52 protein-coding genes (2 of these 52 running past the window's edge) are annotated in these 57,671 nt (G+C 32.4%); 41 read left to right on the top strand and 11 right to left on the bottom strand.

Going from position 1 to position 57,671, the window contains the following annotated elements:
* The 7 genes from QBK95_RS16075 to QBK95_RS16045 all read left to right on the top strand — a co-directional run.
* Nucleotides 1-149, top strand: the 3' end of a protein-coding gene (locus tag QBK95_RS16075; RefSeq protein WP_280935569.1) for an amidohydrolase family protein. 1,231 nt of this gene lie to the left of the window's left edge; only the last 149 of its 1,380 coding nucleotides appear in the window; its start codon lies beyond the left edge, outside the window; its stop codon occupies nucleotides 147-149.
* An 18-nt stretch (nucleotides 150-167) separates the two neighbouring features.
* On the top strand, nucleotides 168-668 hold the full coding sequence (locus QBK95_RS16070) for a TlpA family protein disulfide reductase (protein ID WP_280935568.1): 501 nt from the start codon (nucleotides 168-170) through the stop codon (nucleotides 666-668).
* Nucleotides 669-678: 10 nt separating this feature from the next.
* On the top strand, nucleotides 679-2,175 hold the full coding sequence (locus QBK95_RS16065; RefSeq protein ID WP_280935567.1) for a S10 family peptidase: 1,497 nt from the start codon (nucleotides 679-681) through the stop codon (nucleotides 2,173-2,175).
* Between the two features lie 3 nt (nucleotides 2,176-2,178).
* Nucleotides 2,179-3,195 (top strand): pirin family protein, encoded by a 1,017-nt coding sequence (locus QBK95_RS16060; protein WP_280935566.1) that lies wholly within the window; start codon nucleotides 2,179-2,181, stop codon nucleotides 3,193-3,195.
* A 129-nt stretch (nucleotides 3,196-3,324) separates the two neighbouring features.
* Complete coding sequence (locus QBK95_RS16055; RefSeq protein ID WP_280935565.1) at nucleotides 3,325-5,412, top strand: response regulator; 2,088 nt, start codon at nucleotides 3,325-3,327, stop codon at nucleotides 5,410-5,412.
* A 3-nt stretch (nucleotides 5,413-5,415) separates the two neighbouring features.
* Nucleotides 5,416-7,476: a response regulator gene (locus tag QBK95_RS16050; RefSeq protein ID WP_280935564.1), complete on the top strand. Its 2,061-nt coding sequence runs from the start codon at nucleotides 5,416-5,418 to the stop codon at nucleotides 7,474-7,476.
* A 5-nt stretch (nucleotides 7,477-7,481) separates the two neighbouring features.
* Nucleotides 7,482-8,306, top strand: coding sequence for a DUF1853 family protein (locus tag QBK95_RS16045; RefSeq protein WP_280935563.1), 825 nt, complete (start codon nucleotides 7,482-7,484; stop codon nucleotides 8,304-8,306).
* An 11-nt stretch (nucleotides 8,307-8,317) separates the two neighbouring features.
* On the opposite strand, the gene QBK95_RS16040 is transcribed toward QBK95_RS16045, so the two are convergent.
* Together QBK95_RS16040 and QBK95_RS16035 are read right to left on the bottom strand one after the other, a co-directional pair.
* Nucleotides 8,318-9,781 carry a magnesium chelatase gene (locus QBK95_RS16040; protein ID WP_280935562.1) on the bottom strand — a complete coding sequence of 488 codons (1,464 nt, stop codon included), beginning with the start codon at nucleotides 9,779-9,781 and terminating at the stop codon, nucleotides 8,318-8,320.
* 39 nt (nucleotides 9,782-9,820) lie between these two features.
* On the bottom strand, nucleotides 9,821-10,951 hold the full coding sequence (locus QBK95_RS16035; protein ID WP_280935561.1) for a vWA domain-containing protein: 1,131 nt from the start codon (nucleotides 10,949-10,951) through the stop codon (nucleotides 9,821-9,823).
* A 223-nt stretch (nucleotides 10,952-11,174) separates the two neighbouring features.
* On the opposite strand from QBK95_RS16035, the gene QBK95_RS16030 reads away from it, so the two are divergent.
* The 3 genes from QBK95_RS16030 (at nucleotide 11,175) to QBK95_RS16020 (ending at nucleotide 14,451) form a co-directional block, all read left to right on the top strand.
* Entirely contained in the window at nucleotides 11,175-12,641 is a 1,467-nt protein-coding gene (locus QBK95_RS16030; RefSeq protein WP_280935560.1) for a M28 family peptidase, read from the top strand.
* A gap of 40 nt (nucleotides 12,642-12,681) precedes the next feature.
* Nucleotides 12,682-13,827 (top strand): serine hydrolase, encoded by a 1,146-nt coding sequence (locus tag QBK95_RS16025; protein WP_280935559.1) that lies wholly within the window; start codon nucleotides 12,682-12,684, stop codon nucleotides 13,825-13,827.
* A 270-nt stretch (nucleotides 13,828-14,097) separates the two neighbouring features.
* Nucleotides 14,098-14,451: a hypothetical protein gene (locus tag QBK95_RS16020; RefSeq protein WP_280935558.1), complete on the top strand. Its 354-nt coding sequence runs from the start codon at nucleotides 14,098-14,100 to the stop codon at nucleotides 14,449-14,451.
* A 9-nt stretch (nucleotides 14,452-14,460) separates the two neighbouring features.
* On the opposite strand, the gene QBK95_RS16015 is transcribed toward QBK95_RS16020, so the two are convergent.
* Nucleotides 14,461-14,694, bottom strand: coding sequence for a hypothetical protein (locus tag QBK95_RS16015; RefSeq protein WP_280935557.1), 234 nt, complete (start codon nucleotides 14,692-14,694; stop codon nucleotides 14,461-14,463).
* 115 nt (nucleotides 14,695-14,809) lie between these two features.
* Between QBK95_RS16015 and QBK95_RS16010 the strand changes: the two genes are divergently transcribed.
* From QBK95_RS16010 to QBK95_RS15960, 11 genes are all read left to right on the top strand, one after another.
* Nucleotides 14,810-15,583: an MBL fold metallo-hydrolase gene (locus tag QBK95_RS16010; protein WP_280935556.1), complete on the top strand. Its 774-nt coding sequence runs from the start codon at nucleotides 14,810-14,812 to the stop codon at nucleotides 15,581-15,583.
* 19 nt (nucleotides 15,584-15,602) lie between these two features.
* Entirely contained in the window at nucleotides 15,603-18,821 is a 3,219-nt protein-coding gene (locus tag QBK95_RS16005; RefSeq protein WP_280935555.1) for a WD40/YVTN/BNR-like repeat-containing protein, read from the top strand.
* Nucleotides 18,822-18,832: 11 nt separating this feature from the next.
* Nucleotides 18,833-20,782, top strand: a complete 1,950-nt coding sequence (locus QBK95_RS16000; protein ID WP_280935554.1) for a S9 family peptidase — start codon at nucleotides 18,833-18,835, stop codon at nucleotides 20,780-20,782.
* 23 nt (nucleotides 20,783-20,805) lie between these two features.
* A complete protein-coding gene (locus QBK95_RS15995; protein ID WP_280935553.1) occupies nucleotides 20,806-21,483 on the top strand; it encodes a DUF2490 domain-containing protein in 678 nt (225 codons plus the stop codon).
* Nucleotides 21,484-21,626: 143 nt separating this feature from the next.
* Nucleotides 21,627-22,199 carry a cysteine hydrolase family protein gene (locus tag QBK95_RS15990; RefSeq protein ID WP_280935552.1) on the top strand — a complete coding sequence of 191 codons (573 nt, stop codon included), beginning with the start codon at nucleotides 21,627-21,629 and terminating at the stop codon, nucleotides 22,197-22,199.
* 470 nt (nucleotides 22,200-22,669) lie between these two features.
* Nucleotides 22,670-23,110 (top strand): hypothetical protein, encoded by a 441-nt coding sequence (locus QBK95_RS15985; protein ID WP_280935551.1) that lies wholly within the window; start codon nucleotides 22,670-22,672, stop codon nucleotides 23,108-23,110.
* Between the two features lie 42 nt (nucleotides 23,111-23,152).
* Nucleotides 23,153-24,088, top strand: a complete 936-nt coding sequence (locus QBK95_RS15980; protein ID WP_280935550.1) for a hypothetical protein — start codon at nucleotides 23,153-23,155, stop codon at nucleotides 24,086-24,088.
* 44 nt (nucleotides 24,089-24,132) lie between these two features.
* Nucleotides 24,133-25,230 (top strand): ligand-gated ion channel, encoded by a 1,098-nt coding sequence (locus tag QBK95_RS15975; RefSeq protein ID WP_280935549.1) that lies wholly within the window; start codon nucleotides 24,133-24,135, stop codon nucleotides 25,228-25,230.
* Between the two features lie 160 nt (nucleotides 25,231-25,390).
* On the top strand, nucleotides 25,391-25,801 hold the full coding sequence (locus QBK95_RS15970; protein WP_280935548.1) for a DUF6326 family protein: 411 nt from the start codon (nucleotides 25,391-25,393) through the stop codon (nucleotides 25,799-25,801).
* A gap of 356 nt (nucleotides 25,802-26,157) precedes the next feature.
* Nucleotides 26,158-27,036 (top strand): hypothetical protein, encoded by an 879-nt coding sequence (locus QBK95_RS15965; RefSeq protein WP_280935547.1) that lies wholly within the window; start codon nucleotides 26,158-26,160, stop codon nucleotides 27,034-27,036.
* A 21-nt stretch (nucleotides 27,037-27,057) separates the two neighbouring features.
* The gene (locus QBK95_RS15960) at nucleotides 27,058-27,777 is read left to right on the top strand and encodes a DUF547 domain-containing protein (RefSeq protein WP_280935546.1); all 720 of its coding nucleotides are present in this window, start codon (nucleotides 27,058-27,060) and stop codon (nucleotides 27,775-27,777) included.
* A gap of 164 nt (nucleotides 27,778-27,941) precedes the next feature.
* Here QBK95_RS15960 and QBK95_RS15955 read toward each other — a convergent pair whose 3' ends face one another.
* Nucleotides 27,942-29,399 carry a serine hydrolase domain-containing protein gene (locus QBK95_RS15955; RefSeq protein ID WP_280935545.1) on the bottom strand — a complete coding sequence of 486 codons (1,458 nt, stop codon included), beginning with the start codon at nucleotides 29,397-29,399 and terminating at the stop codon, nucleotides 27,942-27,944.
* 217 nt (nucleotides 29,400-29,616) lie between these two features.
* Here QBK95_RS15955 and QBK95_RS15950 point away from each other — a divergent pair, with 217 nt between their 5' ends.
* Together QBK95_RS15950 and QBK95_RS15945 are read left to right on the top strand one after the other, a co-directional pair.
* Nucleotides 29,617-30,678, top strand: a complete 1,062-nt coding sequence (locus QBK95_RS15950; protein WP_280935544.1) for a sensor histidine kinase — start codon at nucleotides 29,617-29,619, stop codon at nucleotides 30,676-30,678.
* A complete protein-coding gene (locus tag QBK95_RS15945; protein WP_280935543.1) occupies nucleotides 30,675-31,361 on the top strand; it encodes a LytR/AlgR family response regulator transcription factor in 687 nt (228 codons plus the stop codon). The genes QBK95_RS15950 and QBK95_RS15945 overlap by 4 nt, the downstream gene beginning before the upstream one ends.
* A 15-nt stretch (nucleotides 31,362-31,376) precedes the next feature.
* On the opposite strand, the gene QBK95_RS15940 is transcribed toward QBK95_RS15945, so the two are convergent.
* On the bottom strand, nucleotides 31,377-32,486 hold the full coding sequence (locus tag QBK95_RS15940; protein WP_280935542.1) for a helix-turn-helix domain-containing protein: 1,110 nt from the start codon (nucleotides 32,484-32,486) through the stop codon (nucleotides 31,377-31,379).
* A gap of 145 nt (nucleotides 32,487-32,631) precedes the next feature.
* Here QBK95_RS15940 and QBK95_RS15935 point away from each other — a divergent pair, with 145 nt between their 5' ends.
* The 6 genes from QBK95_RS15935 (at nucleotide 32,632) to QBK95_RS15910 (ending at nucleotide 37,297) form a co-directional block, all read left to right on the top strand.
* The gene (locus QBK95_RS15935) at nucleotides 32,632-33,180 is read left to right on the top strand and encodes an SRPBCC family protein (RefSeq protein WP_280935541.1); all 549 of its coding nucleotides are present in this window, start codon (nucleotides 32,632-32,634) and stop codon (nucleotides 33,178-33,180) included.
* Nucleotides 33,181-33,199: 19 nt separating this feature from the next.
* Nucleotides 33,200-34,069 (top strand): VOC family protein, encoded by an 870-nt coding sequence (locus QBK95_RS22915; RefSeq protein ID WP_348637344.1) that lies wholly within the window; start codon nucleotides 33,200-33,202, stop codon nucleotides 34,067-34,069.
* A gap of 111 nt (nucleotides 34,070-34,180) precedes the next feature.
* Complete coding sequence (locus QBK95_RS15925; protein WP_280935540.1) at nucleotides 34,181-34,777, top strand: aspartyl/asparaginyl beta-hydroxylase domain-containing protein; 597 nt, start codon at nucleotides 34,181-34,183, stop codon at nucleotides 34,775-34,777.
* A gap of 89 nt (nucleotides 34,778-34,866) precedes the next feature.
* Nucleotides 34,867-35,568, top strand: coding sequence for a DUF4386 domain-containing protein (locus tag QBK95_RS15920; protein ID WP_280935539.1), 702 nt, complete (start codon nucleotides 34,867-34,869; stop codon nucleotides 35,566-35,568).
* Nucleotides 35,569-35,675: 107 nt separating this feature from the next.
* Entirely contained in the window at nucleotides 35,676-35,897 is a 222-nt protein-coding gene (locus tag QBK95_RS15915; protein WP_280935538.1) for a hypothetical protein, read from the top strand.
* A 185-nt stretch (nucleotides 35,898-36,082) separates the two neighbouring features.
* Nucleotides 36,083-37,297, top strand: coding sequence for a bifunctional alpha/beta hydrolase/OsmC family protein (locus QBK95_RS15910; protein ID WP_280935537.1), 1,215 nt, complete (start codon nucleotides 36,083-36,085; stop codon nucleotides 37,295-37,297).
* Between the two features lie 84 nt (nucleotides 37,298-37,381).
* Here QBK95_RS15910 and QBK95_RS15905 read toward each other — a convergent pair whose 3' ends face one another.
* Nucleotides 37,382-40,456, bottom strand: coding sequence for an InlB B-repeat-containing protein (locus QBK95_RS15905; protein ID WP_280935536.1), 3,075 nt, complete (start codon nucleotides 40,454-40,456; stop codon nucleotides 37,382-37,384).
* 131 nt (nucleotides 40,457-40,587) lie between these two features.
* On the opposite strand from QBK95_RS15905, the gene QBK95_RS15900 reads away from it, so the two are divergent.
* The gene (locus QBK95_RS15900; protein ID WP_280935535.1) at nucleotides 40,588-41,472 is read left to right on the top strand and encodes a DoxX-like family protein; all 885 of its coding nucleotides are present in this window, start codon (nucleotides 40,588-40,590) and stop codon (nucleotides 41,470-41,472) included.
* 17 nt (nucleotides 41,473-41,489) lie between these two features.
* On the opposite strand, the gene QBK95_RS15895 is transcribed toward QBK95_RS15900, so the two are convergent.
* Nucleotides 41,490-45,233 (bottom strand): M36 family metallopeptidase, encoded by a 3,744-nt coding sequence (locus tag QBK95_RS15895; RefSeq protein WP_280935534.1) that lies wholly within the window; start codon nucleotides 45,231-45,233, stop codon nucleotides 41,490-41,492.
* A 399-nt stretch (nucleotides 45,234-45,632) separates the two neighbouring features.
* Here QBK95_RS15895 and QBK95_RS15890 point away from each other — a divergent pair, with 399 nt between their 5' ends.
* From QBK95_RS15890 to QBK95_RS15850, 9 genes are all read left to right on the top strand, one after another.
* Nucleotides 45,633-46,115 carry a YdeI/OmpD-associated family protein gene (locus QBK95_RS15890; protein WP_280935533.1) on the top strand — a complete coding sequence of 161 codons (483 nt, stop codon included), beginning with the start codon at nucleotides 45,633-45,635 and terminating at the stop codon, nucleotides 46,113-46,115.
* A gap of 45 nt (nucleotides 46,116-46,160) precedes the next feature.
* Complete coding sequence (locus QBK95_RS15885; protein WP_280935532.1) at nucleotides 46,161-46,889, top strand: DNA alkylation repair protein; 729 nt, start codon at nucleotides 46,161-46,163, stop codon at nucleotides 46,887-46,889.
* Nucleotides 46,867-47,766 (top strand): SPL family radical SAM protein, encoded by a 900-nt coding sequence (locus QBK95_RS15880; RefSeq protein WP_280935531.1) that lies wholly within the window; start codon nucleotides 46,867-46,869, stop codon nucleotides 47,764-47,766. Before QBK95_RS15885 ends, QBK95_RS15880 begins: the two co-directional genes overlap by 23 nt.
* Nucleotides 47,767-47,901: 135 nt before the next feature.
* Nucleotides 47,902-48,429 carry a hypothetical protein gene (locus tag QBK95_RS15875; RefSeq protein WP_280935530.1) on the top strand — a complete coding sequence of 176 codons (528 nt, stop codon included), beginning with the start codon at nucleotides 47,902-47,904 and terminating at the stop codon, nucleotides 48,427-48,429.
* Nucleotides 48,430-48,439: 10 nt separating this feature from the next.
* Complete coding sequence (locus QBK95_RS15870) at nucleotides 48,440-49,186, top strand: LVIVD repeat-containing protein (protein ID WP_280935529.1); 747 nt, start codon at nucleotides 48,440-48,442, stop codon at nucleotides 49,184-49,186.
* A gap of 83 nt (nucleotides 49,187-49,269) precedes the next feature.
* Nucleotides 49,270-49,872, top strand: coding sequence for a superoxide dismutase family protein (locus QBK95_RS15865; protein WP_280935528.1), 603 nt, complete (start codon nucleotides 49,270-49,272; stop codon nucleotides 49,870-49,872).
* 88 nt (nucleotides 49,873-49,960) lie between these two features.
* On the top strand, nucleotides 49,961-50,491 hold the full coding sequence (locus QBK95_RS15860; RefSeq protein WP_280935527.1) for an RNA polymerase sigma factor: 531 nt from the start codon (nucleotides 49,961-49,963) through the stop codon (nucleotides 50,489-50,491).
* Between the two features lie 2 nt (nucleotides 50,492-50,493).
* Nucleotides 50,494-51,294 carry an anti-sigma factor gene (locus tag QBK95_RS15855; protein ID WP_280935526.1) on the top strand — a complete coding sequence of 267 codons (801 nt, stop codon included), beginning with the start codon at nucleotides 50,494-50,496 and terminating at the stop codon, nucleotides 51,292-51,294.
* An 81-nt stretch (nucleotides 51,295-51,375) separates the two neighbouring features.
* Nucleotides 51,376-51,930, top strand: a complete 555-nt coding sequence (locus QBK95_RS15850; RefSeq protein ID WP_280935525.1) for a hypothetical protein — start codon at nucleotides 51,376-51,378, stop codon at nucleotides 51,928-51,930.
* A 194-nt stretch (nucleotides 51,931-52,124) separates the two neighbouring features.
* Here QBK95_RS15850 and QBK95_RS15845 read toward each other — a convergent pair whose 3' ends face one another.
* The 4 genes from QBK95_RS15845 to QBK95_RS15830 all read right to left on the bottom strand — a co-directional run bounded on the left by QBK95_RS15845 (nucleotide 52,125) and on the right by QBK95_RS15830 (nucleotide 55,698).
* Nucleotides 52,125-53,033, bottom strand: a complete 909-nt coding sequence (locus QBK95_RS15845; protein ID WP_280935524.1) for a hypothetical protein — start codon at nucleotides 53,031-53,033, stop codon at nucleotides 52,125-52,127.
* A 114-nt stretch (nucleotides 53,034-53,147) separates the two neighbouring features.
* A complete protein-coding gene (locus tag QBK95_RS15840; protein WP_280935523.1) occupies nucleotides 53,148-53,279 on the bottom strand; it encodes a hypothetical protein in 132 nt (43 codons plus the stop codon).
* A gap of 300 nt (nucleotides 53,280-53,579) precedes the next feature.
* Complete coding sequence (locus QBK95_RS15835) at nucleotides 53,580-53,957, bottom strand: hypothetical protein (RefSeq protein WP_280935522.1); 378 nt, start codon at nucleotides 53,955-53,957, stop codon at nucleotides 53,580-53,582.
* Between the two features lie 250 nt (nucleotides 53,958-54,207).
* Nucleotides 54,208-55,698 carry an alpha/beta fold hydrolase gene (locus QBK95_RS15830; RefSeq protein ID WP_280935521.1) on the bottom strand — a complete coding sequence of 497 codons (1,491 nt, stop codon included), beginning with the start codon at nucleotides 55,696-55,698 and terminating at the stop codon, nucleotides 54,208-54,210.
* A gap of 202 nt (nucleotides 55,699-55,900) precedes the next feature.
* On the opposite strand from QBK95_RS15830, the gene QBK95_RS15825 reads away from it, so the two are divergent.
* Together QBK95_RS15825 and QBK95_RS15820 are read left to right on the top strand one after the other, a co-directional pair.
* Complete coding sequence (locus QBK95_RS15825; RefSeq protein ID WP_280935520.1) at nucleotides 55,901-56,974, top strand: sensor histidine kinase; 1,074 nt, start codon at nucleotides 55,901-55,903, stop codon at nucleotides 56,972-56,974.
* Nucleotides 56,971-57,671: the 5' portion of a LytR/AlgR family response regulator transcription factor gene (locus QBK95_RS15820; protein WP_280935519.1), read on the top strand. 19 nt of this gene lie beyond the right edge of the window; the window shows 701 of its 720 coding nt (coding positions 1-701); its start codon is at nucleotides 56,971-56,973; its stop codon lies off the right edge, out of view. The genes QBK95_RS15825 and QBK95_RS15820 overlap by 4 nt, the downstream gene beginning before the upstream one ends.

Here is a 57,671-nt window from a genome sequence, read left to right as displayed (position 1 = left end):
CTGATCTCGTTATATTAGACCAAAACCCTTTGCAAAACATTAAATCTTTACAACAAATTTATGGAGTCATGATCCAAGGAAAATGGCTTTCAAAAGAAGATATTAATAAAAAGCTAGAAGAAATCGCTAATAACGCGGCAAATAACTAACTTTAGAAATAAAAACTGATGACAAAAGCACTCTTCTTTTTAATATTCTTAGCGTGCTCTTATAACATAATTGCGCAGGAAAATAATATTCCAGATGTAACAGTATTTAATGTTAATGGTGAAGAAATAAATATTTTAGATCAAATTGATAAACTTACAATTATTGATTTTTGGGCAACTTGGTGTAAACCTTGTATTGCTCAAATGCCTGATCTAGAAAAAATAAAAGCTTCTTACAAAGGTAAAGTGGAAGTTATTTCTATTTCCATTGATCATAATTATGATCAATGGGTAAGTTTTGTTTCAAAAAGAAAAACAAATGATCATCACTATTTAATTGGAAAAAATAATCCATTAATAAAATTTATTACTGTTTCTTGGCAAGATGAAGGCTTTGCGGGATCGTCAACATCGATTCCTGTTATTATACTTGTGGATAAAAATGGTAAGATTATCAATAAAAATTGTCCACATCCAGCTTCTGGAAGCTTTAAAGAACTTGTTAAACAAAATATATAAATCCCATATGATGAGAAAAACATATGTACTATTAGTCTCTCTAATATGCTTTGCATTATCTATACATGCTCAAAAGGTAAAAATACCAATTGACACTACTGTAGTTACCAATCATACCACTATCATTAAAGGAAAAACAATACCTTATAAAGCGACTACAGGGTTCCAGCCAGTTTGGAATGAAATGGGAGAACCCATTGCCTCTCTATTTTACACATACTACAAAAGAAATGATATTAAAAATGATGAAAACAGGCCTTTACTAATTTCCTTTAACGGAGGTCCAGGATCTGCCTCTGTATGGATGCATGTGGCCTACACTGGTCCCAGAATTCTAAAAATAGATAATGAAGGTTTTCCTGTTCAACCATACGGAATCAAAGCCAATCCTAATTCAATATTAGATGTAGCAGATATCGTATTTGTGAATCCAGTAAATACAGGATATTCCAGAATGTTAAAGGATGCAGAAGGTAAGATGCCAGACAAGAAAATATTTTTTGGAGTCAATGAGGATATTAAATATTTAGCAACATGGATCAATACCTTTATGACAAGGAACAATCGTTGGCGTTCTCCTAAATATTTAATTGGAGAAAGTTATGGAACCACGAGAGTTTCTGGCTTAGCTCTAGAATTACAGGATAGCCATTGGATGTTTCTGAATGGAGTAATTCTAGTATCTCCTACTCAGATTGGTTTTAAGTTTGACGGACCAGTAGAAGTGGCAAATCGCCTTCCCTATTTTACCGCTGCTGCCTGGTATCATAAGATGTTACCCACAGAATTGCAAAGTAAGGATCTATTAGAAATATTGCCTGAAGTAGAAAATTACGCAATCAATGAATTACTTCCTGCAATTGTAAAAGGAGGCTACCTATCTAATTCCAAAAAAGAAGAGATCATTACTAAGATGGCCTACTATTCTGGCTTATCGAAGAAAACAATACGTCAAAACAACCTTGAAGTACCAAAAAGTTATTTCTGGAAAGATCTGCTTAGAGAAAAAGAAGGGTATACAATAGGTAGATTAGATTCTAGGTATAAAGGAATGGATATCAAAGAATCTGGTGATAGTCCAGATTATAACAGTGAATTAACGGCCTGGCTACATGCGTTTACACCAGCAATCAATTACTATATCACTGAGGAATTAAATTTTAAGACAGATCTAAAATATAATATGTTTGGACCTGTGCGCCCTTGGGACAGAACAAAAGGCAATAATACTGGAGAAAATCTTAGAAAAGCCATGGCAATGAATGCTAATTTACATACCATGATTCAATCAGGATATTTTGACGGTGCTACAACCTATTTTAATGCAAAGTATGTAATGTGGCAACTTAACGCTAATGGAAAATTAACGAATCGACTTAGTTTTAAAGGATATCGCAGTGGCCATATGATGTATCTTCGTAATGAAGATTTAATTCAGGCTAATGAAGATATTAGAACATTTATTACTACATCTTCTTCTAAAATATCCAAAGGCTCTAAATATTAAACTATGGGTGCAATTATTAAAATCAAACCATTAGGTTTCACTTGGGAAACCAGCGATCCATTCTTATTTTGTGCATATCACGAAGATCAGTATCCTAAAGGAAATGAAAAACTTGGCCCAAATGCTTCTCTTGAAGGAAGAAATATTGGTCAGGATTTTGTGCTTAAAGATGGATGGAGAATGTATCACGGCGATACTGTTCCTGGATTTCCTGCACATCCTCATCGTGGTTTTGAAACAGTAACCATTGTACAAAAAGGTTTGGTAGATCATTCTGATTCCTTGGGTGCTGCTGGAAGATTTGGCAATGGTGATGTTCAATGGATGACAGCTGGTAAAGGCGTGCAACATTCAGAAATGTTTCCTTTACTTAATACAAAAGAAGAAAATCCCTTTTTATTGTTTCAGATTTGGCTCAATTTACCAAGAGATAAAAAAATGGTAGCGCCTCATTTTAAAATGCTGTGGAAAGAAGAAATACCTGAAATAACTGTTAGGGACGCTGATAGCAATACGATACAAATAACATTAATTGCAGGAAAACTTGAAGAACACACAGCTCCTGATCCTGCACCAGACTCATGGGCAGCCAATCCAGAAAATGAAATTGCTATTTGGACAATCAAGATGGCTCCAAATGCAGAATATACATTCCCCAATACATCAAAAGGAATAAATCGTTCTGTCTATTTCTTTAAAGGAAATGAAATTACAAGTGAAGGGTATACAATTCCAGTAAATCATGAAATTATCACTCACGGTGATAAAAAATTTACACTGAAAAATGGTGATACAGAAGCACATTTTCTATTACTGCAAGGTAAACCTATACAAGAACCAGTAGTAAAACAAGGCCCATTTGTAATGAATAGTCAGGCAGAAATCCGTGAAGCTATTTTAGAATATCAACAAACAGAATTCGGTGGATGGCCGTGGAAAAGTTATGATCACGTACATGAAAAATCTAAAGGACGTTTTGCATTATACCCAGACGGCACTGAAATAACTAAAAACACCTAACAAACTAAAAAAGAACAACATAACCTATTTTACTTGTAGATTTTGATTCATTTCTCTTTTAAAACTACTATTAAAATACTATCTTTATTTAAGGGAATTAAAAGTTAATGGTTTAAACAGTTAATTTATATGCTCAAAAAACTACAATGCTTGCCCCTGCTACTTCTCTTGTTTTTTACAATATTTTCTTGTACCCAATCATCAATGTTAAGTGATGATGAAAAAAAATGGTTACAACAAAACGACAGTATTACCGTTGGATTATTTCCCTATTACCCTCCATATCAATTTATTAATGAACAGAACGAAGTTGATGGAGTTTTCATAGATTATTTTGAACTTATAGAGCAAAAAATTAATTATAAATTCAAAAAAAAACGATATGATGAATGGCCCATATTGTTGCAAGATCTAAAAGACAATAAGATTAATTTAACTCTTGAAATACAGGAAACCCAAAATCGCACACCATATCTAAAATTTTACACTCCTCTTTTTAAATCTCAGCATGTAATTGTAACCAGAAAGAACGACTCTTTTGGGAATAAAATAGAAGATCTAAACAATAAAACTATTGTAGTTCCTCAGGATTATGCAATAACAGAAAACTTACAACTCAGTTATCCAGAATTTAATATCATAACATTTAAAAACGAATTAGTCTGTTTGCAAAAATTAAATGCTGGTGAGTTCGATGCCTATATTGGACCTAGAGCTGTTGCTAATTATTTTATTAGATCAGGAAAACTCAATAACTTAAAATTGAATTCTGGTATTGATTTTTTCTATGAACCTGGATTAGGAATCAATACCAGTAATGATATCCTTGATGGTATTATTTCAAAAGCAATTAATAATATCACAAAAGAAGAAAAAGAATCGATATTAAATAATTGGTTTTATGTTAATGTGGTCTCTTTTTATCAAACACCCAAGTTTTGGATTCTTGTTGTTTTAATAACATTACTATTATTTATCATTGGCGCTTCTTTTAACGCGTATCTCAAGTTTAAAATAAAACAGAGAACAGAAGAACTATTAATTGCTAAGGATATTGCAGAAGAAAGTAATCGTTTAAAAACCAACTTTATTAAAAACATACCTCAAGAAATACGAACGCCTATGAATGGAATCATTGGACTTTCAGAATTTCTTAATGATGAAGGGATAAGTACAGAACAAAGAAAAAAGTTTACTCAAATGATTATAGGGAATAGTAAAGAATTACTTTCTATTATCGACAATATTCTTGAAATTTCTCAATTACAAACTAAAAGGTTTACGCTTAGATTAGTCGAAATCGATCTTCAAAGCACTTTCCAAACAATACTATCCTATTATGAAATTAAAGCTAAAGAAAAAAACATAAAGCTTGAGGTAGAAAACAATATTTCAGATCATCAGAACCTCGTATTAATGGATCGATCTAAATTAAATAAAGTTCTGAATGTTCTGGTTGATAATGCTATTAAATATACCGAAAAAGGGTCGGTAACAATCTCATATACCATAGAAAATGATTTTTTATGTATATCTATAAAAGATACTGGAATTGGTATTCCCGAAAAAAAACAACATCATATCAAAGAAAGTCTTGCATCTACGTCAGAGAATCCAACCAGTGAATACAAGGGATTAGGTTTAGGATTAACTATTGCTAAAAAGAATGCCGATTTTATTGGAGCTGAGATAAACCTGAAAAGTAATAACCATGGTACAAATTTTAGAGTAAAATTACCATATCATCCAGTACATCAACATCCATCAGGTATTGCGAATAATGAAAAAAAGAAAGAACCCAAAGCAGAAAAGCATATTATTTTAATAGCTGAAGATGGAGAAACCAATTTCTTGTTTTTAAAAACAATTCTTACCAAAATGGTGGATTATGATTTTATGATTTACAGAGCCAAAAACGGAAAAGAAGCAGTAACTATATGTCAGGAAAATGAAAATATCGATTTGGTTTTGATGGATATTAAAATGCCTATTATGGATGGGTATGATGCTACAAAATATATAAAAAAGATGAGGCCAGATTTACCCATAATTGCACAAACAGCATATTCAATTGAAGATGATATACAAAAAGCGTTAGATGCTGGTTGCGATGACTTTGTATCTAAACCTGTAGATAGAAAAGTTCTTAAACCAATACTAAATAAATATTTCACTGCATTTAAAAATAAGCGTAACAAGGTGATCAACTCAAAATAACATATGTGTAAAAAAATAACATATCTTTTTCTTATCACTTCCTTAATTGTAGGAATATCATCCTGTTCCAACAATGGTGTTCTTAATAAAAAAGAAAAAAACTGGCTTCAGCAAATCGATACAATTAGTGTGGCCGTGTACCCTTATTATCCTCCATATCAATTTATCAACAAAAAGGACAGCATTGATGGAATCTTAACCGAATACCTTGATCTTATTGAAGAAAAAATAGATTACACCTTTGAGAAAAAATATTATACAAACTGGAGTTCATTATTAGAAGACACCAAAAAGAAAAAGATAGATATTGTTCTGGAGATGCAGAAGACCACTGAAAAAGAAAAATATCTAAATTTTTATACGAAATTTTTTGAGTCTCCTTTCGTGTTAGTTGTAAAATCAGATGTCGATTCTTCTGTAACCCTTCAAGACCTTTATTCTAAAATAGTTACTGTACCTAAAGGATATTCTATTGACGATCACCTTAGAGAGTATTATCCGTATCTAAACATCCAAAACTATGACGATGACATTACTTGTTTACAGATGGTCCAATCTGGAGTTTGTGATGCGTATGTTGGGCCAAAAGCTGTGGTTAATTACTTAATGAAATCAGAACATTTAACTGAATTAAAAGTGATCTCGGAAATAGGTCATAGTTATATTCCAAGTATAGCTGTAACCAAAGAAAACAAAGTACTTAACCGAATTATATCTAAAGCAACCAATAATGTTTCTAATAAAGAAAAACAAGCAATTTTAGATAATTGGTTGTTTACTATGGTTAAACCTTTTTATAAAAAATCTAAATTTTGGATCATCACATCCATTATTGTGGTATCAGCATTAACAGCTATTCTCTTTATATATTTTTATTTAAAATTTAAAATCAATCAAAAGACCAAAGAGCTACAAATAGCAAAAGACAAAGCGGAAGAAAGTAACCGAATAAAAACTAATTTCATTCAGAATATATCTCATGAAATCAGAACTCCTATGAATGGAATTATGGGGTTTTCTGATTTATTAAGATCTAATTCTCTAACTCCTGAAGAAAGAAGAGAATACACTGATATTATTATCGATAGTGGTAAAGACCTTATTACATCCGTAGATAATATTTTGGAAATTTCTATACTAGAAACCAAACAAAGCAAAGTACGTTTTACGGAGACCAATATAAAAGAACTTCTTTTGGGATTGATTTCTCAATTTACCTATAAAGCAAAAGATAAAAATCTCGCATTACATTTAGATAATAAAATTACTGAAAATCAAAACATTATTACTACCGACAAGTCAAAACTTCATAAAATACTTGGTAGTCTTATTGACAACGGTATTAAATTCACCAATACTGGTTCTGTAACAATCTTTTCTTATATTGTGGAAGATTCTGTAGTATTCTCTATAAAAGATACCGGAATTGGAATTAAGCAAAAAGATCAAAAAATTATTTTTAAGAGTTTCTCTCAATCAGAAAAAGAAATTTCTAAAAACTTTGGAGGTCTCGGCTTGGGCCTAGCTATTGCCAAAAAATATGCTGATTTAATTGGAGGAAAAATTTCCTTTGTAAGTAAAGAAAAAGAAGGAACAACCTTCTTATTAAAAATTCCTTATACCCCAATGCAGGATAACGTAGACGTATCTTCTAATAAAGAAGAAAAAATAAAACCCGAAAAACATGTAGTACTAATTGCAGAAGATGGAGAAATAAATTATCTGTTTTTAAAAACTGTTCTTACCAAAATGACTGACTTTGAGTTTGTAATTTATCGTGGTAAAAATGGTAAAGAAGCAGTAGAAATATGTGAAGAAAATGAAAATATTGATATGGTTTTGATGGACATTAAAATGCCAATTATGGATGGATATGATGCCACAAAACGTATTAAAAAAATGCGCCCTCAATTACCTGTAGTGGCACAAACCGCTTACTCCACAGAAGAAGATATCGAAAGAGCACTAGCTGCTGGTTGTGATGATTTTGTTTCTAAACCTGTAGATCGAAAAATACTAAGACCTATCCTAGATAAATATTTTTCTTTGTTCACTAACAAATAATACCATTGCTCTCAATCAAGGAACAATACCAAGGCTTTTTAGACAGTCACTTGCTCTGGAAAGATGACGCTCTTTTTGGATTATCACAATTTATTACGACTGAATCCTCTAAAATCATTCCAAATGATTTGCACATTAATATTTCTGATAATGAGGTATTAGGAAAAAGAATTGAACATTTTTTTGAGTATTATTTACTTAAAAATAAGCACTATAATATCATTCTAAAAAGTCTACAGATCTTTAAGAATAAAATAACTATTGGCGAATTAGATTTTTTGATAGAAGATAAACGGCAACAATCCGTTTTGCATATTGAACTAATTTATAAATTCTACCTATATAACCCTAAAACAAGTGAAACAGAGCTAGAAAGATGGATTGGTCCTAATCAAAAAGATAGTCTGTTAGAAAAAGTAAATAAGTTAAAAGAAAAACAACTACCACTACTCTATCGTAAAGAAACTATTCTTGCTCTCGAAGAATTAGGGCTTCATTGTAATAATATTACACAGCAAATATGTTTTTTCGGAAATCTATTCCTTCCTTTATCATATCTACATACACCTATATTACATCTTAATAAGGATTGTATTCAAGGGTTTTGGATCCATTCAGAAGAATTTACAACAGAAAAGTATAGTGCACTTCTTTTTTATATTCCTCAAAAAAAAGATTGGATCGTTCATCCTAAGAATAACAAAGTTTGGCTTTCATTCGAAGCAATATCGAAGCAACTAAAAACCTCGCTCTCCAAAAAAAAATCTCCATTACTTTGGATAAAAAGCAATGAAGATTCTTTTTCTAAATGTTTTATTGTTTGGTGGTAGTTACAAATATCTTATAAATCACTTATATAACTACCGTATAAATCTTTAAATCTAAATCCCTCAGAAAGTCTGTATTTACTTAATTTTTTATATTCTACTAATCCCCATAACAAAAATTCCTTCATAAAATAACTGTCCTTATGATCAACAGTTTCTTGATACTTATGAATCAAATCATTTAGTGGTTTTATTTGGTCCAGTGTCTCAAGGTACACTGATTCTGGAACATCATCTAAAAGTTCAAAACCACTTTCTTCAAAAAACCAATCAATCAATTCCTGATATGGACTTCTTTCACCTTCTTTTTCCAATCTTTCAATTTTAGGAAAATACTCCGGAAACAAGGTTTTTATAGCATCAGAAATCAAAGCATGCGCAACAGAAGCCGCTCCTTCTTGTTCTCCTTCATAAACCAATTCTATTTTACCAGTAATTGCAGGAACAACACCCATAAAATCACTCAACCTCAATAAGGTTTGATCATCTCCAGATTTTAATGACCTATATTCTGCAGTGCTTAATAAGTTTTCATAAGCAGTTATACTCATTCTCGCACTTACACCACTTTTAGCATCAACAAACTCACTTTCTCTTGCTTGAAAACTAATTTGTTCTAATAAATCCTTAGCTAAATCTGGTATATGTACCAGATTGCTTTGCCTAACATCTAATTTTGCTTCTTGTTGCGTTATAGTCTTAGCTATTTCAATTGTTTCTGGGTAATGAGTTAGTATTTGAGAACCAATTCTATCTTTAAGCGGAGTAACGATACTACCTCTATTGGTATAATCTTCAGGGTTAGCAGTAAATACAAATTGCATATCTAATGGCAACCTAAGTTTAAATCCTCTTATCTGTATGTCTCCTTCTTGTAAAATATTAAATAAAGCTACCTGAATACGTGCTTGTAAATCAGGTAATTCATTAATTACAAAAATGCAACGGTTAGCTCTAGGAATCATCCCAAAATGGATTACTCTATCATCTGCATAGCTTAATTTTAGATTCGCCGCTTTGATAGGATCTACATCTCCAATAATATCTGCAACAGTTACGTCTGGTGTTGCCAATTTCTCTGCAAAACGATCATTCCTATGGATCCAAGAAACAGGGGTTTCATCTCCTTTTTCTTTGATTAAATTAACTGCATATCTCGAAATTGGATGAAATGGATCATCATGAATCTCTGATCCTTCTATTATAGGAATCCATTCATCTAAAAGGTTAATCATTTGTCTAGCTAAACGAGTTTTTGCTTGGCCTCGTAATCCTAATAAATTGATATTATGTCTAGATAAGATTGCCCGCTCCAGTTCTGGAATTACTGTATTTTCATATCCATGAACACCCACAAAAGTATCTTCTTTATTACTTATCTTAGTTCTTAAATTATCTCTAAGTTCATCCTTTATACTTTTACTTTTATATCCTGATTCTTTTAATTGTCCAAATGTTTTTATACTCTTTGTATCCATATTTTTCTTCTCAGCAAAATTCTAGTTGTATACTATCTTTTATCCTCTAATTCTTTTTTTTCTATTGGTTTCATAATCCTCAAAAATCATTTCACCCAAACCTTTTAAGCCTGTATAAAAAGCTTTTCCTTGATTAGCGTGCGTAAATTCTCTTACAAACTGCATCAAATAAGGATCTTGTGCAATCATAAATGTGGTAATGGGAATGTGCAGTTTTCTAGCCTGTTGTGCCATCATATAACATTTATTTACAATTTGCCTATCCAATCCATTACTATTCTTATAATACTGTCCATCAGACATTCTTAGGCAACTAGGTTTACCATCAGTAATCATAAAAATCTGTTTGTTGGTATTTCGTTTCCTTCTAAGCATATCCATTGCTAACTGTAACCCAGCAACTGTATTGGTATGATAAGGTCCAACTTGTAAATAGGGTAAGTCCTTAATTGCAATTGGCCAGGCATCATTTCCAAACACTAAAATATCTAGAGTATCTTTAGGATATCTTGTAGTTATGAGTTCAGCTAATGCCATTGCTACTTTTTTAGCGGGAGTGATACGATCTTCTCCATATAAAATCATACTATGACTAATGTCGATCATCAGCACTGTACTCATTTGGGCTTTGAATTGAGTTTCTTCAACTACCAGATCATCTTCAGTTAGATTAAAATTACCAATTCCATGATTTATCTGTGCATTTTTTAAACTTTCGGTTATCGATATTCTTTCTATCGCATCCCCATATTGGTAATTTCTAAACTCTCCAGCATGTTCATCACCTCTTCCTGTATATTTTGTTCTATGATTTCCAGTTCTTCCTCGCTTTAAATTTCCAAATATCTGATCCAATGCTCTTTGTCTGATCGATTGTTCTGTTTTAGATGTAATAGACATTCCACCTTTACCATCTGGTCTTATTTCTTCACGGATATATCCTTTCCTTTTAAGATCTTCGATAAAATCATCCATGGTATAGTCCTCACTGGTAAGTTCATATTCTCTATCCAGTTCTTTCATCCAATCTATAGCCTCATCCAGATCCCCAGAAGTATGCGTAATAATTTCTTGAAAAATATCAAAAAGCTTATCAAATGGAGACTGTTCTGGAGCCTCATATTTCTTAAAAGCAAACCCTTTTTTAAAAATTTCCTTTTTCTTTTCCATTATATAAAGTTAGCATAATTTATAAAAGATATCGACTGAAAAGGGCTCTAATTCATCAGAATTAACATATGTTTTGGAGAATTAACCTTAGATCACTCCCCATTTCTTTTTGTAATATATTAATTCCTTACAATCCGTATCTTTGAGATATTCGGGTACATTTTTTAAATGTATTTCAAAATACATTTTCGTCATATAATAAAACTTCATTACAATCAACTTTATGAAAAATCTAATCTTATTTCTGCTTTTAAGCATTTCATATACCCTTTTCGCGCAGAATGATATTGAAAAAGTAAAGTCTACAGTTTCTAAAAATGAAATTGAAGGACACATTTATTTTCTAGCTTCTGATGAATTAAAAGGAAGGCAAACTGGTACACCAGAAAACAAAATAGCTGCACAATATTTAACTAATATGCTTCGCGGATACGGTGTAAAGTCAGTTGCTGAAAACAATAACTATTTTCAAGAGGTTATGCTAAACACAACTTCTCCATTTAACAATGCAACATTTAAAACTAATGATTTCTCTACCTCAAAAATAATAACACTGAATAAAATTAATACGTCATATTCTGGAGCCACTGTATTTCTCAATTATGGTATGTCTGAAGATTACAAAAACACGGATGTAACAGGGAAAATGGTGGTAACCTATTCTGGTACTAAAGACAATCGTGATCTTCGGTTTGCATTTTCAAAAATAAAGGAGAAAACCGCTTTGGCTAAAGAAAATGGTGCTGTTGGCATTATAGAAATCATTAATGTAAATGATAAAATCTGGACGCAATTGGATCATAGTTTTAATGGCGAAAAAATGAACGTTTCTAAAGAAGAGAAAACAAATGATTTTACTTATATCTGGATTAATGATCAAAAAGAATCGATTGGTGCCTTCTTTACTGACAAAAACGAAATTCAGACTACCTTAAATATTGATGGAATCAAAAAAGGTACTGTGCAATCACAAAATGTAGTCGGCATGGTAGAAGGTACGGATCCAAAATTAAAAAATGAATTTGTTATTTATTCTGCCCATTATGACCACGTAGGTATCGGTACTGCTGTGGATAATGATTCAATCTATAATGGTGCCCGAGATAATGCTGTTGGTACAGTTACCGTTTTATCCGCAGCAAAAAACATTGCTAAACACCCAACTAAAAGATCTGCTTTATTTATCTTATTTACTGGTGAAGAAAAAGGATTATTAGGTAGTACTTGGTATGTAGATCATCCAATGATTCCGTTACACCAAATGGTATATTGTTTTAATAGTGATAATGGAGGATATAACGATACAAGCATAGCGACTATCGTTGGTTTAGAAAGAACTACAGCATCAGAAGATATAAAAAATGCTGCTAACGCGTTTGGGCTAAAAGCTATTGGAGATCCAGCTCCAGAACAAGGCTTGTTTGATCGTTCTGATAATGTAAATTTTGCTGCTAAAGGAATTCCCGCACCAACATTCAGTATGGGTTTCACCGCTTTTGATAAAGAAATCGCAAAATACTATCATCAGATAACTGATAACCCCGATACGTTGGATTATGATTATCTACTTAAATTTTTTCAATCATATGTCTTGGCATGTAGAAACATTGCTAACAATCCTGATACTCCATTTTGGATAGAAGGTGACAAATACTATGAAGCAGGTAAAAAACTATACAACAAAAAGTAACATTGAATTGTTCAATAAATATTAATGAATTTTCTGCAGTATGAAATCTACTTTTTCTATAATTATTATCTGCATTTTTGCTACTTCTTGTGCTAAAAAAAATCCTTTAGAAGAAGTGTTGTATTCTGATACGCCACGCATCAAGAATGTAATGCAAAATATCGAAAAACACGAGGTTCAGATACTATATAGCCAGATTGATAAAGATGAAAACGGAAAAGTAACTTTTACAGATTATGAATTCAATGTATCGGACAGCACCTATTTCTATCCTGCAAGCACGGTAAAATTTCCAATTGCTATAATCGCCTTAGAAAAGATAAAAGAATTACAAGAACGTGGAATTCATCTAAACAGAAAGACGAATTTTATACTACAACGTGATACGCTTCATACCAACATTGAAAAAGAAATCATTGACATTTTTGCGGTAAGCGATAATCAAGCTTATAATCGTCTGTTTGAATTCCTTGGTCAGGATTATATCAATGAAAAACTGAGTTCTAAAAATATTACTGGTCGTATTTCTCATCGATTGTCTGCATTTCATTCTCAAAATTTGAAAACCCAATCTATAGTATTCAAAAATCATATTCAAGATAGTATTCCTGTCTATGAACAGGCAACCATAGAAAATAGACCGTTATCAAAATTATCCTTGGATAAAGTATTAAAAGGTACGGGTTATATTTATAATGACACATTACTCAGGAAACCAAAGGATTTCTCAGAAAAAAACTACCTCCCGTTAAGATCTTTACATGAAATAATGAAACGAATTCAATTTCCTGCTTCATTTTCGAAAAATGAGCGTTTTAATATTACAAAAGATGATCAGGATTTTATTATAAACACCATGCAAATATTACCATCGGATGCAGGGTACAAAACCAAAACATATTACGATGGTTATGTAAAGTTTTTCATGTTTGGTGACACAAAAAAAGCTATCCCAGAACATATAAAAATTTATAACAAAGTTGGAAATGCCTATGGATATCTAGTAGATTGTGCATATATAAAGGATACTAAAAATGATATAGAATTTATTCTCTCGGCAACTATACATGTAAATGAAAATAGAATTTATAACGATGACACTTACGAATATGATACTATTGGTATTCCATTTCTAGCTGAATTAGGTAGAAAAATCTATACTTTAGAAAAACATAGAAAGAAGTAGATTTTCCTCAAAACCTCGTTTTTTCTGACAATTCCTCAAAATGAAAGCCTAAATAGCATCTAAAATTCCATATTTTAAGATTTATTAGCCTTTTTTTAACAAAACTATACCGTAAAAAGATTTTTTATGGCTTAATTTTATTGTCCCCTTTATTTTAAGAATGTTAAATTTTAGTACAAACGACAACAACAGTATGGTTACAACATTAATAATCTAGTAACTATATCTTATGTGATAAGCATAGTATATAGTTCTATTAAATAACAAAATATGAAACAATATATACTTTACTTATTACTATTTTCTTTCGGTATATTATACCCAAGTAATTTTTCTACAGACCAATTCTTGGCCAATAGCACTCAAAACACTACGGATCGTAAACTTTCTGATGAAGAGGTCCAAAAAAGAGGACTTGATATTTTAGCTACTGAAGTTATCGAAAAAATAGATGAGATTGATCTAAGAAAAATGGCAAGATCTGCCATCTTTGAAACTTCTTATGGTTTTAGATGGAAAATGATTAATCTCCATACAGGAAATATTATCATTGTAAAAGTGAATAAGGATTTTAAACTAATCTCAGCACGAAATAGTAAAAAATCCAAAATAATGAATCCTTAAATTTAGGTTTTAGGAAAGCATTGCTTGTACATTTTCATATGTTTCTAAATACTCCCAGTATATAACTCTGTTATATGCATATTGTATTAAAATAAACTGCTCGCTCACAGAGAGTATTCTATCAATTGCTACTAGCTTTTTTGAAGCTGTTTCCACCTTCACTTCTTCAGTTATCTCATGATTTCTTGCATCAAATCCATGAACGATAATATGATTTTTTAACGTAAGCTCTATAAATTTCATAATGACAAGTTTATTCCATTCAAATGTACCTCTTTTTCACGTTAACACCCCTTTAAGAGTTTCGCATTTTCATTTTCTTAACTTTAAGCACATAATTAAGTAATCAATCAAAAAAATGTTAAAAAGACTATTCCTTTTAACGCTTCTATTCTCTAGTATTTTCACCTTTTCTCAAAAGAAGTTATCCTTTACATACATAGGAAATATAGGGGTTTATATAACAGATGGACAATCTTCTGTATTGATTGATGGATTACATACCGAATATGGAGATGATTATCTTTTTCCTCCATCAACATTGATAGATAAGATACAAACGAAATTACTACCTGATGGGATTCTTTTTACTCATTATCATGGGGATCATTTTAGCGCATTACTTTCGAACGAATATTTAAACACTAATAAAAAAGCAATCCTATTGGGGTCTAATCAGATCACTAAGGAAATCAAACATTTTAAAGATAGAGTTTTTACAATATCAACAATCAATTACGATAAACAAGTTGTAAAGCTTAAAAACATTGAAATTAAAGGTTTAAAAATTAACCACGTAGGTAAAAGGCATATCTCTGTCGAAAATGTTGGGTATCTTGTTGATTTTGGTATTAAAAAAGTGCTACATGTAGGAGATACCAATTGGATGGAAGAAATTAATTTATTTAGTCAATTAGATTTAGTGAATGAACACATAGATATCGCAGTCCTGCCATATTGGATGTTATTGGATAACAATGCAACTATGTTAATTAAAAAACATATTAATCCAAAGCATATTATAGCAACGCATATTTCGCCGAGAATAAACAAACAAGAATTGCAGGATATGAAAGTAACCTATCCCGATGTATATTTCTTGAATACATTAGAACAACAAATACAACTATAATTAACTCACTTACAAAACAATGAAAAGATTACTATTGCTATTATCCTTGATACTATCGTCAACTATTTCTGCTCAGGAGTTTTCTATGGATCATGTAAAAAACATACATCCACGTAATATTGGTCCTGGTGGAATGAGTGGACGTGTAACCTCTATCGATGTAGTGATTTCTAATCCGGATATCATATATGCAGGAACAGCTTCTGGAGGATTGTGGAAATCTACTTCTGGAGGTATCAAATGGAATCCAGTTTTTGATAAAGAAGTTACAGCTTCAATTGGTGCGGTAGCGATCCAGCAATCCAATCCTTCTGTGATATGGGTTGGAACTGGAGAAGGTAATCCAAGAAATAGTCTTAACGGAGGATTTGGGATATACAGATCATTAGATGGTGGTAAACATTGGAAACTGATGGGTTTAGAAAAAACGCGTCATATTCATAGAATTATTGTTGATCCAACCGATCCTAACACAGTATATGCTGCGGCAATAGGTTCTCCTTGGGGAGAACATCCAGAAAGAGGTGTTTTTAAAACTACAGACGGAGGAGAAACCTGGAACAAAATACTCTTTGCGAATAATAAAACCGGAGCTGCTGATCTGGTTATGGATCCTACAAACCCTAATAAATTGATTGCTGCTTTATGGGAACACAAACGAGATCCTTGGTTTTTTAAATCAGGTGGTGAAGGTTCTGGGTTGTTTATTACCCATGATGGTGGAAAAACATGGAAAGAAAGCACTGATAAAGATGGGTTACCTAAAGGAGATTTAGGGAGGATAGGAATTGCAATAGCCCGAAACAAACCAGACATCATCTATGCCTTAATCGAAGCTAAAAAAAATGCGCTTTATAAATCTGAAGATGGAGGGTTTACTTGGAAGAAAATAAATGACAAAAATGACATTGGTAACCGTCCATTCTATTATTCAGAAATTTATGTAGATCCTCAGAATGAAAACCGAGTGTATTCTGTGTTTACTTATGTAAATGTATCTCAGGATGGTGGTAAAAAATTCACACAATTAATGCCTGCATATGGCGTGGATAATGGTGTTCATCCAGATCATCATGCTTGGTGGATTCACCCTAATAATGGTAATTTTATGATTGACGGTAATGATGGAGGGTTAAATATTACCAAAGATGGAGGAAAAACATGGAGGTTTATAGGAAACCTGCCTGTTGCTCAGTTTTATCATATTAACGTGGATAATGAGTTTCCTTATAATGTATATGGAGGTATGCAAGATAATGGTAGCTGGCGTGGACCTGCCTATGTATGGAAAGCTCAAGGTATCAGAAATTCTTATTGGCAAGAAATTTCTTTTGGAGATGGATTTGATGTGGTTCCAGACAAAGATGATTCGAGATATGGATGGTCTATGAGTCAACAAGGTTTTGTAAGTCGCTATGATTGGATGACTGGTAATAACTATACAGTACGTCCTACTCATCCTGATCCTGAAGTAAAACTGCGCTTTAATTGGAACGCTGCTATTAATATCGACCCTTTTGATAATAATACACTGTATTTTGGAAGTCAGTTTGTACATAAAAGTAAAGACAAAGGGCTAACCTGGGAAATCATTTCCCCTGATCTATCTACCAATAATCCCGAAAAACTAAAACAAGCAGAAAGTGGTGGTTTAACTATGGATGCTACTGGAGCAGAAAATCATTGTACTATTTTAGTTATAGAACCATCCTCATTAGAACAAAATATGCTTTGGGCAGCCACAGATGATGGACGTGTGCACCTTACTCAAAATGGAGGAGCAAACTGGACTGATGTCTCTAAAAATATTAAAGGGTTACCTGCAGGTAGCTGGATCGTACAAATAAAAGCTTCTAATAAGAAAAAAGGAGAAGCACTCTTAGTAGCTAATGATTATAGAAGATTTAATTATACTCCATATGCATATAGAACGGTTGACTATGGAAAAACCTGGCAGCGTATTGTAGATAGAAATGATGTAAAAAGTTATACACTTAGTATTGTAGAAGATCCTATAGAGAAAAATTTACTTTTCTTAGGAACAGATGACGGATTGTATATTTCTCTAGATGCTGGAAACAAATGGACGAAATGGACCTCTGGTTTTCCTACAGTTTCTGTAAAAGACCTAGTGATACAACCTAGAGAACATGATTTAGTAATTGGAACCTTTGGAAGAGCTGCATGGGTATTAGATGATATTCGACCATTACGTGCTTTAGCAAAAAACAAAAGTATTTTAAATCAAAAATTACAGCTTTTTGATCCTCCAATTGCCTATCGAGCAGCATATCAACAACCTACAGGAAGTCGTTTCGGTGGGGATGCCTTATACAATGGAGAGAATCGTAATTTTGGTGCTCATATTTCTTACTATGTAACCGTAGCAGAAAAGAAAAAAGAAGAGATTAAAAAAGAGGGTGGTAACAAAGAAGATGAAAATGATACAACAGATGATGAAAAAGAAGAAAATAAAGTAAAGTGGGATTCTATTCATCTAAAAATTTATGATGGTAATCGACTTATTAGAACACTGAAACAAAAAACGCCTGATTCTACAGGAATACACAAAATGCGTTGGTTTATGGATGAAAAAGGCGTAGATCGCCCATCAAGAACTATCCAGAAATCTAAAGGTGAACCAGGAGGAGTTGGTGTTAAACCAGGAACTTACAGACTAATTATGGAATATGGCGATCAAAAATCTGAAACCAACATTCAGGTTAAATCAGATCCTAGATTGCAAGTCTCACAGCAAAACATCAATGAGATCTATACGGCTTCTAAAAACTTAGAATCGATGAGGCAAACCGCTGCAGATGCAGTAAAGCAATTGGTAGAAAGTAAAAACGTAGCCTCAAAATATCAAAAAGAGCTTAAAAAATTGGATAAAAAGAAATTTAAAGATCAAATCAAAGCATCTAAAGAAATCATTAAAAAGATTGATACTACCATTGCTATTTATCTAGGTAAAGAAGACAAAAGACAAGGAATTACGCGTAATCCTGAAGTGACAATTATGCAACGCCTTGGTACTGCTGGATTTTATACAGGTAGTCGCCAAAATGGTTTGACATCTACAGAAAATACTTTGATAAAACATGCTAAAGATGCATTAACAGATGCATTAAACAAAACAAATACTTTCTTTAATGACGAGTGGAAACCCTATCAAGAGAATATAGAGAAATTAGAGACTTCTCCCTTCAAAGAAATAAAAACCTTTACAATCAATTAAAACTTTCACACATGAAAAAACTTATCATTTTAGGACTTGGTGTACTTCTACTCCACTCCTGTAAAAAGGAAAAGAAAGAAGAAATTGCAAAACCTATTACAATAGAAGAATACTCTATTGAACAGTTTATGGATAATGAAAATGCATTTGCAAATGGGTTTTCTAAAGATAAATCCAAAGTATTAATGACCAGTAACCGTTCTGGCATCTACAATATGTATACAACTTCTGTAAAAGGTGGTGAACTAATCCCTATTACAAAATCGGATAGCTCCTCTGTTTTCGGGATTTCCTATTTCCCAGAAGATGACAGAATACTATTTAGAATGGATGGTAATGGTGATGAAATATATAAGATCTTCCTTAAAGATAGCGCTGGAATCACACGTTTAACTCCAGAGAAAAATGTAAGAGCATTATTTAGAGGTTGGTCAAAAGATGGAAAGAGTTTCTTTTATGGAAGTAATGAGAGGGATCCTAAGTTTATGGATCATTACGAAATGAATATCGCTGACTTTACATCCAAAATGATATATCAAAACAATGATGGAATGGATTTTGGCGGAATGTCTGAAGATAGAAAGTATATTGCACTGACCAAAGCAGTAACCACGAATGATATTGATCTATATATCATGAATACAGAGACTAAAGAAAAAACCAAAATCAATGAGAACATAAGTGGTAATAGACCTCAGGATTTTTCTAAGGATAACAGCGCATTTTATTATACCACAGATGATAATGCAGAATTTAGTTATTTAATGAAGTACAATCTTGCCGATGGAACTAAAGAAAAAGTGGCAGAAAAAAACTGGGATATCAGTTCATTTTATTTTACCAGAAATGGAAAATATCAAGTGATGTTTACTAATGAGGATGCTAAAACTGTAATGGATGTAAAAGAAGTAGCTACTGGCAAAGCAGTAGAATTTCCTAAATTCGAAAACAAGGAGATTTCCAGTGCACGTTTTTCTAGAGATGAATCTATGGCGTTTTTAAATGTTTCAGGATCAAGTACTCCTAGAAATGTGTATTCGTACGATCTGGCATCCAAAAAGCATAGTCAATTGACTGATGTGCTCAATAAAGATATTAATTCAGATCATCTGGTTGCTTCAGAAGTAGTAAGATTTAAATCTTTTGATGGATTAGAAATTCCCGCAATTTATTATAAGCCGAAACAAGCTACGGTTGACAATAAAGTTCCTGCGTTAGTATGGGTACACGGAGGACCTGGAGGGCAATCGAGACAAGGATTTAGTTCACAAATTCAATATTATGTTAATCACGGATATGCAATCCTAGCAGTAAATAATAGAGGAAGTAGTGGTTATGGAAAAACGTTCTTTAAAATGGACGATCAAAACCACGGAGACAAAGATCTAAAAGACTGCGTAGCTGGAAAAGACTGGTTAGCGCAACAAGATATTATTGATGCTAATAAAATTGGTATTATTGGTGGTTCATATGGAGGTTATATGACAATGGCAGCACTTACCTATACACCAGAAGAATTTAAGGTAGGAGTAAATATCTTTGGAGTAACTAACTGGTTAAGAACCTTAAAAAGTATTCCGCCGTGGTGGGAATCTTTTAAAGAAGCTTTATATACAGAAATGGGAGATCCTAACACTGCTGATTCTGTAAGATTACGTAAGATTTCTCCATTATTTCATACAGAAAAAGTAACAAAACCATTGATTGTACTTCAAGGAGCCAAAGATCCTAGAGTACTAAAAGTAGAATCTGATGAAATTGTAGAAGGAGTAAAGAAAAATGGTGTACCTGTAGAATACGTATTATTCGAAGATGAAGGACATGGTTTTGTAAAAAAAGAGAATCAGATTGAAGCTTACGGAAGAATTCTAAAATTCTTAGACAAGTATCTCAAGGAGCCTGGATCAGAAGTCATTAATGATGGAAAGGCTAAAACCAAAACAGTAAAATCAGAATCCTAAAACAATTTAATTACCGATTACTTATGAGAAAAATTATTGTCCTTGCTGCAATATTTATGACTATTACCAATACGAGTGCCCAAGACACTGGAGAAGATGAATGGGGTGCCTGGTATATGTATTTTGGCACAAATCGAATAACTGATAAACTGAGTATTCATTCAGAAGCTCAATTTAGATTTTACGAAGTAGCTGGTACATTTAACCAATTATTGTTAAGAACAGGATTAAATTATCATCTCACAGAGAACGCTATCGCTACTATTGGATATGGATATATCAATACCGATGGAACTTTTGCCGAAATTGATGGTGAAGAAAACAGTAATGAACATAGAATATTTGAACAGTTTATCCTTAAGAATGAAGTAGGGAAAGTAAAATTTGAACATCGTTATCGATTAGAACAGCGATTTATCAGTACACAGTTTGATGATTTCACAGAACATCGAGCAAGATATCGACTACAACTTACATATCCATTTAATGACAAATGGTTTCTAAATGTATATGATGAAGTGTTTATCAATTTGCAAGAACCAATTTTTGGGCAAAACAGATTGTATGGAGCTGTAGGATATAATATACAATCAAACTTCAGTATTCAGTTAGGATACTTAAAAAATCATTTTACAGGACGAAATTTTGATCGATTACAGTTAGGTGTTATTTTTAATACCGACTTTAGAAAAAGTAAATAAAGAGAAGAGGTCTAAAAAGTGATTCATTGTTGTCAAATTGAGCATACAGAAATTTATTATCCGTTGATTTCAAAAATGTATTCAACAAGCTCAGATCGACAATTGATATGTAATCCTTTTTAGACCTTTTAAAAAAGAAGATAATGACCTTGACTAAAAAAGATAATCCTGCACTACTACTAATAGATGTACAAAAAGGTATTAATCGTCCTGGATATTACGGCACAGAACGCAACAATCCAGAAGCAGAAGGAAACATAGAAGCATTATTAAATAAATGGCGAGCAGAAGAGCTTCCTATTTTTCATGTAAAACATTGCTCTACCAATCCAGATTCTCCATTAGCTAAAGGAAAGCCTGGTAATGATTTTCAGGATTTTATCATACCACAAACTAATGAACCAGTTATCGAAAAAAACGTGAATAGCGCTTTTATTGGGACCGATCTCAGAACACAATTAGAAAATAGAGGTATTAATAATGTTGTTATTGCAGGATTAACCACAGAACATTGTGTATCTACCAGTACCAGAATGGCTTCTAATTATGGATTTAACACATTTTTAATTGAAGATGGTGTTGCGGCATTTGATAAAATTGGTGCTAATGGCCAACGATATGATGCGCAAATGGTTCATGATATCGAAATTGCCAATCTTAAAGATGAGTTTGCTAAGATTGTACAAACAAAAGATATACTAGGGATTTTTAATTAAATACTTCTTAGATTAATCTGTATTCAATTAAAATCCAGTTATAATACGAAGTTCCCGAATTGGACGCTTTCACAATATCAAGGCAGACATCACTAATTGGAATCTATAGATTTTTTAACGAAAATTTTCCATTACTTCATTCTCGATTTTTTTTAGCATTCACAAAGGTTTTGACTACAAAAAAGGGAATACTCCCATTATTTTACCAATACAGATATTTTTAACTTACAGAATAATTGTTTAGATTAGTATTCTTACATTGCTTTTTACCCCCTTTTTAACAATATAAAACAGTAAAAAATACTGTGGTTTTCTTCATAGAAAATCAATAAAATTATGATACTTATATTCCTGAGATATCAGAGATATAAATATTGTAGTAACCATATACTATTGTTTTGGGTAATTTCAACGAAAACATGGTATTTGAATTAAATTAGAACGAGATTGTTTAATTAAACTATAAAAATATGGCTTTAGGAGCATTTGCAGCCGCTGCTAGTGGAGCACTAGTCTTAAAATATATTGATACTGGAATAAAAGTTGCTGAATTTTTAATTTCAGAAAGACTATCACTAACCGTAGAAAACATCAGGTCATACTTTGATCGTAAAGAAGTTGAAAAGCCCTCTAATTTTGACCCTAAAGAAGCAAAGGAGTTCGTTGGTTCTCTAATGAAAATAGACCAAAGGATTCTGGATGTTATTAGTGATAATATCAATGATGCTATTGAAAATTATGTCCTTTGCCTAAAAGATGCAAATGGGCGTCAAGAAAAAAATGCCTGTGATATCAGGGCCGAAAGAGCAGTTTGTGATTCACTTAATAGAATAATGGACAGAAATGACGATGATTTACCCAGTGAATATCTTAAAAATCAATGGAAAGCCTTTAAATGTATTCGAATATAAAGACTTCCAACCACGATAACCTTAACGCACAAAATTTACTCGATGAAATATCCTATTTTATATTACACTGCACTACTATTTTTTTCCTCAATCTCAGTCGCTCAAAACACGTTTACTTCAAAAACCAAGGGCTATGTAAATTTTAATGTAGGAACTTCCAAAATAAAACCTCAAAAAGAATATAAACATCAAGGTGTAACTTTATTTGGGTGTAATACTATCATTTCTAATAAAAATATTGAAAATTGGAGTGCAGCGCCAAATGGCTTAGAATGGCATAAAAAAAATCAGGTATTTACAAACTTGCCATATGGATATCAAATAGATAAAAAAACGAATGCTCCCTATTATGTTTCCAAATATTACATTGCTTCTCCACCAGTATTCCATAGAGATGAAAAGGGGAAACCCAATAAAAATACCGAATATGATATTGGTATTGCAACGCCAAATGAATTTGTTTTTGAAGGCGATAAACCTGTACAACAAGTATATCTAGATTATGATATTTTAAAACTCATGAAAATCAAATACATTCCTGTTGTTTTTGATGCTTCTTTTGATTTATGGAAAGTAGATATCGTTCCTTTTAAAGTAGAATGTAAGGATTTTCCTTGGTTGGACAAAGAGCTTTACAGCGAGGCCAAAGGTGCTTCGGGTATTGGATCGTTAAATCGAAAAATACCTCCATTGACAAGATTGTTTTTACCGTATTATGAAGACGCGTGGACGATCAATGAAGGGAAACAATTTTTAGATTGTGAGGTAACCATTTTAAATGATATTCTTTTTCATCATGAAATCTATTTTAAAATTAATGGAGAAAAAAAATATTCGATTAACCTAAAAGACTTTTATAACAACCACAAGAACGATACAAAAATGGAAATCACCTTATATTGTGAGTATCGCGACGAATTGCCTTGTGGTTGTAAAGAATCAACATCAGGAAAAACAGATAAAAAAGATAGGTGGTAAAATAAATTATATCCGCAAAACTGGTCTATTAAGATTCCTAAAACATGAAGCTAGAAATCATATCACGCAAAATTCATAAAACCATAAAAACACCTAATCCACAATATTTCATACTAATACTCACCATACTATTCTACTCATTCTCTGGTTTTCAGAAAGATATAGAAACCTCTGCAGACACTACTCCTTTAGAAGTTTCGGTTACATTACGTATTAATAAAATATACAATATCAATTCGGTAAATGAAACCTATCAGATTGATGGATATTTGCTTTATTCCTGGATCGATAAGGATGCACCTTTTACACCTAAAGATTCTTTGATGCAATCTATTATCTATGAAAACGCAAGAGCAAGCGAACTTATGCAAAATGAACTATGGGTTCCTGCATTCGAACTTATCAATGTACAAGGCAGTGAGGATACTCCAAATACGAGAATTGAAATTTATGCTAATGGACGTATTGAATACGAGCGACGATTCTTCGGTACATTTAGTTCGGATATGGACTATATTAAGTTTCCATTTGATTCACAGCAGTATTTGGTAGAAATAGAACCTTTTTCTTATAGTAATCACCATATTATTTTTACAAATCCTAAGTTGTTCTTAGAAGATAATGCAGATGATTATCTCGGCGAAGATTGGGAATTTATAAGTAGTGATGCCCATATCACAACAAAAAAATACAAGTATATGGATGCTCATGTCAATTCTGAAAAGAATTCTTATTCGAGAGTCGTTTTTGAAATAAAGGCAAAAAGGTTATCTGGATATTACCAATGGCAAGTATTGTTTCCGCTTCTCATTATCATTATGGCTTCGTTTTCAATTTTTTGGATAAAAGAGTTTAGTTCTCAAATAGGGGTTGGTTTTACATTAATGCTAACTGTTGTTGCGTTTAATTTCTATTCTGCATCAATTCTTCCTAAACTATCCTATAATACATTCATTGAATATGTGATTATCGTAGGATATATTTTTATTTTTCTGGGAATCCTCGCGGTAATCGTAAATCATAGAATCAATGGAATAGAAGAAAATGAAGATCGGATTTCGTTACAAAAACATTTTAGATACGGATTTCCTTTAGCATACACTATCATTATGATATATCTATATTTTAGGTTAATTATGTAAGACATCCAATTCTTTTGATTTTCTAAATCAAATACATGATTTCTATTGTCAGGCAACCATTTCTATAATTTAAACGTCTTTATTAGTATATCCAATAATTAACGTGTGCTGGATATAAGAGAATAGTATTAATTAATTTCAACCATTAAATCGTATCAAGATGTTAGAAAACCAGAAAATAAATATAAAAATCAAACTTGCGGCTTTATGGACATCCGTTATGTTCTGTTATGTATATGGTGATTATTTTGAATTATATGCCCCTGAAAAAGTAGAAAGTCTAATAAGCGGTGTTAATGTCTTAGATAGTCCTATTAAATTACTGATAGCATCTATTGTATTGGTTATTCCTGCTCTAATGATTGCATTATCGATCTTATTAAAGCCTTCGATCAATAAGTTATTCAATATTGTTTTTGGGATTTTATACACCTTATTAATGGTATTAATAGCTGCTACTTCGATTACACCATGGTATGCTTTTTATGTATTTCTTGGGGTTGTAGAAAGTTGTATTACTGCATCCATTGTTTGGCATGCCTGGAAATGGCCTAAAAATATTACGGAGTAAATTAAGTAGCTCGTATTTTCATATAATATTACATTATTTGTTTTTTTATCGATTATATCAATATTGAAATTCTTGTTCTATCAAAAATCATCTTGTATAACAAGGTGGTTTTTTGGGATTTAAAAAAATAGTAAAATTCCCCTATTATTATTTCATAAAAACATCAAAAAAGTAAGATTTATAATAGTTATTATTAAAATAAATCAATAATTTGAGTATTTCATCGATAAAATATTGTTTTTCAACTAAATTATTATACATTACGGTAAAACCGTAGTTTTGTCGATTTAAAACATCAGAAAAACTACCTAACTAACCTAATATTATATGATAATATGATTACAATTTCTAAAAAGATGATTTGTGTACTTTGTTTTGTATCATTCTCATCATTATCGGCTCAAACATTATTAAATGGGTTTTTCCCAAAAAAGAAGGAGCTAACAATTGCTTCTTCCTATTCCTATAAAAGTTTTGACAACTTTTATCGTGGAGAATCTATTACGAAAACTAATCCCATGAATATGGGAGAAATTTCTTCGTCCATTATTAGCATTTATGGAGAATATGGGGTTTCAGATTGGTTATCCACAACAGTAGCAATACCTTATGTATCCACAAAAAGTGAACTCGGTACATTAGATCCTGTTATAGGAGAAAGTCAAGTAGAAGGTGTACAAGATTTGAGTGTTTTTTTAAAAGCTAAAATATTAGATACAAATTTATCTAATCAATCTAGACTATCTCTTGGAGGAGCAACTGGAGTCACGATACCTGTTGGAGGCTATGAAGAAGCAGGCATACTTTCTATAGGAAACGGAGCAACTGCATATGAAGGGTGTGGTTTTGTACAATTTAAAACTTCTTCAAATCTTTTTATTGAACTCCAAGCGGCATATAGCTTAAGGAATAATCCAGATTTTGAAATCCCTAATGCTATGATATACAGCGCTAAACTAGGATATTATAATAAGTGGTTTTATACGCACGCCAAAATAGGCGTACAAAACTCTTTAAGTGGATTGGATATTGGTACTCAAGAATTTGTAGATGCAGGTGGCGCAAATGCTTTGCCAGAAACAGAAGTTGATTATACAAATCTATATCTGGATATATATATTCCTATTTATAAACAAAGTTTTGGTGTGTCATCTGGATATACGGTTAATATGGATGGAAGAAATTATAATAGAGCATCTTCCGTATCTTTAGGATTAGTCTATAAAGTACACTAACCAAATAATAAAGTACATCATATGAAAAAGATATATATATTAATACTGATAGCTGCATTACCATATTTCTGTGTGGATATACACGCACAAAAGAATCATATTGATCATATGGTATGGGATCAATTACTATTGCTAAATGTATCCAACGATGGTAGTGTAGACTATAAAGGTTTTATTAGAGATAAATTTTTATTTGACAAATATTTTAAATCCTTATCTACTAATTATCCTACTACCGATTCTAATGATACTGAAAAACTAGCATATTGGGTAAACCTATACAACGCTATTGTAATGAAAATGATCATTGATCATTACCCTATTAATTCTATAAATGATTTAGAAAATCCATGGAAGAAAAAATCGATTACTATAAATAATGTTCAATATAGTCTAGATGATATCGAACACACAATTCTAAGAAAAATGGATGAGCCCAGAATTCATTTCTTACTGAATTGCGCTGCCACTTCATCACCAAAATTATGGAACAGAGCGTATACTGGTAGGAATATTACCCAAGCACTGGAAGAAAGAACCATCGATTATATTAATGATCCTACTAAAAATCTTATTACTTCTGGAAAAGTAAGTATTTCGAAGGTGTTTGAATGGTATGCTAAAGATTTTTATGATGGAGATGTTAAACGTTATATCAATACATATGCTACAACAAAAATCAGTAGTACATCTACTATTGAATATTTAGAATATGATTGGAGTTTACATGAAAGGGAATAATTATATATTAGACTTATATCTTCGTTTCGGCTCATTATTTAACTTGTACTTTAACAAACACTTACACAAAAAAACTTTATAAGTATATTTAAAAATCTTTAAAAAAAACAGCAGTATAACCTACACTGTTATACTGCTGTTTTTTTTGAAAAATTTGTTTATTATCACATGCGTATCCCATCAATTTTTAGTGATCCATCTGGAATCAGGATAACGTTGAAGTCTATTTTTTGTGGTCCTGTTTTAGTATCAACGACTAATGTAATCTCATCTTCACTTAATCGTACTTCTGCGATTTTGCCGACTTTTAATTTTGTATGAAATTGATTAAAGAATTGGAGATGCTCTTCCATCGGAAAAGAGTTTAAAAAAGAAGATAATGTTCTACGTTCTAAAAAGGATTTCCATTGATCTTTATTATCTGTGTTTACTGTATCCATAAAATCGGCTATCAATTGATCTGCCATTTCCCCAGTAATTGGATTTGGATGCTCTGCAGATACTTCGGGTATAAAATCTGGCTTTAATAATATTCCTGCAATTTGTGAAGTTATATGTTCATATGAACGTTTTACTGAATTTGTCATCATGAAGATCGTTATATCTTCTTCCAGATAACGCCAAAAATCTGCAAAGAAAACTCCATTTCCTCCGTTATGTGCAATTAACTCTGTATTTCTTGGTGTTGGAAAAATTGCCCAACCATATCCATAATGAGATCCAGCTCCTTCACCTTCTTCGATATGCTTTCCGTAGAATTTTGCTTTAGCATCATCACTTAAGATTTTATTCCCTAATAAAGCTGTATGCCATTTATACATATCCTGTGGTGTAGATAATACTCCTCCATTAGCTCTAAGGTGCCAAAATGGCCCATCGGTTGCCCAAGCTCTCTCTGTAGTTCTTCCCCATTTACTATTCTTTCGATACCCCACTGCAATATGATCAAAAGACGGTAGCTGATATCCCGTTTGATACATTCCTGCAGGTTTCCACAAGTTTTCTGAAAGATATTCTTCATAAGACATTCCAGACAATTTTTCGATAATAATTCCTAGTACACTGTAGCCAACATTAGAATATTCATATTGTGTTCCTGGATCAAAAAGTAATTTTCTGTTTATGGCTTTGTTCATAAACTCATCTGTAGTTATTTTCTCATAATCATCTCCTATCGCTGGTGGCAAGCCTGCAGAATGTGTTAATAGATGATGTAGAGTGATATTTTTTTTATCATCAGGTACATTATTAAAATACTTGGTAAGTTTATCTGTTACTGATAATTTACCTTGCATTTCTAATACAAGAATAGCCGCTCCTGTGAATTGTTTTGTAATCGATCCGATAGTAGAAACGGTTGCTGTAGTGTATTTCACTTTATTTTCGCGATCTGCATACCCATATCCTTTTTCTAAAAGAATTTTTCCATGCTGAGCGACCAATACGCTTCCTGAAAACCCTGTATTCTCTAATTGATCTAGGTAATTGGCTATGCGCTCTTTATTCGTTGATGCTGCTTTTTTTTCTATTGTTTTTCCCGTTGCCGTTTGTGCCGTTGTCGATTGTTGTTTGCATGAGATAAGTACACCTATCATCAATGCTAGTTTTAAAATTTTAATCATAATTGTTCGTTTTTTTGAAGCTCAATAATACATTGATTTCAAAAGAGTTACAACAAAATGTTACCAAGACAAAGAATAAGTTATTTTTAACTTGAAACAGGTATAAATGGTTTTTACCACACGATTATTGATATTCATAACATAAAATGGAGATACATCACATTTCGGCTTATTGTTCAACTTTTATCTATATTTTTGAATTGTGAGTATACAAAACATGACATTACAAAAATGGGTAGAAATATTCCTAAATATAATTTTTTGGGTTGTTTCAATTTCAATTCTATTATTAACTACGGAAACAGGAATTGTAGAGAATACTGTAGAAAATGATAATGGAATTGTTATTCAGGAAACCATAGAAGTGGGATTGTTTTCGTTACCAAATTTTTTAGGAATGCTTGGTATTATTCCATTATTCTATAGCATTACATTTTACTTAATCCCGAACTATTACGCATCAAAAAAATACGTGTATTTCTCTTTATTCATTATACTGGGATTGATTATTTTAACTGGAATAGAATTGATAATTATTTATCTGCAAAAAACTCCAGTCCTTGCTATGATGATAAAGTTCTTCTTGTTTTACAATTTGTTCTTTGTTACGATTGCCATCATATATGGAATTATAAGACACCAATTACGCTTGGAGAAAAACCAGCAACTTCTGGAAAAAGAAAAAGTTAGCGCTGAACTACAACTAATGCAATCCCAGATCAATCCACATTTTATGTTTAATGCGTTAAATAATTTGCTTGCTATTTCTGAGAGATCTCATAACACACAAACCTCATCTGGAATCACTAAATTATCTGATTTATTGAGATTTATGATCTATGACACACAATCTGACAATGTATTACTTTCTAAAGAAATTGAATTTGTCGAAAATTTTATTGCACTTCAAAAACTACGATATAGCACAGAAGATCCTTTTGAAATTATATTTATTGTAGATACTAAGAATCAAAACCCGAAAATTGCACCTACATTATTAATTCCTTTTGTAGAAAATGCTTTTAAACATGGGCTTAATATTCAATCTCCCTCTTTTATAGATATTAAATTAGAGTTTAAATCTCCTCAATTACGTTTTGAAATTAAAAATTCTAAACACTTCCTTCGGAAAACAGAATTTGAAAAAAAATATTCAGGTATTGGCTTAGAAAACGTAAAAAAAAGATTAGCACTACTATATCCTAATCAGCATAATTTGGATATTACAGAAGATGAACATACCTTTTATGTGCAATTAACAATTAATCTTTCCGAATGATTTCTTCTGTAATCATAGATGATGAACCTAATGCAATTGAATTGCTTAAAGGATATATAGAAAAATTACCTTTTATAGCATGTGTTCATAGTTTTAGAAACCCAATCGAAGCGCTGGTATATTTAAAAGAAAACACAGTAGATTTAATATTTCTCGATATCAATATGCCTCAGTTATCAGGAATTTCTTTTCTAAAAACTTTAGAAAAACCTCCTAAAATTATTCTTACAACTGCATATGCTGAGTACGCAGTAGAAAGTTATGAATACCAAGTGGCTGATTACTTACTAAAGCCTATCTCTTTTGAGCGTTTTTTAAAAGCATTATTAAAAATTCAACAAGTAATCGAGCAACCAGAAGGTCTTAAAAAAATTAATACCACTGTGTATGTAAAAAGCGGGCAACAACAATATAAAACAGATCTTAAGGATATTTTATATCTACAAAAAGATGGCAACTATATCACTTACTATACGAGCAATAGAACTATTCTAGCACGTCAGTCGATAAAAGATGCATTACTAGAATTAGGAGATCGTTTTATTCAGGTTCATAAATCCACAATAATTAATCTAGATCATATTACTGCTTTTGACACAAATTCGATTACCATACAGCAAACTAAACTATCTGTAGGACAATCCTATAAACTATTACTAATGGAACGGTTAGCATTGAAATAAAAGCATTCAATATTCTTAGTTAGTTCTTTCTTCCTGTAAAAAGGCTGTTGGTGTCATATTAGTATGCTTCTTAAATGCTCTATAAAAACTAGTTTTACTGCTAAATCCACATTCTTCACCTATCGCTTGTACTGATAATTTATCCAAAGCTCCCGATCTAAGCATTTCTTTGGCCTTAGTGATACGATGACCATTGACCAATTCATAAAAATTTAAATTCATCTTTTCGCTTAATACCTGTGAAATATGATGCGAAGGCACATCTATAGCCTTAGAAACATCACTAATCTTTAGATTAGGATATAAATAAGATGTTTCTTCTACGAAATAAGTTTCGATTCGTTTTTGAATTTCGATAGATCTAGATACAGACAATGGTGATGTTTTATATTTTTCATTTTCTAATATGGGTAATATTTGTTTGATATCTACAATCCAATATCCTAATAATAAAATCGTAATAGACATTAATCCCGAAAGAACAATTTCTGCTGTTATTGCAGAAGCGCCTGATAATAAAAACCCCGTTTGTAACAATAACTCGATAAAAGACAATCCTCCTAAAAGCACACTAAAACGCTTCAATAAAACACTGTTCTTTTTATCCTTTTGATATACATAAAAAAATGATGCTATTGCGTACCCCAACAATAACAACAGATGTAAACTATTCTGAAACCAAATAGAAAAAGAAACTCCCCCATTAGGTAATATATCATAATAATAATTTATTAAGGCTAGTTTAGCTTCTGTGTCTTCAAAATACCTAGGAAAAAATAGTGAAAGCATTATAATAAACGGAAGTATGTGGAGTAGATCCAACTTCTGTAAACGAAACTCTGTATTTCCATAACTTCTAACAAACATATAGAAAAATGGACCTACCAAAAATAACAATGGATAACCAATTCCAAATGCATGAGGCCATTGCTTTATTAATTGAGTGGTAAATAACAAATACGTTACCAAATGTTGCAGTAATCCCACAAGTGTTAATGCTAAAAAAACACGAGATTGTTTTAATGCAGTACTTTTCAGAATGATCATTATAATAAAACACCCTATTAAAATTACACCTCCTAATACAAAGGTGATCACAAATGCAAAAGATTCTATACTGTTCATATGATAAAAATAGTACTCCTTAATTACATGGGAAACTCTATCAGATAAGAATATGCTACAAAGGTGTTTCAATTAATTAAGAGCTCCCAATTCATAAGGGTTTCAGTGATTTTCTTGGCTACATTTACTTCAAAAATAAATAGATATGGTACGCAAAATTTTAAAAGGATTAGCACTATTCTTAGTAGTAGATATCGTGCTTTTATTGGTCTATGGATTTGTTCAGTATCCAAAAGCAAAAGGAGAACAACATTTTTACGCAGAACGAATTATTGAAGCTCCCAAAGACAAAGTATGGAAGGTGATATCCGATGTAGGGAATTATCATAAAGTTACCGCTCCTAATATTAGTCATGTAGAGATTGTAAAAGGAAGTGGATTAGGAATGAAACGTGTTTGTAGTGCTCCCGATGGAAGCAGTTGGGAAGAAACTTGTACACTCTGGAAACCAGGAGAAGAATTTAGATTTGTAGTTAATACACAAAAAGAAGATTATCCTTTTCCATTAAAATCACTTGCTGGATCTTGGAAAGTAGAAGCCGTAAGCCCTACACAAACTCGTTTGTTATTAGATTTTTCTTATGAATTTAACAGCCCATTCCTAAGTGGTTATTTTTTATCTATGGGTATGGAACAAGCAGAAGAAGATACCGAATACCTATTAGATAACTGGCAGAAACTAGCAGAGAATTAATATATCTAAAACTAAAATTATGAAAAAAGTAATCACTAGCATTCCCATTTTGATTTTAGCCACAATTATTTATGGCCAACAAAAAATACCAGACTGGTTTGCCAAAAACATGGAACAATCTATCGGAATATGGATTACCGATAACTCTGCATATAAAAACGAGAAAGAACCTTTTGATCAATATGGTATGGAATGGAAATGGGGTATCGGAAAACAAAGTATGACAGGAACTCTATATGGATTGATTAACGGTAATAAACAAAGGATTTTCTGGGAATTTAGACAGTATTGGGATTTTGAAAAAAAACAGGGCATGGTTGTACAATACAGTATCGACGGTACTATTGGCAGGGGTTCTATGAAAATCATAAAAGATAATCAAACTGAAATGATACAAGATTTTATATCTCCAGAAGGCCATAAAAGTATTCACGGACATCGTTCTACATTAGACGGTGATAGATTTACATCTACTTCTTATGGTATTACATCCGATGGAAATTGGCAAAAAAGAAGGTCATACATATGGTATTTGACCAAAAACAAGTATTCTATAGATGTAGGTTCTTTTTCTATTTCATTAGCTGTAAAAGACATTATAGCCTCTAAAGAATTTTATAACAATTTGGGGTTTGAAATGGTTGATGGTACTATAGATCAAAAATGGTGTGTTCTAAAAAATGGTAGCTCCAAAATAGGGTTGTTTCAAGGGATGTTTCCTGCTAACACACTGACTTTTGCTCCTGATAATGCACGAAAGCTATATCAACATATGAAAACTAAAAAAATCAAAATAGGAATATCCAATGGCATGGATACCAAAAAAGGGCCAGCTTCTTTTATGATTAATGATCCCGATGGCAATCCAATCTTAATTGATCAACATTAAAAAAATCAATAACATTCCTGATTGATACAGTAAGATACAATTAGGAATGTTATCAAATAATTATATATCTTAGAGCTTGGATCCATTACACACAAGTCAAAAGATATCCTTATGCCAACAACTATACAAAGTAAAGATAGAATCAAATTACCATTTTCTTTTGATGCAGAAAAAATGCTTGAAGAATTTAAAGCATTTACGATAGGGCATTTTGAATATTACGATGTAATTCCTTTACGTGCTCCAGCGCATCAGGTAGATACCTCGTTACCTTTTCCTCCTCCAGCAGAGGATTATGCCGATGGATCATGGACCGATTGGTTAGATACTAAAGAACTGCAACAATCTCCATATTTAACTAGTATCGTGGATTTCTTTCGTAAACATACTAAGGTAACTTTAGTGCGCTTATTGCGATTGGCGCCAGGAGCAATTGTAAAAGAGCATACTGATCCAACCTTAGGTTTGGAGATTGAACGATCTGTCATTAGATTAACAATTCCGATTACCTATAGCGATGATGTTACTTTTTATTTAAACAACACCTCCGTTTCTATGATGCCTGGAGAATGCTGGTATTTACGTCTAACTGACCCTCATAAGATTGACAATCTCGGAACTACAGAGCGTGTTAATTTTACTATTGATATGATACCTAATGAGTGGGTAGTGAAAACAATTTTAGAAAATGAATCTACGGATCATTAATTTATCTAAATAGAATTCTATCAATTATTTGATTTCTGCATTCTAGTAACAAATCTGTTCACTGTTCGTCTATTTTTAAAACACCAATCATGACTTCAAACAAAAAGATAGCACGATTAGCAGGCTTCGTATATTTAGTTCTTATTATTAGTGGCATGTTTAGCCTTCTCTATGTACCTTCTGAACTAATAATATATGATGATCCCGCCAGCACAGTACAAAATATTACAGATGGTGATACGTTATTCCGATGGAGCATTATCGCTGGATTAATCTGTTACGCTACATTTTTAATATTACCTTTGATTTTATACAAATTATTGGCACATATCAATAAAACTCAAGCGGTTTTAATGGTAGCTTTTTCTTTAATTAGCATCCCTGTTTCATTATATAATATTACTCATAAATTTGATATTCTCACACTTATAAGCGGAGTAGAATATCTTAGTTTTTTAAGCCCAGAACAACTCCAAGCTCAGGTGATGTTGTCTTTAGATTCTTATAATAATGGTATTATGATTGCTCAGGTATTCTGGGGACTATGGCTATTTCCTTTTGGATATTTGGTATATAAATCTAATATCTTACCTAAATTTTTTGGGATATTTTTAATGATAGGATGTATCGGATACTTACTCGAATTTATTGGTGGATTTATGATTGATGGATACTATGATATGGGCATCTCTACATATATTGGGATTCCTTCTGCGATTGGAGAGATTGGAATCTGTTTCTGGATGCTTATTGCTGGTGCAAAGGACACACAAACACATAACGTAGATTAAGCAAAAGTTAAAACATCTATAAACACATCGTGAAACGGGGAAAAAATATTTTTTTTATAAGTATTTTAGATAAGCATATTTTATTCTTTAATTAAAATTAAATACTTATGAAAACGTTATTGGAAAGGATTGGCAATTTTAAAACACTATCCCGCGAAGATCTAATTAAAATTGGTGGTGGTCAAAGAGATCAGTGTACTTCAGAACAAGTAAATACCTGCACCTTTGTTCAGTATTATCCCGAAGGATCAGCAATGATGGATTGCGGATCCTCTATTGATGAGGATGGTGATGAAGTTTGGATTCCTTGTGAAGCACATTTAGCTTAATCAGCATATTATATCATACTGATGAAAATAATTCGCATCAGTATGATATATATAAACATCTTTTTTTACTTATAAACAAATACTTACTTCAAATTACAAAATCAAAAACCTTAACATATTTTTAACCCACTTAGAAAGATAGAAAACCTTAAAAAAAACGACATTTAGTAAAACTACAATTACATATGAGTCTTTCTAAAATAACCTTTACTAACGCAGAAGGTCAGGTACTTTCAGGGCGTTTAGAATTACCCGCAGATCAACATCCTCATAATTTCGCATTATTTGCTCATTGTTTTACTTGCAATAAAAACCTAGGAGCAGTTCGTAATATCAGTAGAGCATTAACTTCTCAAGGTTTTGGTGTACTGCGCTTTGATTTTACAGGTTTAGGAGAAAGTGAAGGTGATTTTGCCGATACTAATTTTTCGGGAAATGTTGAAGATCTTGTTGCTGCGGCAAATTTTTTAGCTAAAGAATATCAAGCTCCTTCTCTATTAATTGGGCATTCTCTTGGAGGTGCAGCTGCTATATTCGCAGGCGCACAGATTGATTCGATAAAAGCAATAGCTACTATTGGAGCGCCTTCTGATCCGACTCACGTACAACATCTATTAAGAAGTGGTCTTGAAGAAATTGAAGCAAACGGTATAGCTGTAGTGAATTTAAGCGGGCGAGATTTTACTATTAAAAAACAGTTTCTAGATGATCTACAGACTAAGTCATTGCCAACGGTTGCAAAAAACTTAGATAAAGCTCTTTTAGTGATGCATTCTCCTCAGGATACCACAGTAGGTATAAGAAATGCCGAAGAAATTTATCACGCTGCCAAACATCCTAAAAGTTTTGTAACCTTGGATGGTGCCGACCATTTATTAATGAGAAAAGAGGACTCTATTTATGCAGGTAAAGTAATTGCGGGTTGGTCATCAAGATACATTGACGCTCCAGAAACACCTCAACTCAAAAGTCAACATCAGGTAGTAGCCAGTTTGGGAAATGATGATGGGTTTACAACTCAAATGAAAGTAGGCAATCATTATATGGTTGCTGATGAACCCGAAAGCTATGGCGGTAATGATTTTGGACCTTCTCCTTATGAATTTGTTTCTGCTGGATTATCCGCCTGTACTGCGATGACTATAAAAATGTATGTCGCACGAAAAGGTTGGGATCTACAGCATATAGAAGTACATACTAGCTATAGTAAATCACATATTCAAGATTGCGAAAATTGTGAGGATCCTACTGCCAAAATAGATACTTTTGAAAGAGAAATTAAACTGGAAGGTAATTTGGACGAAAAACAAATTGCCAGAATTTTACAGATCGCTGACAAGTGTCCTGTACATAAAACACTACATTCAGAAACACAAGTAATTACTAAGTTGATTCCTTAGTACAAGATATCAAAAAGGGAAGCAGCTTATAAGACTTGCACTTCCCTTTTATCATTATGAAAGTATAAAATACTTTAAAATTCCTTAGTGTCTAATCAATCTTGTAGTTTGGATAGTTTTACCATTTTTGTCAGAAATAGATAGTAAATAAATCCCTGATTTATTAATTTTTGGAGCAATCAATATTGCCCCATCACTAGAAGTGGGTTGTATACTTTTAGAATACAATATTTTACCTTCAAGATTGTAAATCATTACCTTATATTTTTCATCAGGATGTTTCAGGAATGGAGTAGTTATCGTTACTTCATCCTTAAATGGATTTGGGTATATGTTAAATACAAAATCTTTAGAGATCTCTTCTATTGGTGGAAATTGAGCTGCATTTTCTGATGATCTTAGTGCTCCACAGGCGCCTAAATTTATCCAGTTAGAAGATGTACGTTCATATAAATATCCTGAATAGGTTACTTTATCTCCAACATCATAATTGGTATTACTTTGCCAAGCAGAAATACCAGAACAAATATCTATAGGTACGTTGCTTTCATCACTAGTATAATTAACAATCAATCTTGCCGCTTTGTTAGATCCTCCTTCATATGAATCTGCAACTCTCTTAGCAGAGGTACTAGTAAGACTCACTCCTTTTCCTCGTATAACAAAACTGGCATTATTGCCTAATACCCAATCATCTTTATTCACAAGGCTTTGTATCATATTTTTTAGATCAGGAGAGCGTTGTGCATTTCCGTTTTGACCACTAGACCAAGATTGTGGATTCCAGGTTACCTTACTAGAAAAAGTATTTCTATTAGAAACTTTATTTGAATTACTAAAGGCTGGAGAATTGCCACTATTATGCAGTGCTATTTCTAGTTCTGCATTAGCATTATGGCTTTCATCTGCCGTAAACTGAAGATATGCACTAGTGATCGTAGCATCTTTTGGCAATCCTAATGATCTAAAATGTAATCCAATAACCTGATAACCTGCATTACTATGGCTATCATATACCAACTCTAAATCACTACTATTAGTGTATAAGTCTCCATTTTGTCTTTCTTCTACATCATCACTTCCAGCGGTTATCGCAACATCAATCGAACCAGAATCACCACCTCCTGTTATTTCAGTAAATACTGCTGTAATTACTTTATTTCCATCCATGGTGATTGAAGTGGGATTTGTACTACCTGCTAATGCACCACTCCAACCGCTAAACTCCCATCCATTAGATGGAATAGCATTTATCGTAGCAGTTTCTCCTTCTTGATAGGTTCCCGCACCATCGACAATCCCTTGTCCAGTAGTATTAATTGATAATGTATAATTATTAGTAGAAGATGTTTCATAATTAACGATTAGCTTAGGTGCTTTTGACGCGCCTCCTTCATATGAATCAGCTACTCTTTTAGCAGAGGTACTAGTAAGACTTACTCCTTTTCCACGTATAACAAAACTAGCATTGTTTCCTGATGCCCAATCACTTTTATTTACAAGGCTCTGTACCATACTTTTCAGATCAGGAGAACGTTGTCCATTTCCATTTTGACCACTAGACCAAGATTGCGGATTCCAGGTTACTTTATTAGCGAAAGTATTTCTACTAGAAACGTTGTTTGAACTGCTAAAGGCAGGAGAATTACTACTGTTATGTAAAGATATTTCAAGTTCTGCGTTAGCGCTATTGCTTTCATCAGCAGTAAACTGAAGATATGCACTAGTGATGGTAACATTTTTTGGTAATGCTAATGATCTAAAACGCAACCCTATTACTTGATAACCACCACTACTATGAGCGTCATATACCAGTTCCAGATCACTACTATTAGTATAGAGATCCCCATTCTGCCTTTCTTCTACATCATCATTTCCTGTAGCTATAGCAACTTCTATACTTCCGTTATCAGGATCAGGATCCACAGTTGTTCCTTTATTAATTGTTACAACACTTCCATTAGAAGGGTTCCATATATCAAGATTAGAAGGAATCTGAAATACGTTATTATTAGATACTGATCCTACTTGTGATGCATTATCAACTTTGATTGTTCTTGTTTCTATTTTATCTTCATCAACAAAAATCCATTTAAACTGATTAAATCTTGCTGAGTTTCTAGTCCAGTCTTTATTATCATCATTAGATCGTAATGGAGCTCCCCAACATCCTTCTCCAGCGTATACTGTTCCGTTTTGATCATCTCTAATAAAGCCTTCATCACTTCCAGATCCTGTAGTAGGTCTTACAGGCCAAGTAGTTTTTACGGTATGTGCATCACATTCTATTACAAGTTTTACTCCTTTATCATAAAATAATTGAGACCAGTTACTATACTGACTATTACCTTCAGATTTATAAGAAACATGAGGTCGCATAGGTTTGTGATATTGTGCAATTTTCCATGTTGCATTAGCATTAGCATTTAAATCATTTTGCAACCAAGTAGTCTGATTTCCTGAAATAGAAATCTCGGTATTCAAGGTATATGTCCTTATTAAATTATCTCCAAAAGTTATCGCATAATACACACTAGATGATGGCACATCAAAAAGGTGGTATATACTATTATTACTATCCTCATGATTTCCTCGTGCAGCAACAATCGGAAACATTCGTCCATCTGAAGCTATTGTTAGCTGCCAATCATTAAACCAGGTTTGCCATTGACTGCTCGAATCACTGTCTGTCATATCTCCCCCAAATAAAACTGCATGTGGTTTTAATTTTGCTACCAATCGATTGGCATTTTGTCGAGGCGTTCTATTATTTCTAGAATCTCCTCCTGCTATAAATGACAATCTGCTTTTATCGGCTGGCGCTGTTTTAAACCAGAATCGTTCACTTGTACCTTGATTATCTCTTATCACAAAGTAATATGCAGTATTAGGCTGTAACCCTGTTAGTCGGGCAAAGGTATTATTCATACCCTTATACGAAACTGTTCTATCTGGTGATTTAGAATCAGGATAACTAGAATAATTAGTTCCGTAATCTGTTGTACCATAATGTACGATTGGGTTACTACCAGAGGTTTGATCCCATCCAATTACTATGGATGTTGCAGGATTTCCTCGTAAAGAAAGTCGGTATTTGTCATTAGAGGCTTGGGTCTGCATTCCTAGTAGGAATACAAACAGGATTAAGAGTTTTTTCATTATTTGTGTGTTAAGTTAGCTGAAACGAAAGTAACAATTAAAGGCCTATAAACCTTATAGTTATAAAATATTAATTTAAAGTTAACGATGTATTCAAGTAATATTAACACCAAGAGTTCTTATTTTGTGCTATGCAAAACTCAAAAATCCATCTCCTGCTAAAGGTATCCGTATTCTTGATTTTTATTGGGAGAGCTTGGCAACATTTGTTCTGGGATGCACCATATCGATCTTTTTTTTGGGATGAATCTCTTTTACAACCTATAATTGAAGGAGTTTTTAATACTCCTTGGCAAGAATATGCAACAAGTCCCCGCACTGACACCTATATTCAGAATGGAATTCGTATAAATGGAATATTGTATCTATTAGCTGGGCTTTCTGCATTAATGATCCATAAAAATAATCTAAAATGGTTACGGGTTCCATTATTTTTAGGTGCTTGTAGTTTAGTATTACTTACTGTATTACTCACAAAAGAAAAATTTTATCATACTGCCCAATTTTTCGAACATAGCATTCAATTTGGGTTACCATTCATTTTTCTATACAGTTATTCTAAAAAACTGCAGTATGAAAGATTAGTTTTGATCCTGAAAGTATTAATAGCTTTTACTTTTTTCTCTCATGGATTATATGCTTTCGGGTTTTACCCTGTTCCAGGAAAATTTGTAGATATGGTAATACAGATCTTTGGAGTTTCAGAATCCGTTGCGATACAGTTTTTATACCTAGCTGGTATTTTAGATTTTATCCTTGCTGTTCTTATTTTTATTCCCAGAACTCAAATATATGCCTTATGGTATGCTGTAATATGGGGGTTATTAACAGCTTTAGCAAGAATAGTTGCTAACTTCTATTGGGATTTCCCTTTACAATCCATTCATCAGAATTTATATGAAGTTTTATATCGACTTCCACATGGATTCACTCCGTTACTGGTTATTCTCATGAATAAAGAATATAGACAATATCAAAAAAAGAAGGCTGTCCATAATGGACAGCCCTCTTCATAACAAAATTTAGATATAAGCTATTTAATAATAAATCGTTGAGTCTCTCCTTGAACTTTCAGTAAATACATACCTACTTCAAGATTACCAACATTGATAGTTTTGCTACCGTTTATGGTTCCTTGTCCAACAAGCTGTCCTACCATATTCATAATGGTATAAGCGTTATTAGTGCTCTTAGAGTCTTTCATCGAAATTTGTAATAAACCTCCACTCTTCAATGGATTTGGTGCGATAGAGAAACTAGAAATACTTTCTTCATCTTCATTTCCTAATATTGGAGTTGTAGGTCCGAAATTAACTGCTGCTACAGTAGATCCACAAGATCCTTCATAAATCCTAACATTAGAGAACGTTGAATTATTTCCTGATCCAGCATCATTATCATTAATGAATACTACTCTATCCATACTTCCTATATAGAAATTACCTACAGGTATTACATATGTTGTTGTTCCACTCGAATAGTTATCAAAGTTTGTTACTCCATAATTCTGAGTACCGTGAACTTTGAAATATCTATCAGCAGTCAACGTATTGTCATTTTCGAAACCAACAGCATGAATTTCTCCTTGAGAAGTACTGCTAAATTCAAATTCTATCACAGTATTCGCAGTAACTGTATAGTTAAGATCAATATGTTTCCAAGTATTGTTCGTCAATGTTAGTGCTGCTCCACCACTTCCGATAGAGAAGTCTCCAGCAGAATCTTGATTAGAGAACGCATTGATTGTAAAGCTATTAAAATCTAGTGCATCACAAGGTGGTGGTGGCGGTGGTGTTGTTCCATCAGTAATACCTAAATCATCGATAGCTATATCACTTTGCCATCCACTATTACCGCTACCAGTTACTACATTCAATCTTAATTGTACGCTTTCTTCTCCTGCATAAGCAGATAAATCAACAGCAGCAGTATTCCAATTGCTTCCTTGGGCTCCTGATCTGCTAAAGATACTTGTCCAACTTCCTGCGTCGCCAACTCGAGCTTCTACAGTAAGAGAGTTAATAGCACTACCTAACATATGATATTGGAAACCTAATGCCGGTGATGATACTGCACTAAAATTGAAACAAGGTGAATTTAGAATTGCCTGCTTATTAGGGAATCCTGTTCCATTTCCAGAAGCTTCTACATAAATATATGAGCTACCATCTGCTGCACCGCTTGGTCCTGTACTATTCGAAGGTGTACCTCCTGAGTTTACTGTCCAGTCGATATCATCACTTGCTTCTTGTGTCCAAGCACCAACAGATCCTTCATAACTTTCTGCATATGGGAATGAAGATATACCGTTAGTACAACCTGGTGGTGGCGGTGGTGGTGTTGTTCCATCCGTAATACTTAAATTATCTATAGCAATATCACTTTGCCATCCTTCAGAACCACTACCTGTCACTACATTTAATCTTAATTGTACACTTGCTTCTCCTGCATAAGCTGATAGATCCACTGAAGCTGTATTCCAGTCGCTTCCTTGCGCTCCTGTTCTGCTAAAGATACTTACCCAGTCTCCAGTGTTATTAATTCTTGCTTCTAAATCAAGAGAGTTAATAGCACTACCTAACATATGATACTGAAAGCCAATTGTAGGAGATGTAAGTCCGCTAAAGTCTAAACAAGCAGAGTTTAAAATTGCTCGTTTATTAGGGAATCCTGTTCCATCTCCAGATGCTTCTACATAAATATAAGAATTACCATCTGCTGCACTACTAGGTCCAGTATTATTAGAAGGTGTAGTTCCAGAATTTACTGTCCAGTCAATATCATCTCCAGAAGATTGTGACCAATCACCAAACGATCCTTCGAAACTTTCGTTATAAGGGAAAGAAGATATATCTCCAGTACAAGTTTCTGGTGGTGGTGGTGTTGTATCACAAGGATTCACAAAAGATACTGTCTGGTCTGTTTGTCCATTAGAACCTCCATTATTATTTTCATTAGCATCCTGACCAACTCCTCGCTCAGCAAATGCTTTCCAGATAATACAATTATACTGACCTCCATATAAATCTTGATCAGCTTGTAAGATACCATCTCTACCGGATACAAATCCAGGGTTATTTGCTGTATTTTTTAATCCTTCAGTAACCAATGCCATCGCAATGTTATTACCACCTGTTCCATTATAAAAATCAGGATCAAAACCTTCTGCGTCGATAAGTCCCCAAGTCATATCCCATAATATAGTAGCAAACGCATACCCCACTCCGTGTGGTCTCGCCAATCCACCTATATCAGCATAATCTGTATTATTAATAGATCTATCTATAGAATATGGAGTTGGACGGATTCCATCTCCAGTAGTTGGTTGATTTAATGCATATGTACCAATTCCTCTAGAATCTGTACCAGCATCTCCTGCTCTCATGGTAAGCATTAATCCGAACCAATCAGACCATCCTTCTCCCATTTGCTCAGAACCTCCTAAGTTATTAGAAGATGGTCCACCTACTAATCGAATAGAAATACCATGTCCATATTCATGAATAATGATACCATTATCCAGATCTCCATCTCTGTCAGGATTAGGACTTGTCCAAAGAAACATTTGCATTCTTGGATTACCACCATCTCCAGGTGTTGAGAAGTTTGCATTATTACTTCCACTTCCATCCTGTGCATCTGCATTTACAGAATCACTTCCTGCACCACCATTTCCGTAGTTATTTTCCTGGAAGTTACCACTAGCTTCATTAAAACCATACTGATAAAATACATCATGTACGATGTTGTTCCAGTAAAACAGGTTTGTAATAGCTGCATCATCATATGAAACTGGTCCTTGACTAAGATCAATAGGAAAGTTAAAATCAAGGCTAGCTCCACCATCAGGTGCGAAACCAGTACCATTATTTCCGTTTCTATCTTCTTGAGCCCATACGTTGTTACCTCTTGTAATTGTAAACTCTGCTCCTGCACTACCATTAGTATCATGCCATCCAAAAGGAGAAGCAGTAGCATTTGCTGGATCAGTTACAATAGAACGATTTCCATGACTAGGACTTTCTATTGGCATTGCATATACATTATAAGAATCTGGAGCCAAAGCAGCAGTTGGTGCTTCTGGAACCGTTGCTACTTCTTTATCCAACAAAACAGAGTCATGATTATGAGATTCATGATCAGGAGTACCGAAATCACAGGAGATTACCCAATCTTCTGTATATAGAATTTCTCCTGTTGCAGCATCTACATTAGCATTCCACCAATGTTGACCATCTTTTTGATATAAACTTACCCGCCAGGTTAAAATCAATTGGTCATCTTTTTTGATGTAAACTTGTTTTGCCTCGATAGGCTCCAATGTAATTCCAGAATTTTCATATACCAATGCTCCGTTTGATTTACTTTGAGATTGAATCAATTGCGGAGATTGCAAATTATGAGCTCTAGCTACATTCATAATAGCACCTTCTGGTGAAAGAGATGCTTTTGTTGAAATAACTTTGGATTTCACATCCTTTACAAATTGATCTATTTGCCAAGTTACTTGTTGATTATTCTTTACTGTAAGTTTGTAAGTCGCATATTGAATTGGAATTCCTTTATGATACTGCTGTACATATACATGCTGTATATTTGGGTTTAAGGAAGGAACCACATCTGTGACTTGCCATTCTTGAATATCATCTGTCGTCAAACCAGATTTAGCCGTCGAACTGTTAAGATGGTTTTTGACGATACCATCCATGATGTTTTGTGCAAACATTGTTTGACCTATCAACATTGTTAATAAGACAAACGAGTACATTTTTTTCATATGTATATATTTTGAATTTGTGTTAACCAAAATTAACAAAAACTAAAGTATCTATTACGTTAATCTAATATCAGTGATTAAAGCTCAATATTTTTGCATTTTTATTGATAAATTATCAACTAAAAACCATCAAACTACCAAACGTTAGTTAACCTACATAAATGCTAGGGTTTAGAAAAAAAAAACATCATATTGTTTAGCAATTTCTATAATTGAAATAATAATTATACCTTTTAGCTATTACGGGATAATTGTCGTTTTTTTTTCGTTTTTTTTTGTAAAAACCACCTTTTGAAAGCTACTTTGGTTCAATTTGATTAACGAAACAATCAAAACATTAAACAACTTATTCTTATCGAAGAATATTTAAACTTTAAATAATCCTATATTTTTGAATTCATGAAAAGTTCGATTTTTGAAACATCGTTGCAAACTATCCATAGCATATTAATACCTTCAGAAATTGCTATGCCTTTTATTGCCCAAAACCATAAAAGAGTAGTTGTTCAAATAAGATATATGGATGCATCCGTTCGCTATCATGCGGCTCTACAAAAAAGAAAGGATCAATTTTCTATAATGTTTAGTAAAAAGTATCAAAAAGCTTTAGGAGTTTTTCCTAATGATTTTTTTGAGGTACAATTATTTGAGGACACTTCTAAATATGGAGTAGAAATGCCAGAGGAGTTAGAAGCGGTGTTAGAAAGTGATCCAGAAGCTTCTGAGATTTTTGAATCTTTCACAGATGGAAAAAAAAGAAGTCTGATTTATTATGTATTAGGATTTAAAAATCCTCAAACCAGAATTGATAAAGCGTTAATTATCACTGAAAATATAAAACTGGGCATTCAAGATAACAGAGCAATCATAAAAAAGATATAGATGTTACTTAATAAAGTATTTTACATTTAATTCATATCTAAAATCATGAAAGTAATTACAAAAAAATCTGTGGTAAAAGAACATCTCGTCATCTGTCTTGATGCTTATTTTTCTAATGGGTTATCTGATTGCATCAATGAATTTTATAATCGGATTTTAACACAAAAGGTAAGGTTTCCATTATTGGAATATTGCGCAGAAGTCTTTTATGAACGTATTTTAGAGGAAGAGCATATTAACTTTTGTGATCAAATTCAATCTTTACATACAGAAGGAGGAAATGTAATTCTAGGGATTATATTGCAAAAGAGGTTAACTACTCATTTTAATGAATCCTTGCAAAAAGCAACCGAATATATTGCAGACGCAGATATTTGGTATGTCTGCGATATTATTGGGGAACGTGTTTTTGGCTTTTCATTACTTACCGAACCTGATAAAACAATTCCCGAAATACAAACACTAGCAAAACACCCAATCAACTGGGTTATCAGATCTCTTGGCGCTGGAATTCATTATAGTATAAAAAAAGGATTAGCAAGTAACTATGTAGACATCCTTTTTAACCTTCTTTTATCTTTAGCAAACAATAAGGATAAAGAAATAAGACAAGGTATTGGTTGGGCGGCAAAAACTACAGCCAAGTTTCATCCAAATATTATAGAGCATCATAAAAACAAAATTTATGATCATGAAAAAGTAGCGAATTGGTTTAGAAAAAAAATATCTATAGGATTAAATAGACACGAATATGCCAAAAGAAATCATAGTTAAATCAATTCTAAACAAAACTAAAAAAAGGGATTCTTGGTTCTTAGATGATTATACTATTAATCTTTATAGTAGTTGTTCTTTTAACTGCTTATATTGTTATATCAGAGGTAGTAAATATGGAACCAATCTAGAAAACAGTCTTTCTGTTAAGATGAATGCCATCGAATTATTAGATAGACAATTATTTAATAGAGCAAAGAAAAATCAATATGGTATCATCGTACTTTCTTCAGCAACAGACCCGTATCTTCAAATTGAAAAAAAGTATGAATTAACTCGAGAGGCCCTAAAAGTTATAGCTAAACACAAATTCCCTGTACACATCATCACTAAATCTCACCTTATAGAGCGAGATTTTGATATTCTAGATCAAATTGACAAAACGGCGATTATACCCAAAGATCTCCAACCCAGATTAGACAAAGGAGTTCTGATTTCATTTTCTTTTTCTACGCTTCAAGATGAAGTAGGAAAAATATTTGAGCCTGGAGCAACAAAACCTTCTATTAGACTTAAAACTGTAGAAACATCAATTCAAAATAATTTTATCACTGGTATTAGTTTAATGCCTTTATTACCTTTTATTTCTGATACTACGGCACACTTAAATTTGCTTTTTAAGACATTTAAATCTTATAAAGTACATTATATACTTCCAGCTACTATTACCCTATTCGGAAATGGTTCGGCAGATAGTAAAACTTTAATGCTACAAGCTATCAAGAAACATTATCCAGAATTAGAAAACAAATACATCCATTATTTTAAAAATGGGTCCGAAATGCCTGATTATTATAAAAAAGCATTCTATGTCAAAATGAAAGAACTCTGTACACAATATCAAATACCAGATCGTATTATAACAATGAGAACATAATCGATTTTATGAGCTATCGTGATACTGAAATTTCTATTATTCAATATATGAAATAGCATTAAAAAGCTTAAGGATTTTCGTTAATTACGCAACCATTCTGATTTTTTTACATCTTTTAATCAAACAATCAAAAAGATGAGAACTACAAAATTTATACTCTTAAGCTTTGCTTTTCTATTCATACAAAGTTGTTGCCCATTCTTAGCCGATTGCGATAATAATGATGATGACATTATTATTGATCCTATTTCCTCAAGGTATGAACCAGTATTTATTGATCGAAATGATTTTGAAAATTCTGTTTCAATTAATGATCCTATTGCGATTAATACTTCTGGTAAAATATACATCAAGGATGGTTTACTTTTTATCAATGAAGTTCGTAAAGGTTTTCATATATATGACAATACTGATCCAACATCTCCTACTCCTATAAAATTTTTAAAAGCACCAGGATCTACAGACCTTGCCGTTAGAGATAATATGATCTATATTAATCAAGCAACTGATTTAATTGCAATAGCGTTTAATACCGCTACAAATGAAATCACACTTACCAAAAGAGTTGTAAATGTATTTCCGGAGTTACGTTCTCCTGATGGATTTCTACCTTATAACATCCCTGAAAACAACGTAGTAGTAGGATGGGAATTAACAAACTAAATTAAAAACCATGAAAAAATATTTGTATATGATACTCACCTCTTTTATAATATTTAGTTGTGACTCTGACACCTCCAATGATTCTTTTTCTCCTGTCAATTCTGATGGCCAAGGAGGATCTTTGGCTACTTTTACTTTAAAAGGAGATTATTTGTATACGGTAGATAATACAGACCTTACGGTTTTTAATATCACTGACATTCAGGATCCAGTGCAAGTAAACACTATTCCAATTGGTTTCAATATTGAAACGCTTTTCAGTTATAAGGATTACTTATATATTGGATCCAGAAATGGCATGTTTATATATGGATTAACAAATCCAGAGTTTCCTGAAAAATTATCTCAGGTAGAACATTTTACTGCCTGTGATCCTGTAATTGCCAATGACACACATGCCTATGTTACATTACATTCTGACACTTTTTGTGGTAACAATCTCAATGTATTACAAGTATATGATATAACAACAATTACGGATCCAATATTAATTAATTCAAGAAACCTTGTTTTTCCTAGAGGACTTGGCCTTTACGGAGATTTTTTGATTGTATGTGATGATGAAATTAAAGTATTTGATGTATCGAATCCAATCGATTCTAAGTTGGTTACTTCAATTCAACAAAGTGCTTTTGATGTGATCATATCTGGTGATCTTTTGATTGCAATAGGCGAAACTGGACTTTATCAGTATAAACTTGCTCAAGACCCTAGTACAGGTATTAGTATTACATCATTAAGTACAATTGACATCTGATACATCTAAAAACGTCTTAAATCCTTTGCTATAAGTTAAAACTGCCCTATATTAGATTGTTCAAAACGTAACAAATCATAATTATGAAGACTCTAAACCTAATCGCTATTGCTTTTTTAACTGTTACTATTTTTAGCTGTAAAGGAGAAAAAAAAGCAGGAAAGGAATATGACGATAAAGTAAACGAAAAAATTACCGAAGAAAAAGTAGAAGAAAAGACAGAAGAAAATAAAGTAAAGACTTTAGCTATTTCATTAGCACCAAAGAGTGAAAGTGAAGTGTCTGGTACTGTAACATTTACAGAAGAAGATGGAGTTGTTACTATGGTAGCGAATATAAATGGGCTATCTGAAGGCGAACATGCGATCCATATTCATGAAAAAGCAGATTGTTCATCTCCAGACGGTAAATCAACTGGAGGACATTGGAACCCTACTATGGAACCTCACGGAAAATGGGCTGCACCAGAAGGCTATCATAAGGGAGATATCGGAAATTTTAACACCGATGCTGATGGTAAAGGTTCTATAACTTTTGCTACAAATGATTGGTGTATTGGCTGTGGAGATGATAAAAAAGATATTGTTGGTAAAGCGATTATTGTACATCAAGGAGTTGATGATTATACATCTCAACCATCAGGTGCCGCAGGAAGTAGAGTAAGCTGTGGAGGAATTATCCAATAACATTATACTAGATATGTAAAGAGATTAAGTTATGCTAATCTCTTTTTTTAATTAAGAACTTTCTTAAAAAACATTTCTTTAATCGCCTATGCAATCCAATGAACTGATTCTTCAGTTACAACAAAAAAACGAAAAAGCTTTTCAGCGTATATATGAAATGTACGCTGAAAACATTTTTGGTGTTATCTACAATATTCTAAGAGATGAGACCTTGTCTGAAGAAGTATTGCAAGATGTTTTTGTAAAAGTTTGGAATAAGGGTGATTCTTATTCAGAAAAAAAAGGGCGTTTTTTTACTTGGATACTTAATATCGCTCGTAATGCAGCTATAGATAAAACACGATCTGTAGCGTATAAAAATTCACAACAAAACCAAACAGCTGATTATTTCGTAGATATATTAGAAGAAAAGAGTAATTTTTCAAGTAAAATTGACGCAATTGGTATCAAAAAGTATATTGATGTATTAGAACCAATTTGTAAAAAAGTGATTGATTTGTTATTTTTTAAAGGGTTCACACAAAAAGAGGCTTCAGAGAAATTAGATATTCCTTTAGGGACAATTAAAACTCGGAACAGAATTTGCATTGATAAATTAAGAGAAGTCTTGGCAGTATAATTATGAATATCGAACAATACATATCATCAGGTATATTAGAACTCTATGTATATGGTGCATTATCCGAAAAAGAAAATGCCGAAGTATACAAAGCGTTAAAAAAACATCCTGAAATTGAGGAAGAAGTAAAAGAGATCGAAAAATCTCTTATGCAGCTATCAGCAGCTACTGCACCATATAACCCAGAATCCGTTTTTAATCGTATTAAAGAAAAATTAAGCTTTACTGATAATGAAATAGATGTAATCCCAATTACACGTGCTCGTACCAACTGGACAACTTATATTGGTTGGGCAGCTTCTATAGCGTTATTAATTGGATTGTTTTTACAATTTAATAAGAATCGAGAATTACGTAAACAAGTTGTTGATGCTCAAATAGAACAAACTTTATTAGAAGGAAAAATTAATGTCGCAGAAGAGGATTTATCTAAAGCAAAAACACTCTTAAGTGTATTGCGTGATAAAGATATCATCCAAATTCCTTTACAAGCCCAAAAAGTAGCTCCTAATGCATATGCTGCAGTATACTGGGATAAAGAAAAACAAACAGCCTATATAGATGTAGAAGGATTACCAAACCCTCCTAAAGGAAAAGTATATCAGGTGTGGTCTCTAAAACTAGATCCTTTAACTCCTACTAGTTTAGGTATTCTGGATACATTTACCGAAGACGAAAATAAGATCTTTACATTAACTAACACCAATGAATCTGAAGCCTTTGGTATTACTTTAGAACCAGAAGGAGGAAGTGAATCTCCTACTATGGAACAATTGTATACATTGGGAGTTGTAACATCTTAAGACGATATCGAGCATTAAAGCTTTAGTTTCTAATGAAACTGGAATATATCATAATAAAGCCTAATTATGTGTAGATATGGAATGACAACATATAAATCTCATTATGCTTGTTTTGAGTGTAGAAAAACATTCAAAAGAAGATTAGAAAAAGATATTTATGAAGGGTTCAATAAATCTAAAGAACAGAATCCTGCTAAATGTCCTGAATGTGGTGAATTAATGGCTAATATGGGACTTGACTTTGAATCTCCTAAGAAAAAAGACATTAAATCTTGGAAACATATTTCTATACTATATGAGGTAGGAATCACATTTCATTCTTGTGGTTGTAGTGGTCCTGGATACATACCATCAAATTCTGACGAATTAATTAGCCACTTTTCTAGAATAAAAGGTGATTATATCGAACACCAAAACTTTTGGGCTAGACGAAAATTTGACCCAGAAAAGCAAAGCGAAATAGCGAAGGACAGACATTATAATTGGGAATATCTAAGTCAAATACCCGTAAAAATGAGAACTGGTTCTAAAAACAAACCTCAATTTGATGCTAAAGAAGCACAAAAATATTGGAGTCAAAAAGTGTTAGAGGTTGAAGCAAAAATTGAAAAAATAATTAATGTTAACGAAGTATAAGATGTCTGGCATTAACTTTAATTACTTTCACACAACTACAATTAGCACCTAAACCTTAGTTATTTAGGGTACATTCATAATAAATGATACCGAGAAGTTTTTACAACTATATTTAAAAAAATAAGAGGTAAGATTTTTAAAAATCTTACCTCTTAAACTATTTCAGAAATATTTTATTAAAAATACTTCTATATTTAGTTAGGATTCACAGTTACTTCTTGAATTTGAGCCTCACTATCCATATAGATGTTTGCTCCAGGAAGTCTATCAATCTCAAAAGTATGTACTTTTGTTGGAGTAATAAATTGCTGAGAATAATTGTTCGGTGTATCAAATTTAACTGATCCGTAGTTAAAACTTAATTCACACATCTCATATCCATCGTTTACTTTATACTCTATTTTCAATTTAGTATCGTCGATAGCTGCAACATTGATATGACCTACTTCTGTACTATTAGTAATATCACATCCGTTAGCATTCGTGATCAATTCTATATTAAATCCAGCAGGACCATTATTATTAATAAAAGTATATGCTAAGAACGTATTGAAAAGGTCATTTTCACATACTCCACAAGTTTCGTGATATCCATAAGTCTGAATACACTCAGGCTCGCAACTTTTTACACAGTACTCAAAAGATCTTACCCAATCCTCGAAATAATAACATCCAGAGTTATTAGCATAACTATACTCCTGAGTTAGATTCTTATCATAAGCAAAAGCTGAGTAATAACATCCACTATCTTTATCATATATCTTAGAATACGCTATAATTTCGAAGCAATCTAAGTTAATAGAAGATAATGGGATAACATAAGTTGCTTTTTTCTTACCACCATAGTAATAAGGAAAAGCTTTGTAGTTAAACTCATAAAGATTAGGAAATCCATTAGAATAAAAAGGCGCATCTTCCTTCGCCCCAATATATAGATATACCTTTTTCATATACCTATGTCTATTAGCTCTAAAGGTAAGATATAGGTTTTCTCCATCATTTGCGACCTCGACTCTACCAACTCTTTTCTTATTAGCCCCCACTAATAATGGTCTGATAGTTACTTCTCCGCAAGCAATAGCATCAACATCACTCTTTTTCAACCCAGAAGGTGTAAGTAATGTATAATCGTAATTAGAATGGTGTTTCGCTCCAGTTAATTCAGGTGCAAATTCCTCTTCTTTTTCCCCTTCAGGTAATCCTACTGTTCCAGCATTTTAAAAAAAATCTGGTTCTAGAACAACCTCTGATGATTCCTCATCAGTAATTTCGTTTTCATCCTTAGTACAAGATGTGAAAACTAAAAACAATGCAATAAATGCATAATAAAACACATAATGCTTTTTCATAATAAAAAGTAAAGTTTATAGATTAAATTGTGAGCGGCAAAATTAGTAAATATCTTTATTACTACAACACTAAATTGAAAAGTTCTTAAGTTTTTTTTTGTGTTTTTTAAGTTTTAATTAACAAAATAACTTATCTACACCTATCTCAGGTACAATTAGTTGCCTTGATTAACATAAAAATTTGTTAATGATTCAACCTTCACTAAACCTACTTCTTTTTAGAAAAACGATACTATTATCATTCATATTCATAATTCTATAATGAATATGCTACTATGTTTATTTTTTGTTACGAATAGTTTAATCTCTAACGAATTCAATCAAAGGTCCATCGCTCTCAGGATGATCCGCTAAATACAATTTATTATTTTCGAAATAATAATCATACTCGGTAGCAAGAATGTTGATTTTGTTTTGCGTAACATTAATCTCATAACTTCCCGTTTCTAAAATAGTATGAAGTTGCTCTGTAACATTATTTTGGACATTTAGTTTATTTTGAGACAAATCAAAAGTCCAAATATGCTCTCCGACTTCTAGGTCGACTGGTTGGCATTCACAGCTTACATATACCAAATTCCATTTTCCATTCAATACGTCTTGTTCATTGGGATCATCACTTTTATCACAAGAAAATAAAGGTGCGATAAACATTAGAAAGAGTATGATTTTTTTCATAATTATATAAATTATAATCGTTTCTTATAAGATATAATTCTTTTGATTTGGTTGCGTTGAATTACTCTTATTTACACACTAACACGTTATTTTTACCATCTCATTTTGTATAAAACCTAATCTAATAAAAAAAAACAAACCCATGTGTTACCATATGAGTTTGCTTTCCTGTTAATTCTTTGAAAGAGAATGACCATTTACACTGAACATAAGATTAAATAATCAAATAGGTCAGTACTATTAATAAAAACTATTTGCTTCGTTCTCCCATAGAAGGGTGCCAAAGTTCCCCAGTATCTCCTTTAATTGGAATAAATTGTAATCGAGGGTAAAACAAAGCGACATCATCCACATTTTCTCCTTTTAAAAAACGAATGATCGTTTTTTCGGCTTCGGGATGTGTTAGTATTTGTTCATGTCCAGCTCCTTTCACTATAATATGATTACTATTAGAAAAACCCCAGCGTACTTCTTCAGCTTGATGCGGTGGTGTATTGAAGTCAAGAGTACCACTCATAAATAAAGTTCTGGTATTGCTACTAAGTGGTGCTCTAAATTCTTCTCCCAAATCAGGAGCTGGCCAAAAAGTTCCCATACTGAAATTAGCAATATTCTTAAACATACTTTTTTCATTTTCTTTCTTAATACGGTCTATTCGGTCTGAAGACGCGCCTGAGGCTGCATCCATAGTAGCAGACATTCCGTGTACACCAAAAACCACTCTTATACGCTTCTGAACAAACCATTGTAACATACTATAATCTCCTTGATCAATACTGTACAATAACCTTGGGAAAACAGGAATATCACTAGCATCACCTATATCAAATCTTAACATCAAATTCAATCCATATGAACTTACTTTTACTTTCATTGGTGAATTGGTAAGTGGCGAAATGACTTCTACCGTTATAGGTTTTTTATCCAGTTTTTGACATACTCTCTTATACAAAGCTATCAAATCTGGCACCTCTCTACTTACGTTAGTATCTTCTTTAGCGAGCAATGCAATTTTTTGAAATTGTATGTCCATAGCCAATGGTAATTTAAACGTATGATTAGGACCTTCTACCCCCACAAGTATTGCATTTTGCACATATTTATCATAATATCTTATATAAGCTTGGCCCAAATGTGTACCATAACTAAATCCTAATAAAGAGATTTTTTCATACCCTAATGCTTTTCTTAATGCATCTATATCTTTAGCATTTTCTACAGTTGTATAACCGTTTAGATCCACCTCTCTTTTTTTAAAATCAACTAATGCTTCGTTTCCTACACTTTCAAAATGTTGTTTAGTCACTTCTGGATCTGAAAAAATATTTTCTGGGATATTTTTCCTCCATATATACAAAACTCGTTCGGTACCTGCACCCGTTCCTCTTTGATCCAAAAGAATGACATCATTCAATTCTAAATAAGGAAGCCATTTTTCCAGGTAATGTTTATTACCAGCTTGCCAGGTAGCACTAGATCCAGGACCTCCTTCAAGGTATATCAAAGGTGTTTTTGGGTTAGGATTTGTACTTTTTAACCTAATAAAATGAATAGAAATATTCTTTGAGTTAGGATTATTACGATTCTCGGGAACTTCTAGACTTCCTACTTCGGCCATTACTTTTTGACCAGAAGCACTGGTGAAGGATTTTTCTTCTATAGTTAATCGATCTTTTACATCTTGTGCGTTAGAAAGATTAATACTATTAAACGCTAATAAAAAAATTAAAATATATCTCATGATGAACTGTTTTTTGTTCCAATCTATAGCTAAACTTAATACCAAAGCGGTAAAAAAGACCAGCACAAAAAAACAACGGATATAATGATAGGGTTTATCTTCTGAATTGAATTTGGAGGTAGTATCACAAAATTCAGGTGGTGATAACACGAATTCGACGATCCTAAAAATTCATATCCATTTTTTTCGTTACTTTTCATTAATGATGGAAAAAGAAAACAATTGGTTAGATCGACTACTACAAAATCGTGTATTAACTCACACGCTGTTTTGGTTATTTGTATTAGTACTTGCTCCTATTACTTCGGATCAGAGTATAACGGATCTTAAAGAAGCATTAATCTTTAGAGGTGTTGGATTACCAACCAAAATGTTAGCTACCTATTTTTTGGCGTATTACTTAATTCCTCAACTATTTCAAAAAAAGAAATACATACAATTCATTATTGCATTTATAGTTAGCACTATCATCTTTACCATTATATATCGTTTTAACAACATTCATATTGCTGAAACTTTAGCTGAGTCAGGAGGACCTAAAGAATCTCTAAAAGAAATAATCTACGATATCAAATTCACAGTTTTTGGATATTTTTTTCGACTATATTTTTATACATCCATCTTTATTTTTATCAAGATGATCAAGGCAAGAGCCACAGAAAAACATCAACTAGATACATTACAAAAAGAAAAAGCTACAGCCGAACTTAATTTTCTTAAAGCACAGATTCATCCTCATTTCTTGTTCAATACACTTAACAATTTATACGCCTTAACTCTTGACAAGTCAGATAAAGCACCTGATGTAGTTTCAAAACTTTCTGAGATCATGGATTATATGCTTTATCAATGTAAAGAAAATCAAGTGTTGGTTACTAAAGAAATTGAATTATTGGAACATTATATAGGTTTAGAAAAATTACGTTATGGAAATAGATTACAATTAGACTTTAAACATAAAATTGATAATTCTAAGACTTTAATTGCTCCTTTAATTTTAGTATCCTTGGTAGAAAATGCATTTAAACATGGAGTAAGCGGTGCTATCCAAAAAGCAATTATCAAAATTGAATTAGAGACGAAAGATGAAATTTTACGATTTAAAGTATATAATACCAAATCAAATGCTTCCCAAAATAATGATGCGAATTATAAAGAAGGTATTGGTTTAAAAAATGTAAAACGTCAATTAGAATTGATCTATCCTGATCAATATGAATGCCGAGTTGAAGAACAGGAAGAATCATACGAAGTAAATCTAAGAATAACATTATGAAGAAAAAGATCAATTGCCTGATTGTTGATGATGAACCTCTTGCCTTAGATTTGCTCGAGAGGCATATCAAGCATTTTTCGCAGTTGGAACTTATTGCAAGTTGCTGGAATGCTATAGAGGCTTTTGAAGTATTAAAAAAAGAATCTATCGATCTTATCTTTCTGGATATCCAGATGCCAGGAATTACTGGTATCGAGTTTGTAAAATCTTTACAAAATCCACCTAGTATTATATTTACTACTGCTTATCGAGATTATGCAGTAGAAAGCTATGAACTAGATGTAATAGATTACTTGCTCAAACCTATTACCATGGATCGCTTTTTTAAATCAATAAATAAATATTTTGACAAAATAGAAGGACCACAACTACTGCAAAGAGATATTGAGCAAATTAAAACTACTGAAGATTCTTTTCTCTACGTAAATACAAATCGAAAATATGTAAAGGTGTTGTTTAAAAAGGTATTGTATGTGGAAAGTCTGAAAGATTATGTTCGTATTCATATTCGTGAACAACGAATCGTAACAAAGGATAAAATAAGTGAGTTCGAAAAGAAATTACCTAATTATTTTCTTCGGGTACATCGATCATATATCATAAATACGCTAGAGATTACAGCATTTACGGCACATGATATTGAAATCGATGGACAAGAAATACCTATTGGAATTTCTTATAAAAAAGAAGTCATGGC

It is taken from the genome of Aquimarina mycalae, from assembly GCF_029906345.1.
Taxonomy (GTDB): Bacteria; Bacteroidota; Bacteroidia; order Flavobacteriales; family Flavobacteriaceae; genus Aquimarina.
The sequence above is the reverse complement of the archived record's forward strand: the minus strand, read 5'-3'. Positions and strand labels throughout refer to the sequence as shown.

Bases quoted from the DNA above. Each gene is read 5' to 3' on its own strand.
- QBK95_RS15945 (WP_280935543.1), top strand. From the start codon at position 30,675: ATGATTTCTTCTGTAATCATAGATGATGAACCTAATGCAATTGAATTG.
- QBK95_RS15955 (WP_280935545.1), bottom strand. From the start codon at position 29,399: ATGATTAAAATTTTAAAACTAGCATTGATGATAGGTGTACTTATCTCA.
- QBK95_RS15920 (WP_280935539.1), top strand. From the start codon at position 34,867: ATGACTTCAAACAAAAAGATAGCACGATTAGCAGGCTTCGTATATTTA.
- QBK95_RS16030 (WP_280935560.1), top strand. From the start codon at position 11,175: ATGAAAAATCTAATCTTATTTCTGCTTTTAAGCATTTCATATACCCTT.
- QBK95_RS15830 (WP_280935521.1), bottom strand. From the start codon at position 55,698: ATGAGATATATTTTAATTTTTTTATTAGCGTTTAATAGTATTAATCTT.
- QBK95_RS15825 (WP_280935520.1), top strand. From the start codon at position 55,901: ATGATGGAAAAAGAAAACAATTGGTTAGATCGACTACTACAAAATCGT.
- QBK95_RS15885 (WP_280935532.1), top strand. From the start codon at position 46,161: ATGAAAGTAATTACAAAAAAATCTGTGGTAAAAGAACATCTCGTCATC.
- QBK95_RS15910 (WP_280935537.1), top strand. From the start codon at position 36,083: ATGAGTCTTTCTAAAATAACCTTTACTAACGCAGAAGGTCAGGTACTT.
- QBK95_RS16020 (WP_280935558.1), top strand. From the start codon at position 14,098: ATGAAACAATATATACTTTACTTATTACTATTTTCTTTCGGTATATTA.
- QBK95_RS16055 (WP_280935565.1), top strand. From the start codon at position 3,325: ATGCTCAAAAAACTACAATGCTTGCCCCTGCTACTTCTCTTGTTTTTT.
- QBK95_RS15900 (WP_280935535.1), top strand. From the start codon at position 40,588: ATGCAAAACTCAAAAATCCATCTCCTGCTAAAGGTATCCGTATTCTTG.
- QBK95_RS15960 (WP_280935546.1), top strand. From the start codon at position 27,058: ATGAAAAAGATATATATATTAATACTGATAGCTGCATTACCATATTTC.
- QBK95_RS15880 (WP_280935531.1), top strand. From the start codon at position 46,867: ATGCCAAAAGAAATCATAGTTAAATCAATTCTAAACAAAACTAAAAAA.
- QBK95_RS15965 (WP_280935547.1), top strand. From the start codon at position 26,158: ATGATTTGTGTACTTTGTTTTGTATCATTCTCATCATTATCGGCTCAA.
- QBK95_RS15895 (WP_280935534.1), bottom strand. From the start codon at position 45,233: ATGAAAAAAATGTACTCGTTTGTCTTATTAACAATGTTGATAGGTCAA.
- QBK95_RS15875 (WP_280935530.1), top strand. From the start codon at position 47,902: ATGAGAACTACAAAATTTATACTCTTAAGCTTTGCTTTTCTATTCATA.
- QBK95_RS15970 (WP_280935548.1), top strand. From the start codon at position 25,391: ATGTTAGAAAACCAGAAAATAAATATAAAAATCAAACTTGCGGCTTTA.
- QBK95_RS15980 (WP_280935550.1), top strand. From the start codon at position 23,153: ATGAAATATCCTATTTTATATTACACTGCACTACTATTTTTTTCCTCA.
- QBK95_RS16010 (WP_280935556.1), top strand. From the start codon at position 14,810: ATGTTAAAAAGACTATTCCTTTTAACGCTTCTATTCTCTAGTATTTTC.
- QBK95_RS15935 (WP_280935541.1), top strand. From the start codon at position 32,632: ATGGTACGCAAAATTTTAAAAGGATTAGCACTATTCTTAGTAGTAGAT.
- QBK95_RS15855 (WP_280935526.1), top strand. From the start codon at position 50,494: ATGAATATCGAACAATACATATCATCAGGTATATTAGAACTCTATGTA.
- QBK95_RS15985 (WP_280935551.1), top strand. From the start codon at position 22,670: ATGGCTTTAGGAGCATTTGCAGCCGCTGCTAGTGGAGCACTAGTCTTA.
- QBK95_RS16050 (WP_280935564.1), top strand. From the start codon at position 5,416: ATGTGTAAAAAAATAACATATCTTTTTCTTATCACTTCCTTAATTGTA.
- QBK95_RS15905 (WP_280935536.1), bottom strand. From the start codon at position 40,456: ATGAAAAAACTCTTAATCCTGTTTGTATTCCTACTAGGAATGCAGACC.
- QBK95_RS15870 (WP_280935529.1), top strand. From the start codon at position 48,440: ATGAAAAAATATTTGTATATGATACTCACCTCTTTTATAATATTTAGT.
- QBK95_RS15990 (WP_280935552.1), top strand. From the start codon at position 21,627: ATGACCTTGACTAAAAAAGATAATCCTGCACTACTACTAATAGATGTA.
- QBK95_RS16005 (WP_280935555.1), top strand. From the start codon at position 15,603: ATGAAAAGATTACTATTGCTATTATCCTTGATACTATCGTCAACTATT.
- QBK95_RS15840 (WP_280935523.1), bottom strand. From the start codon at position 53,279: ATGAAAAAGCATTATGTGTTTTATTATGCATTTATTGCATTGTTTTTA.
- QBK95_RS16000 (WP_280935554.1), top strand. From the start codon at position 18,833: ATGAAAAAACTTATCATTTTAGGACTTGGTGTACTTCTACTCCACTCC.
- QBK95_RS16060 (WP_280935566.1), top strand. From the start codon at position 2,179: ATGGGTGCAATTATTAAAATCAAACCATTAGGTTTCACTTGGGAAACC.
- QBK95_RS16035 (WP_280935561.1), bottom strand. From the start codon at position 10,951: ATGGAAAAGAAAAAGGAAATTTTTAAAAAAGGGTTTGCTTTTAAGAAA.
- QBK95_RS15975 (WP_280935549.1), top strand. From the start codon at position 24,133: ATGAAGCTAGAAATCATATCACGCAAAATTCATAAAACCATAAAAACA.
- QBK95_RS15860 (WP_280935527.1), top strand. From the start codon at position 49,961: ATGCAATCCAATGAACTGATTCTTCAGTTACAACAAAAAAACGAAAAA.
- QBK95_RS15925 (WP_280935540.1), top strand. From the start codon at position 34,181: ATGCCAACAACTATACAAAGTAAAGATAGAATCAAATTACCATTTTCT.
- QBK95_RS16015 (WP_280935557.1), bottom strand. From the start codon at position 14,694: ATGAAATTTATAGAGCTTACGTTAAAAAATCATATTATCGTTCATGGA.
- QBK95_RS15865 (WP_280935528.1), top strand. From the start codon at position 49,270: ATGAAGACTCTAAACCTAATCGCTATTGCTTTTTTAACTGTTACTATT.
- QBK95_RS16065 (WP_280935567.1), top strand. From the start codon at position 679: ATGAGAAAAACATATGTACTATTAGTCTCTCTAATATGCTTTGCATTA.
- QBK95_RS22915 (WP_348637344.1), top strand. From the start codon at position 33,200: ATGAAAAAAGTAATCACTAGCATTCCCATTTTGATTTTAGCCACAATT.
- QBK95_RS15950 (WP_280935544.1), top strand. From the start codon at position 29,617: ATGACATTACAAAAATGGGTAGAAATATTCCTAAATATAATTTTTTGG.
- QBK95_RS15835 (WP_280935522.1), bottom strand. From the start codon at position 53,957: ATGAAAAAAATCATACTCTTTCTAATGTTTATCGCACCTTTATTTTCT.
- QBK95_RS15890 (WP_280935533.1), top strand. From the start codon at position 45,633: ATGAAAAGTTCGATTTTTGAAACATCGTTGCAAACTATCCATAGCATA.
- QBK95_RS15850 (WP_280935525.1), top strand. From the start codon at position 51,376: ATGACAACATATAAATCTCATTATGCTTGTTTTGAGTGTAGAAAAACA.
- QBK95_RS16040 (WP_280935562.1), bottom strand. From the start codon at position 9,781: ATGGATACAAAGAGTATAAAAACATTTGGACAATTAAAAGAATCAGGA.
- QBK95_RS15995 (WP_280935553.1), top strand. From the start codon at position 20,806: ATGAGAAAAATTATTGTCCTTGCTGCAATATTTATGACTATTACCAAT.
- QBK95_RS16025 (WP_280935559.1), top strand. From the start codon at position 12,682: ATGAAATCTACTTTTTCTATAATTATTATCTGCATTTTTGCTACTTCT.
- QBK95_RS15915 (WP_280935538.1), top strand. From the start codon at position 35,676: ATGAAAACGTTATTGGAAAGGATTGGCAATTTTAAAACACTATCCCGC.
- QBK95_RS15940 (WP_280935542.1), bottom strand. From the start codon at position 32,486: ATGAACAGTATAGAATCTTTTGCATTTGTGATCACCTTTGTATTAGGA.
- QBK95_RS16070 (WP_280935568.1), top strand. From the start codon at position 168: ATGACAAAAGCACTCTTCTTTTTAATATTCTTAGCGTGCTCTTATAAC.